At 50.3% G+C, this 57,671-nt stretch carries 43 protein-coding genes and 1 pseudogene (1 of these 44 only partly in view); 32 read left to right on the top strand and 12 right to left on the bottom strand.

What is annotated here, in order from left to right; genetic code table 11:
• Positions 1 to 145 precede the first annotated feature (145 nt).
• On the top strand, positions 146 to 505 hold the full coding sequence (locus tag YWK_RS0106190; RefSeq protein ID WP_026964114.1) for a cupredoxin domain-containing protein: 360 nt from the start codon (positions 146 to 148) through the stop codon (positions 503 to 505).
• A gap of 672 nt (positions 506 to 1,177) precedes the next feature.
• Here YWK_RS0106190 and YWK_RS0106185 read toward each other — a convergent pair.
• Positions 1,178 to 1,945 carry a DeoR/GlpR family DNA-binding transcription regulator gene (locus YWK_RS0106185; protein ID WP_026964113.1) on the bottom strand — a complete coding sequence of 256 codons (768 nt, stop codon included), beginning with the start codon at positions 1,943 to 1,945 and terminating at the stop codon, positions 1,178 to 1,180.
• A 453-nt stretch (positions 1,946 to 2,398) separates the two neighbouring features.
• Here YWK_RS0106185 and pdxA point away from each other — a divergent pair, with 453 nt between their 5' ends.
• The 13 genes from pdxA to YWK_RS0106115 all read left to right on the top strand — a co-directional run bounded on the left by pdxA (position 2,399) and on the right by YWK_RS0106115 (position 20,922).
• On the top strand, positions 2,399 to 3,403 hold the full coding sequence (pdxA, locus tag YWK_RS0106180) for a 4-hydroxythreonine-4-phosphate dehydrogenase PdxA (protein ID WP_026964112.1): 1,005 nt from the start codon (positions 2,399 to 2,401) through the stop codon (positions 3,401 to 3,403).
• A 90-nt stretch (positions 3,404 to 3,493) separates the two neighbouring features.
• Positions 3,494 to 4,774, top strand: a complete 1,281-nt coding sequence (locus tag YWK_RS0106175; protein WP_051375228.1) for an MFS transporter — start codon at positions 3,494 to 3,496, stop codon at positions 4,772 to 4,774.
• 82 nt (positions 4,775 to 4,856) lie between these two features.
• Positions 4,857 to 6,119 carry a four-carbon acid sugar kinase family protein gene (locus tag YWK_RS0106170; protein ID WP_026964110.1) on the top strand — a complete coding sequence of 421 codons (1,263 nt, stop codon included), beginning with the start codon at positions 4,857 to 4,859 and terminating at the stop codon, positions 6,117 to 6,119.
• A 156-nt stretch (positions 6,120 to 6,275) separates the two neighbouring features.
• Complete coding sequence (locus YWK_RS0106160) at positions 6,276 to 7,421, top strand: glycerate kinase (RefSeq protein ID WP_026964109.1); 1,146 nt, start codon at positions 6,276 to 6,278, stop codon at positions 7,419 to 7,421.
• 509 nt (positions 7,422 to 7,930) lie between these two features.
• Entirely contained in the window at positions 7,931 to 8,929 is a 999-nt protein-coding gene (locus YWK_RS0106155; protein WP_245578523.1) for a LacI family DNA-binding transcriptional regulator, read from the top strand.
• A 191-nt stretch (positions 8,930 to 9,120) separates the two neighbouring features.
• A complete protein-coding gene (locus tag YWK_RS0106150; protein ID WP_051375226.1) occupies positions 9,121 to 10,809 on the top strand; it encodes an ABC transporter substrate-binding protein in 1,689 nt (562 codons plus the stop codon).
• A gap of 61 nt (positions 10,810 to 10,870) precedes the next feature.
• Entirely contained in the window at positions 10,871 to 11,863 is a 993-nt protein-coding gene (locus YWK_RS0106145) for an ABC transporter permease (RefSeq protein ID WP_026964106.1), read from the top strand.
• On the top strand, positions 11,860 to 12,816 hold the full coding sequence (locus YWK_RS18580; RefSeq protein WP_051375224.1) for an ABC transporter permease: 957 nt from the start codon (positions 11,860 to 11,862) through the stop codon (positions 12,814 to 12,816). Before YWK_RS0106145 ends, YWK_RS18580 begins: the two co-directional genes overlap by 4 nt.
• 4 nt (positions 12,817 to 12,820) lie before the next feature.
• Entirely contained in the window at positions 12,821 to 13,789 is a 969-nt protein-coding gene (locus YWK_RS21805; protein WP_035466177.1) for an ABC transporter ATP-binding protein, read from the top strand.
• Positions 13,786 to 14,802 carry an ABC transporter ATP-binding protein gene (locus YWK_RS21800; protein WP_169727145.1) on the top strand — a complete coding sequence of 339 codons (1,017 nt, stop codon included), beginning with the start codon at positions 13,786 to 13,788 and terminating at the stop codon, positions 14,800 to 14,802. Before YWK_RS21805 ends, YWK_RS21800 begins: the two co-directional genes overlap by 4 nt.
• Positions 14,803 to 14,853: 51 nt before the next feature.
• Complete coding sequence (locus YWK_RS18570; protein WP_051375222.1) at positions 14,854 to 17,196, top strand: beta-galactosidase; 2,343 nt, start codon at positions 14,854 to 14,856, stop codon at positions 17,194 to 17,196.
• Positions 17,196 to 19,277 (top strand): glycoside hydrolase family 2 protein, encoded by a 2,082-nt coding sequence (locus YWK_RS18565; protein WP_051375219.1) that lies wholly within the window; start codon positions 17,196 to 17,198, stop codon positions 19,275 to 19,277. Before YWK_RS18570 ends, YWK_RS18565 begins: the two co-directional genes overlap by 1 nt.
• Before the next feature lie 271 nt (positions 19,278 to 19,548).
• On the top strand, positions 19,549 to 20,922 hold the full coding sequence (locus tag YWK_RS0106115) for a glucoamylase family protein (RefSeq protein ID WP_051375217.1): 1,374 nt from the start codon (positions 19,549 to 19,551) through the stop codon (positions 20,920 to 20,922).
• 569 nt (positions 20,923 to 21,491) lie between these two features.
• Here YWK_RS0106115 and YWK_RS0106110 read toward each other — a convergent pair.
• The 3 genes from YWK_RS0106110 to YWK_RS0106100 all read right to left on the bottom strand — a co-directional run bounded on the left by YWK_RS0106110 (position 21,492) and on the right by YWK_RS0106100 (position 25,189).
• A complete protein-coding gene (locus tag YWK_RS0106110; protein WP_026964103.1) occupies positions 21,492 to 22,565 on the bottom strand; it encodes a tartrate dehydrogenase in 1,074 nt (357 codons plus the stop codon).
• A 136-nt stretch (positions 22,566 to 22,701) separates the two neighbouring features.
• Positions 22,702 to 24,093: a purine-cytosine permease family protein gene (locus YWK_RS0106105; protein WP_026964102.1), complete on the bottom strand. Its 1,392-nt coding sequence runs from the start codon at positions 24,091 to 24,093 to the stop codon at positions 22,702 to 22,704.
• Between the two features lie 31 nt (positions 24,094 to 24,124).
• The gene (locus YWK_RS0106100; protein ID WP_026964101.1) at positions 24,125 to 25,189 is read right to left on the bottom strand and encodes an aromatic ring-hydroxylating oxygenase subunit alpha; all 1,065 of its coding nucleotides are present in this window, start codon (positions 25,187 to 25,189) and stop codon (positions 24,125 to 24,127) included.
• A 343-nt stretch (positions 25,190 to 25,532) separates the two neighbouring features.
• Between YWK_RS0106100 and YWK_RS0106095 the strand changes: the two genes are divergently transcribed.
• Entirely contained in the window at positions 25,533 to 27,203 is a 1,671-nt protein-coding gene (locus YWK_RS0106095; protein ID WP_051375214.1) for a sigma-54 interaction domain-containing protein, read from the top strand.
• A gap of 243 nt (positions 27,204 to 27,446) precedes the next feature.
• Here the strand turns inward: YWK_RS0106095 and YWK_RS22355 are convergent.
• Together YWK_RS22355 and YWK_RS0106085 are read right to left on the bottom strand one after the other, a co-directional pair.
• Positions 27,447 to 27,642: pseudogene (locus YWK_RS22355) on the bottom strand (transposase); the annotation flags it as partial.
• Between the two features lie 101 nt (positions 27,643 to 27,743).
• Positions 27,744 to 29,006 carry an MFS transporter gene (locus YWK_RS0106085; protein WP_026964098.1) on the bottom strand — a complete coding sequence of 421 codons (1,263 nt, stop codon included), beginning with the start codon at positions 29,004 to 29,006 and terminating at the stop codon, positions 27,744 to 27,746.
• Between the two features lie 901 nt (positions 29,007 to 29,907).
• On the opposite strand from YWK_RS0106085, the gene YWK_RS0106080 reads away from it, so the two are divergent.
• Positions 29,908 to 31,092, top strand: a complete 1,185-nt coding sequence (locus tag YWK_RS0106080) for an acetyl-CoA C-acetyltransferase (protein WP_026964097.1) — start codon at positions 29,908 to 29,910, stop codon at positions 31,090 to 31,092.
• 83 nt (positions 31,093 to 31,175) lie between these two features.
• Here the strand turns inward: YWK_RS0106080 and YWK_RS22350 are convergent, their stop codons facing one another.
• Positions 31,176 to 31,484: a cyclic-phosphate processing receiver domain-containing protein gene (locus YWK_RS22350; RefSeq protein WP_035466174.1), complete on the bottom strand. Its 309-nt coding sequence runs from the start codon at positions 31,482 to 31,484 to the stop codon at positions 31,176 to 31,178.
• Positions 31,485 to 31,787: 303 nt separating this feature from the next.
• A complete protein-coding gene (locus YWK_RS0106070) occupies positions 31,788 to 32,564 on the bottom strand; it encodes an arginase family protein (protein WP_026964095.1) in 777 nt (258 codons plus the stop codon).
• Between the two features lie 585 nt (positions 32,565 to 33,149).
• On the opposite strand from YWK_RS0106070, the gene YWK_RS0106065 reads away from it, so the two are divergent.
• A complete protein-coding gene (locus tag YWK_RS0106065; RefSeq protein WP_026964094.1) occupies positions 33,150 to 34,598 on the top strand; it encodes an NADP-dependent glyceraldehyde-3-phosphate dehydrogenase in 1,449 nt (482 codons plus the stop codon).
• 385 nt (positions 34,599 to 34,983) lie between these two features.
• On the opposite strand, the gene YWK_RS0106060 is transcribed toward YWK_RS0106065, so the two are convergent.
• A complete protein-coding gene (locus YWK_RS0106060; RefSeq protein ID WP_026964093.1) occupies positions 34,984 to 35,226 on the bottom strand; it encodes a hypothetical protein in 243 nt (80 codons plus the stop codon).
• 107 nt (positions 35,227 to 35,333) lie between these two features.
• On the opposite strand from YWK_RS0106060, the gene YWK_RS20825 reads away from it, so the two are divergent.
• From YWK_RS20825 to YWK_RS0105995, 10 genes are all read left to right on the top strand, one after another.
• Positions 35,334 to 35,750 (top strand): helix-turn-helix domain-containing protein, encoded by a 417-nt coding sequence (locus tag YWK_RS20825; RefSeq protein ID WP_342664233.1) that lies wholly within the window; start codon positions 35,334 to 35,336, stop codon positions 35,748 to 35,750.
• A gap of 481 nt (positions 35,751 to 36,231) precedes the next feature.
• Positions 36,232 to 37,224 (top strand): aldo/keto reductase, encoded by a 993-nt coding sequence (locus tag YWK_RS0106040; RefSeq protein WP_026964092.1) that lies wholly within the window; start codon positions 36,232 to 36,234, stop codon positions 37,222 to 37,224.
• Positions 37,225 to 37,464: 240 nt separating this feature from the next.
• Positions 37,465 to 37,989 carry a hypothetical protein gene (locus YWK_RS0106035; RefSeq protein WP_026964091.1) on the top strand — a complete coding sequence of 175 codons (525 nt, stop codon included), beginning with the start codon at positions 37,465 to 37,467 and terminating at the stop codon, positions 37,987 to 37,989.
• A gap of 395 nt (positions 37,990 to 38,384) precedes the next feature.
• Entirely contained in the window at positions 38,385 to 38,969 is a 585-nt protein-coding gene (locus YWK_RS21795; RefSeq protein ID WP_156909043.1) for a metallophosphoesterase family protein, read from the top strand.
• Positions 38,970 to 39,110: 141 nt separating this feature from the next.
• Positions 39,111 to 39,494: a hypothetical protein gene (locus YWK_RS0106025; protein WP_026964089.1), complete on the top strand. Its 384-nt coding sequence runs from the start codon at positions 39,111 to 39,113 to the stop codon at positions 39,492 to 39,494.
• A 377-nt stretch (positions 39,495 to 39,871) separates the two neighbouring features.
• On the top strand, positions 39,872 to 42,268 hold the full coding sequence (locus YWK_RS0106020; protein ID WP_026964088.1) for a bifunctional YncE family protein/alkaline phosphatase family protein: 2,397 nt from the start codon (positions 39,872 to 39,874) through the stop codon (positions 42,266 to 42,268).
• A gap of 177 nt (positions 42,269 to 42,445) precedes the next feature.
• Complete coding sequence (locus YWK_RS0106010; protein ID WP_035466172.1) at positions 42,446 to 44,122, top strand: S53 family peptidase; 1,677 nt, start codon at positions 42,446 to 42,448, stop codon at positions 44,120 to 44,122.
• A 241-nt stretch (positions 44,123 to 44,363) separates the two neighbouring features.
• On the top strand, positions 44,364 to 45,386 hold the full coding sequence (locus YWK_RS0106005; RefSeq protein ID WP_051375210.1) for an extracellular catalytic domain type 1 short-chain-length polyhydroxyalkanoate depolymerase: 1,023 nt from the start codon (positions 44,364 to 44,366) through the stop codon (positions 45,384 to 45,386).
• A 190-nt stretch (positions 45,387 to 45,576) separates the two neighbouring features.
• Positions 45,577 to 45,708 (top strand): hypothetical protein, encoded by a 132-nt coding sequence (locus tag YWK_RS22630; protein WP_281172232.1) that lies wholly within the window; start codon positions 45,577 to 45,579, stop codon positions 45,706 to 45,708.
• A 562-nt stretch (positions 45,709 to 46,270) separates the two neighbouring features.
• Positions 46,271 to 47,272: an FUSC family protein gene (locus YWK_RS0105995; protein ID WP_051375208.1), complete on the top strand. Its 1,002-nt coding sequence runs from the start codon at positions 46,271 to 46,273 to the stop codon at positions 47,270 to 47,272.
• Between the two features lie 29 nt (positions 47,273 to 47,301).
• Here the strand turns inward: YWK_RS0105995 and YWK_RS0105990 are convergent, their stop codons facing one another.
• Genes YWK_RS0105990 through YWK_RS0105980 form a run of 3 tightly spaced genes read right to left on the bottom strand, consistent with a single transcriptional unit; the run spans position 47,302 to position 50,961 of the window.
• Positions 47,302 to 47,796 carry a (2Fe-2S)-binding protein gene (locus YWK_RS0105990; RefSeq protein WP_211231379.1) on the bottom strand — a complete coding sequence of 165 codons (495 nt, stop codon included), beginning with the start codon at positions 47,794 to 47,796 and terminating at the stop codon, positions 47,302 to 47,304.
• 2 nt (positions 47,797 to 47,798) lie between these two features.
• Positions 47,799 to 48,632 (bottom strand): FAD binding domain-containing protein, encoded by an 834-nt coding sequence (locus YWK_RS0105985; RefSeq protein ID WP_026964083.1) that lies wholly within the window; start codon positions 48,630 to 48,632, stop codon positions 47,799 to 47,801.
• Entirely contained in the window at positions 48,613 to 50,961 is a 2,349-nt protein-coding gene (locus YWK_RS0105980; RefSeq protein WP_026964082.1) for a xanthine dehydrogenase family protein molybdopterin-binding subunit, read from the bottom strand. Before YWK_RS0105980 ends, YWK_RS0105985 begins: the two co-directional genes overlap by 20 nt.
• A gap of 214 nt (positions 50,962 to 51,175) precedes the next feature.
• Between YWK_RS0105980 and YWK_RS0105970 the strand changes: the two genes are divergently transcribed.
• From YWK_RS0105970 to YWK_RS0105950, 5 genes are all read left to right on the top strand, one after another.
• On the top strand, positions 51,176 to 52,387 hold the full coding sequence (locus YWK_RS0105970) for a helix-turn-helix domain-containing protein (protein ID WP_245578521.1): 1,212 nt from the start codon (positions 51,176 to 51,178) through the stop codon (positions 52,385 to 52,387).
• 140 nt (positions 52,388 to 52,527) lie between these two features.
• Positions 52,528 to 54,195, top strand: a complete 1,668-nt coding sequence (gene hutU, locus YWK_RS0105965; RefSeq protein WP_026964080.1) for a urocanate hydratase — start codon at positions 52,528 to 52,530, stop codon at positions 54,193 to 54,195.
• A 72-nt stretch (positions 54,196 to 54,267) separates the two neighbouring features.
• Complete coding sequence (gene hutI, locus YWK_RS0105960) at positions 54,268 to 55,560, top strand: imidazolonepropionase (RefSeq protein ID WP_026964079.1); 1,293 nt, start codon at positions 54,268 to 54,270, stop codon at positions 55,558 to 55,560.
• Positions 55,557 to 56,510, top strand: coding sequence for a formimidoylglutamase (gene hutG / locus YWK_RS0105955; protein ID WP_026964078.1), 954 nt, complete (start codon positions 55,557 to 55,559; stop codon positions 56,508 to 56,510). Before hutI ends, hutG begins: the two co-directional genes overlap by 4 nt.
• Positions 56,511 to 57,121: 611 nt before the next feature.
• A protein-coding gene (locus YWK_RS0105950) for a phosphotriesterase family protein (RefSeq protein WP_026964077.1) crosses the window boundary here: on the top strand, positions 57,122 to 57,671 show its 5' portion. 449 nt of this gene lie beyond the right edge of the window; only the first 550 of its 999 coding nucleotides appear in the window; it begins with the start codon at positions 57,122 to 57,124; its stop codon lies off the right edge, out of view.

Raw genomic sequence — 57,671 nt, 5'->3', positions numbered from 1 at the left:
CAGAGATATGCGGAGCAACTTTTAACCGGGAAGTACTCTTACAGGGCAAGCCGCTTCACTCCTCCGGAAGTGAGGTTTCTTGCTGCATAGGAATCACAACGAAGGATACGCTATCCGTGATCAACTCGTGGAGGAGACCTCACATATGAAGCAGATGATCAAGATGGCTGTGTCCGGAGCGATCACCCTGATGGTAAGTATGGCTCCCGCTCAAGCGGCGTCAAGGACGATTTCGGTTTCAATTACGGATCACGGGTTTGTTCCAAACCAAATCATTGCTTTGGTGAACCAGCCAGTGCAGGTTAAAGTCACCAACCAAGGGCATAAGGTTCATCAGTTTTCCATTCCGAACTTTCGAATCTACACAGAAAGATTAAGCCCGGGTCAGTCATCAACGGCCGGGTTTTCTCCGTGGACGACTGGCCGATTTCAAATGATGTCCGACCCCTCTGGGCAAGGAAAGGCAGAGTTTTCAGGGACGTTCATTGTAACGGATCAGAAGTAGTTAAGAACGGGAAGGGACGACCACTAAGGTCGTCAACCCTCAACATGACCAGGCTTTCAAGGGCATACGGAGTCGCCCGAAAGGTCATTCGCAACAAGATGCAACGAAAGTCATAGAGACACGTCAGCTAGGCGTTCCGTTTCGATGGAACGTCCTTTTTTGTTCTGATGTAGCACTGTTTATCGGACCGACTATTAGTGTAACAGAACAAAGCATTGAGAGGGGACATCCGCATTACGGGAGGTGAGCCGGCATTAGGACCTATACGCCATCATCCAGTGGTGTACTGATGCTGGCGTCTGGTAATGATGAATTACCCAGAGCCATGTATCGTGTGCAAACCGCGAATATTTTGTGTTTGACCTCGGGATGAAACAGGTGTTGTGATTGTGAGGTCGCCAACCCCTCCTACGTCGACGACCGTGACGGCCACGCACGCCGCCCTACCTAGGAGGCAGTATACGTCATCATTTGTGACGGTATGTGTCGAATAATGGTGTTAGAAAAGTGGGGTTTTTTAGCTGTGGGTGAGACGGCGTAATCAGGCGCTGCGCTGTCGGACGCCTAATTGGTTATGCGATGTGTAAGCTCAGGTTCGTGCCGCGTGGACCAGCACCTAGGTTTCCAGCGAATTACATTTAACCAAAAGGCCTGTTGATACATGGCCTCATACTAGTTCGTGATAACTTTGGTACCTGATTTTGTAACAAGGTGTTGCATGTCCTCACTCAAATTGCTGTCAGAAACCACGTAGTCGAAAGCAGTCAACGGGGCTATCGTGACGAATGATACACGACCAAATTTTGTGGAATCTGCAACAAGCGCTGATTGCAAACTATGTTCGATCATCGCCTGTTTAACTCCGACTTGCTCCATCCTTGTGCCCATCGCGCCATCTTTTATGGTAAGTCCATCACACCCAATAATGGCCAAGTCTGCATGTAGGGAACGTATCATCTGAACAGCAAATTGCCCTCCAACACTCGATGTTGAACCATCAACTTTACCGCCGCAAAAGTAGACATGAAATCGTTCTTGCTTGCACAACAAATCGGCAATATGTAAATCAGTAGTACAGATGGTGAGTTCTTTATGAAGTTCGGTACACATCAGTTTTGCAATTTCCAAAGTGGTGCTTCCTGCATCTAAGAATATTGAACTGCAAGGATGTAGAAGTCGCATACTGCTATTTGCAATGGACTGTTTTTTATCGACATTTGTCACAGACTTCATTTCAATCGTATCTGTATTCCACTTTTGTTCGGCCAAGATGGCCCCCCCGTGAACTCTTCGAGCCTTACCTTCCTGCTCTAACCACTCTAAATCACGTCGAATGGTCATGATGGACACGTTGAATCTCGAAGCGAGTTCACTCAAATGAACCTGGCCTTCGGAGTTAAGTATGCGGAAAATTTCTTTTCGGCGCTGGGCGGATAACATCTGAGTTACATCCTTTCACAAAATTACGGATCGTTACAGTTATATCATTGTACATAAGATGTGATTGAAAAACATCATAACATCATTTTTCAGCTGTGATTGGTTGAATTACGTGACGTGGCTATTCTGTTAGCTCAGCTTAATTGATATCAGAACGTATGTTTTGTGTTTGTGTCATATATTCGGATAACGACCATGAAACACCGGTTTGTGCCGCTCGAGAGGTTAAAGCAAAAGATTTGGACAGATGATGCCTACCGTCAGCATCTAGTTGCTATACGTTTTCTAGGGTCGGAGTCTTGACATAAATCAGAATATAACTAAAATAAACACAAACGAATAAAAGGTTACATATCATAACGCATGCCAGCACTGTTGCGCTTAATGTAGTGGAGTGGCTTGTTACACCATCACACGTGTAATTTTTAAATGATTTTATAGGAGTGGTTATGAATGGAACGTCCAGTTTTAGCACTGACCATGGGGGATCCAGCAGGTATCGGTCCGGAAATCGTCGTAAAGGCGATGCTTGACCAAGAAGTACACAATATGTCGCAATCATTCGTCATCGGGGATGTCAGTGTAGTCGAAGACGCACTTCAGTTCTCAGGACTGACAGCGAATATCCGTAAAATTACGGCCCCGTGGGAAGCACAGTATGAGTATGGAACCATCGATGTACTCGATCTCGGCTTAATGAATGTCGATGAATTACAGTACGGAAAAGTGCAGGCATCCTGCGGAGTGGCGGCATTCGGGTATATCAAAAAAGCCATTGAACTTGCGATGGACGGATCGGTGGATGCAGTTGTGACTGCACCCATCAATAAGGAATCCTTGAAGGCAGCACAGGTACCTTACATCGGCCACACCGAGATGTTTGCAGATTTAACGGGTGCTGCAGAGGAGATGACCATGTTCTCCATTCTGAACTTGAAAATCTTCTTCTTAACGCGCCATGTCTCCCTTGCTGAAGCATGCCGTCTAATCACCAAGGACAGAGTTTTGTCCGGTATTGAAAAGAGTATCAATGCATTAAAACAATTGGGTTTCGAAAATCCTCGATTGGCCGTTGCTGGACTTAATCCGCATGCAGGAGAAAACGGTTTGTTTGGTCGGGAAGAGATGGATGAGATTGTACCAGCAGTAATGGAAGCTACCTCACGAGGTCTAAACGTGGTTGGGCCAGTACCTGCGGATTCGGTATTTCACATGGCTCGCATTGGGCGTTTTGACGCAGTTCTTTCTCTTTATCATGATCAAGGGCATATCGCTGCCAAAATGATGGACTTTGAACGAACGGTCAGTGTAACACTCGGTTTACCCATTTTACGGACGAGTGTCGATCACGGCACGGCGTTTGACATCGCTGGTAAGGGAATTGCTAGCGCCGTGAGCATGATTGAGGCAGTTCGGGTAGGGGCAGAGTACGCTCGAAACGGCTTAAAACTCGGCTGATGTCCAATCCAGCTAGGGATTCAATCCCTTTACCTTATGTAGCATATGAAAGCGCTATCGCAATCAATGTGATGGGGGGATATGAGCGTCATGACTGGGGTTCCGGCCAAACGTTGGGTTTACATTATACCAGTTGCAGCCATTATGTACATGTTGGCGTACATGGATCGGATCAATACAGCAATGATCCTTCCCTATATGGGGAAGAGCTTCAATTTGACCAGTTCTGCAAGCGGCCTCGCATCCGGAATTTTCTTCGTCGGGTATATGATTCTGCAAATTCCTGGCGGTCATCTTGCAAGCAAATGGAGTGCTAAGAAAGTTGTATTTATTCTCATGATGCTCTGGGGACTATCTGCCATGGCAACCGGTCTTGTGCAGACATCATGGGAATTGTATGTGGCGCGCTTTGTACTCGGCATATTCGAAGGCGGCGTATGGCCAGCCGTCTTGGTACTCCTCGCTTTGTGGTTTCCACAGCGAGAACGAGCACGGGCAAACGCGTTATGGATGGCATGTCTACCCCTCTCTGCAATCATTATGACGCCCCTAACGGGTTGGCTGCTCACGATGATGAGCTGGCGTGGCGTCTTTGTTATCGAAGGACTACCTCCAATTATTTGGGGACTTATCTGGTGGTTTACGATTTCAGATAAGCCAAGTGAAGCAAAATGGATTTCTCCTGAGGAACGCGCTTTTATTGAAAAGACAATGGCTCAAGAAGATGCCAGTAAAGTGGCAAGTGCCGGATTTCGTTCAGCCTTCGCGAACAAAACAGTCTTATGGTTAATTGTTGCCTACTTCTTCTGGATGAGCGGTTTTTACGGATACACGATGTGGGTACCAACGGTTGTGAAATCTTTCAGCGGTATAGCGAGCTCGGAGACAGTAGGATGGTTGTCGGCGATTCCGTTCTTGTTTGCACTTGCGTCGATGGTCGTCAATTCAATACTCTCTGATAGGACTGGCAGGCGGCGGTTGCACGTCTCAGTTCCTCTCGCGATTGGTGCAATTGGCCTTGTCGGCGGACAGCTATTCGCTCACACGCCCACGATGAAGATGGTGTTCCTCGTGATTACAGCAATTGGCGTCTATGCACCATATGGTCCATTCTGGGCCATTCCAAGCGGCATTTTACGGCTTGAAGTCGTGGGCGCAGCGATGGGGTTGATTAATGCCCTTGGGAACCTAGGTGGATTTCTCGGTCCGTACATCGTTGGCTATGTGAAAGGAGTTACGCATAATAGTTTTACTGGATTCCTTGTACTTGCCGCTTTTCTGATTATTAGTATGCTTGTGTGTGCATTCCTACGAGGCGAGAAAACGGAGTCTACTTTAGAAGTGCATTCGTCAATTGGTTTTTCAAAATAATTGAATGATGTCCTGGTTAATCATATTCTGATTGTTTTGGACATGGCTTAAGAATTAGCTTTCAAGGGAGGCGTTGAGACGCGTGCGGCACGTCCTTTGTATTGCGGACGATTTGACAGGTAGTAATGCCACCGCCATTCTGTTTCGAAATCTGGGGTGGAAAGCGAGCACCGTTGTCGAGTGGTTTACACCCATCTCACAACGGTTAGGAAATCCGGGTGTAACTGTCTGGAACGCGGGGACTCGACGGCTCCCCCGTCAGGAAGCTGTAGAGCGGATCAAAACCATGGTAGGCCAGTCTGGGGTGATAACGAATCCAGATGTACAACTGTGTAAGCGAATTGACAGTACCTTTCGAGGCAATGTCGGTGCCGAAACGCAAGCTCTGCTTGAAGTTCTCACGGGTCCCCGACTTGCTGTGGTGGTAGGTGCCTATCCTGCATCCGGAAGGACTGTCGTCGGAGGCAACTTATTTTTGCATGGCGTGCCGATTGATGAAACGGAGATTGGAAAGGATCCACAAGGGGGGCTTGTATCGTCATCCCTGAAACAACTCTTGGCCTTGCAAACCAGCCTTCCCGTTTACGAAATGACGAAGGGGTGGTTGGACGACTTCGTCCGCGCTGAACGACAGGTACAACGATATCTCAACCAACGGTGTTTCCTGGTCTGTGATGCGCAAAGTGACGAAGACATCCAGCGCACGGCTCAGTTCTTTGCCTCCCTGGCGGAACCTATTCTTCCGGTCGATCCCGGCCCGTTTTCCGCAGCCTATGTGGCTGCTCGACAGCGCCGATCAGGACGAGTGCTTGTGGTGTCTGGAAGTCGTTCGAAATTGACTACCGACCAGTTGGACCACGCAGAACAGGAGCTAGGTGTCAAATGGACAGATGTTCATCCGATGCAATTGAACGATCCTCTCTATGCCCAAGAAGTGTCGTACCAGCTCGCAGAGTCGATTACGTCTCGGGGTGTGGCTGGCATGCGCACGGATCGAGTCCGTCTGTCCTCGGACGAGCAGCAGCAGACACCGTCTATGCTAGCCAACTACACAAAACAATTAGTAGATAATCTCGAGATCACGGGCCTATATCTGACGGGTGGTGAAGTTGCCCGTGCGGTACTCACGGCATTGTCTGTTACTGAATTGGAACCGCTTTCTGAGACCTGTCCACTTGGTGTTCTTTGCCATGCTATATCAGGTCCATATGAAGGTTTACCAGTAGTCACCAAGGGGGGATCAGTGGGCCAGGTTTCCTCTATTTATGACAGTGTCTGTGCACTTCAGATGCAGGCCGCATTTAATCTCCGGGAAGGCACTAAGAAATGCACAAACCACTGCTAGGCATCACGATGGGAGATCCCGTGGGCATCGGTCCGGAAATCATTGTGGTGAAGTACTCGCGCTGATGAAGGAATGGTTTGAACGCCTTGTTTATCTGGACACACAAAGCTGTGTTGTCTTGAAAAGGCAAGAGCTGATCGGAGGTGACCGTTACTGGTGAAAGTCGTAATATCGCCCGACTCCTATAAAGGGTCTTTAAGCGCACAAGATGCGGCAGCGTCCATCGCGAAAGGGGTCAAGCGGGCATGTCCGGATGCGGAGTTGGATTTGTTGCCCATCGCGGACGGCGGCGAAGGAACGGTGGATTGTTTGCTAGCGGCCGTCGGTGGGCAGAAAGTGTGGGTCAAAGTACCGGATCCGCTCGGACGAACCATTGACGGATTTTACGGCTTGCTCCCGGACGGCACGGCCGTGATTGAGGTTGCCGCTGCCGCCGGGCTTGGCCTCATCGCAGAAAACGAGCGAGAAGTAATGCGAGAGAACACCGCCGGTGTTGGCGAGTTGATTCGGCACGCCTTGGACCACGGAAGAACATCATTTGTCATTGGGTTGGGCGGCAGTGCGACCAACGATGCAGGAATTGGAATGTTATATAGCCTCGGAGCTCGGTTCTATGACGCGTCTGGACATGAACTTACCCCGACACCGGCTGGCTGTCGGAATTTGGCTCATGTCGATGTGACGAACCTTCACCCGGCTTTGGCCAACGCACGGATTCGGGTGGCTTGCGATGTATCCAATCCGCTGTGCGGGCCCACAGGGGCAACCGCTGTCTACGGTCCACAAAAGGGTGTCACTACCGAGATGATTCCTGTCCTGGATGGAATCCTGGCGCAATTCGCCAGGGTTGTGGAACACGATGTGGGTATTTCCATCAAGGATACGCCTGGGGCCGGTGCTGCGGGAGGACTCGGCGCAGCCTCGGTAGGTGTCCTCCAAGCCGAACTCGTTCGAGGCATTGACCTCGTATTGGACATCACTTCGTTTGACCAACGAGTATCGGATGCTGACTTTGTCATGACGGGTGAGGGCAGAACCGATGTGCAGACTTTTCACGGAAAGGTGGTTTTCGGCGTGGCAGTCCGCGCAAAAGCACATGGCGTTCCAGTCTTCTGTCTGTCCGGATGCGTTACAGAGGATGCCGCTTCACTGTATCAACATGGCATTACCGTATTGTTGTCCATCGCTCCGGGGCCTATTTCCTTAGCGGAATCCATGCAGTCAACCAAAGCATATCTCACCAGAGTTGCTGAAGCAGCCACACGGGCATTCTTGGCTGGACGGTTGAGTCAACGGGCCTGAAGACGGATTCGATGTTTTGGGTTAAAGAGAAGGAAAAAGGAGAAGGTAGAGAACGGTATCGCTGATGTACGGAAGAACTTTTGGCGGCTGGCCCAGGCGACGCCAGTCGTCCACATTTTCAACAATGATGGATAGAAAAGATGGATCTCGCTTTGTAAACCCCCAAAGCCCTCCCGTCGCATAACCTCGTGGGAACAGTTAACTTACCCGTTGCCTTCCCTGCAATCGTTATTGACAACGCTTTCATTTGGAGGTACCTTGTTTTTGTAGTAATAATATTTTTCGTTCAAAATCGAAACGTTTTTATTTTTCGAGTGGATAGGGCACACAGTACCACAGTCTCATGAGCTCGTAAGGGAAGGCGATTACCAGTAATAAGAGGCGACCACCTAGACATCGCTAACTGGTGCTAGCACTTAGTGGATTGTTTATCGCCCGGTGTTCTTTATGAAACAATTAAAGTTTTAGGGATTTTTACTTTACATAAGGGAGGGAACCACGTGGCGACGATGAAGGATGTTGCGAAGGCAGCCAATGTGGCGCTGTCTACAGTGTCTCTCGCCTTACGGAACAATCCGCGAGTCAAGGAGTCCACGCGTAGGCGTGTTCTTGAAGTAGCGCGCCAGTTGCAGTATCGCCCTAATGGTATTGCTCGTGACTTGAAGACGCGTCGTACGGAGACAATTTGTATTTTGCTTCATGATTTGGGTGGTCCGTTCTACTCCGAAATCATCCGTGGTGTCCAAGACATTGCAACGAGTAAGGGATACAACACCATCGCGAGCGGATCGCTTGGCGGCCGCAACGGTTCCGCTGTCCGCCTACTGTCGGAACGCCGCGTAGATGGTGTGATTGTTCTCGCTCCTGACGTGGATGACGAGACAATTGTAACGGCGGCCGGCCCTGATTTACCTGTCATTGTTTTAGACAGGGAATTGACTGCGGATTACGTGTATAGCGTTCGAGTGGACAACGAGCAGGGCGGGTACCAAGTTACGAAACATCTACTCGAGTTGGGGCATCGCCGCATTGTCTTTATTAGTGGTCCAGCTGATACGTTGGACTCAGAGCTTCGGTACCGAGGATATGTTAAAGCGATGAAAGAATTCTCGGCCCCTGAATCGAAACGATTCGACTACATGGGGGGGTTTACCGAGGAAGGTGGGTATGTTGTCGGAAAGGTGATGAGTGCGCAACCGATTCTCCCGGATGCGGTGTTTGCGTCTAACGATGAAATGGCTATCGGGCTTTTGAAAGCCTTTTCAGAGAAGGGGATTCGTGTTCCGGACGACGTCGCGATTGTTGGTTTTGACAATATCAGAATTGCGGAATACGTCCAACCGCCGCTTACAACAGTACGACAACCAATGTACGAAATGGGTTCCGTTGCCGCGCAACTCTTGTTTCAAGCGCTTGCTGGGAATTTTGAGTTGCAACCGGTGCGTTTGGCAACAGAGCTGGTAGTCAGACAATCCTCGCAACGACGAGACACAAGTGTCACGGCCTGATGAGGACGACAGGTTCGAACGTTAGAAACATGTCGGCATTGCAGAAGAGGTACATNATTTCTGAGTGTATAGGGGTTCATCCCTTGCTATACACTGCGTGGCTCTGTGTCGTCTCGGATTGTATCGTTTCGATGGCACACGAGTAACGTGAAATGCTGAATCTGTTGAAATTAGAGGGGGCTGTATCTAAGATGCCAAGCTGGAAATCAATCGTCGCGGTGGTTGGGGTTTTAGGTGTCACGGGAGCTACGTTAGCCGGTTGTGGGAACACGACGACAACGAACGCTCAGAATTCAAATGCGCCGGGAAGTACACCTGCTTCGTCTACAAATTCGAGCTTGACGATAGGTGTTGACAACGGATCACCGACCTTCCAAGACAACTTCAACCCATTTGCTCCGTCGAACCGTACGGGTACTAACTACATTTATGAACCCTTGTTCTTTGTAAATAACATGGATGGAACGGTTACCCCCTGGTTGGGTACGAGTTATCAGTGGCAAGGTAACACGAAATTGATTGTTACGGTCCGTAATGGTGTGAAGTGGAATGACGGGAAGTCATTCAGTGCGCAGGACGTAGCTTTTACCTTCAATTATCTAAAGAAGTATCCTTCCTTGGATTCACAGGGGGTGTGGCAGGTGTTGAGCAGTGTCACGGCGAACGGCGACCAGGTCGTGTTCACGTTCAAGCGTCCGAACGTGCCTACTTTCTACCAGATTGCAAGTACGTTGATTGTTCCTGAGCACGTGTGGTCGACCATCACTGAACCGGCGAAAGAAATGGTAACGAATCCGGTTGGCACGGGACCGTACGTTGTGGGCACTTTTACTCCATACCAGTACACCCTGCGAAAGAACACAAGCTATTGGCAGGCTGACAAGGTCAAGGTTGACACACTCATCTTCCCGGTGCTTGGCAACAACCAGACGGCTGCACTGAAGTTGTCCTCAGGCCAGTGGGATTGGGCAACACTGTTCCTGCCTAATGTGAAACAGACCTACGTAGACAAAGATCCGAACTATAACACCTACTGGTTCCCGGCAGGCGGAATCATCTCACTGGCATTGAATTTGAAGAAGGCGCCGTTTGACGACGTGCAGTTCCGCAAAGCACTAGCCTACGCCGTCGACAAGAACCAGATTGCACAGCAAGCAGAAGATGGCTATGTCTCCGTAGCGAGCCAGACGGGCCTCATTCTGCCGGGACAAAAGCAATGGCTGGATTCGTCGCTCCCGAATCAAGGCACGTATCCATACGACCTGCAGAAAGCAAAACAGATTCTTCAACAAGCAGGTTACAAAACAAACAGCCAGGGCAAGTTGCTCGATAAGTCAGGGAAGCCGATTTCGTTCAGCATCGAAGTTCCAAATGGCTGGTCGGACTGGATTCAAACCGTCCAGGTTATCCAATCAAACCTAGCACAACTAGGGATTGATGTCACCGTTTCCACACCGCAATACGCCGCTTATAGCCAAAGCATGTCAACGGGTCAGTTTGACGGTGCCCTGTTAGCGTATGGGGGAACCGCAAGTCCATTTACGTCATATAACACGTTGCTAAACAGTCAATTTGCAGTACCGATAGGACAGAGTGCCACAGCGAACCAGGAACGTTGGTCCAATCCACAGGTTGACTCGTTGCTGAGCAACTGGCAGCAAGCGACCGATCAGGCGACTCAGAAGAAGGACGCCAGTCAGATTGAACAGGTGATGTACAACCAATTGCCGGTCATCAACTTGTTCTACGGTGCAACGTGGAGCGAGTTTAGCACCAAGAAATTCACGGGTTGGCCGAGCGCAAGTAATCCGTATGCGTTGCCAGCTCCGTATGGACAACCGCCGCTTATGATTTTGACCCACTTGCAACCACGTTCGTAAGACTCATCGAACCATCCTGGGCAAATGCCCAGGATGGCATCCTATAAAAGGAGCATTGAATATGAGGTATTTTGTTCGAAAGACAGGATTTCTCATATTGACCGTCTGGGTTGCCGTTACATTGAACTTTGTTATTCCTCGTCTCATGCCGGGAAATCCAGCGCAAGCGATGATGGCGAAGTTTGCTCAGCAAGGGCCGATCAGTCCGGCCCAAGAAAAGGCTTTGGCGCTCATGCTTGGACTGCCCACCGGATCGCTCTGGAGTCAGTATTGGAACTACCTATGGGACTTAGTGCACGGAAACTTTGGTATCTCCTACTCGTACTTCCCTCAGTCGGTGTCTTCCGTCATCTTGAACGCTTTGCCTTGGACGTTGATTCTGGTAGGTCTGATAACAATTCTGCAGTTTGTTGTAGGTACATTGCTCGGTGTGTATGCTGCTTGGAATCGAGGAAAGAAATTTGATTCCACGGCCACCGTTCTGCTCTCTTTTACTTCGGCATTCCCATATTTTTGGCTCGCCTTGGCTTTGATTTATGTTTTCGGATTCATTCTCAAATGGTTCCCGATTTCCGGTGGTTACAATGGAGCACTTGCTCCCGCGTTCAACGGTCAGTTTATCGGAAGCGCTCTTTACCATAGTGTGTTACCAGCCATCACGATTTTTATTACAGGTGTGGGTGGCTCATTACTCGGCATGCGCAACAATATGATTAACACACTCGGCGAAGACTACATTTTGTTGGCTAGAGCAGAAGGGCTGAAAAATCGTACCATTGCCATCCGGTATGCAGCCCGCAATGCCTTGCTGCCGATTGTCGCTAACTTTGCAATGTCGCTAGGATTGGTCGTCGGCGGCTCTCTGTTGATGGAGACCGTGTTCGCTTATCCAGGTATGGGTTATCTATTGGAGACCGCTGTCTCGAACCAGGACTATCCGTTGTTACAAGCTTTGTTCTTGTGTATCACCATATCTGTTCTGTTGGCGAACTTCGCCGCTGATATCGTGTCAGGCATACTCGATCCCCGATTGCGTAAGGGGGCCGTGAGATGACAGTCGAAAGAACTCAGGATCCCTCATCCTACGTTGAACAACAGCAAGCTGCTACCGTCCTTGCGCCGGTTTACGGACAATCTGATGCACCGATAGATCCCTTTCCTACCAAGGAACCGAACGCGTTTCAAGTCGTATGGTCAAATAAGAAGGCTCGGATTGGCATTATCATCCTTGCAGTATTTGTTCTCATGGCCATTGTTGGCCCGTGGATTGCACCGTATTCTCTCACGGATACACATTTTCCGCCGGGAAAAGGACCATCTTTGGCGCACTGGCTCGGAACGACACAGAGTGGCCAGGACGTATTAACACAACTGCTGAACGGGGCTCGAGTTTCCATTTTTGTGGGTTTTGTGTCTGGAGCCATCGTCATTTGCGTGGCTTTGGTCGTAGGTTTTGTGGCTGGCTACTTCGGAGGATGGGTGGACGACGTTTTGTCGCTCTTGATGAATGTGATGCTTGTTCTCCCGGGTCTGCCTCTAATGATTTTGATTGCTGCATATATTCCACATCATGGAATCGGTGAAATCATTTTGGTCATGTCCATCACCGGTTGGGCTTTTGGCGGCAGAACCTTGCGCGCACAGATGTTAACGCTAAGCCGACAAGACTACGTTGTCTCCGCAAAATTTGCTGGTGAATCTTCTTTGTGGATTATCTTTCGAGAAATACTTCCGAACATGTTGTCTTACATCATTGCGAACTTCTTTGGGGCTGTTACTGGAGCAATTCTCGCCGAAGCCGGTCTCGAGTTTCTTGGCCTGGGAAATCCCAGCATCACCAGTTGGGGCACGATGATTTACTGGGCCCAAAACGGAGATGCATTACTCGATGGGCAGTGGGCATGGATTATTGCACCAGGCCTTTGTATCGCACTACTTGCTGCGTCGCTTACGTTGATTAATTTCGGAATTGACGCGGTGGCCAACCCACGTTTGCAGGAGGATTGATGACATGCTGCAGGTCAAGGACCTATGGGTTACCTATAAGTCGCGCCGTAGTGCAGGCGTGGCAGCAGTTCGAGGTGTGCAGTTCGACATCCCTGACAACACATTCGTGGGTTTGGTCGGAGAGTCGGGGTGTGGTAAATCCACACTTGGCTTTGCCATCGCCGGGTTGCTCGATCCGAAGCGAAATAACGTGCAGGGCGAAGTCATGCTTGATGGGCAAGACCTTCGGAAACTCCCTAGCGAACAAATGCGCGCTTTGCGGTGGTCGAAATTGTCGGTGGTCCTTCAGGGGGGGATGAACGCCTTTAATCCTGTGTTGAAGATCAAGCATCAATTTATGGACGTCATGCGCGAGCATTCGAACATGAGTAAGGCCGAGATGACGGAGCGGATTGCTGAACTTCTCTCAGCTGTAGATTTGGATCCAAGTGTCATGGAGTCATATCCACATGAACTTTCCGGAGGAATGAAACAACGTGCGGCCATTGCGTTGTCTTTGGTGTTAAAGCCGCGCCTGGTCATTCTCGATGAACCGACGACTGCGCTTGACGCCGTTGTTCAGCGTTCGATTGTGACGATGCTTAGTGACCTTCAGAGGGAATTAGGCTTTTCAGTCCTGTTTGTCAGCCACGACTTGGGGCTGGTACTCGAAGTGGCACAGCGGGTCATGGTCATGTACGCAGGGCAGATTGTGGAGGACAAACCCGCATCCATGCTCATGGAACAAGCTGAGCATCCTTACACCCAAGCACTGCTTGGTTGCTACGCAAATCCACGGGCAGAGCATGTGTCGCTGTCGGGTATTCCCGGTTCGCCGCCTGACTTGCGGGCAGTTTTACGCGGATGTCCGTTTGCGCCGCGCTGTGCCAAGAAGATGGATATATGCGCTGTTGAGACACCGAGATTGGTAAAACGTGAAGAAGGATCTGTGTTATGTCATTTGTACGCGCCAAAGGAGGTGACCGTGCGATGAGTTTGAGGGAACAAGGGCTCCAAAACAAGCAGACAGCACCAGGTCGATACGTTCTTGAACTTAAAGATGTCAGCAAAGTCTATGAAGGTCGCGGTCACTCTACGGTAGCAGCTTATAAGGTGAACTTTACGGTGGAACCCGGGAAAATTGTTGCTCTTGTCGGAGAGAGTGGAAGCGGGAAAAGTACGTTGGCGCGGCTGATCACCGGAATCGAGAAACCGACGGAAGGTCGCATCACGTTTGGAGAATGGCACGTTGAATCTCTCAAGTCGAGGCAACTGCGGAATTACAGAAAGCACGTTCAGATGGTTTTCCAAGATCCGTTTTCCGCATTAAACCCACAAAACACCGTACTACACAGCATTATGCGGCCTTTGCGCAGACACCTTCGGCTCAGCGAAGCTGAAGCCCGGGAACGCGCGTTCAGTATCATGTCCACCGTCAGACTGACACCTGTAGAACAGTTTATGAACAAGAAACCACACCAGTTGTCTGGCGGCCAGCGGCAACGATTGGTCATTGCCCGTGCTATTGCGCCGGAACCGGAGCTGATTGTCGCTGACGAACCTGTATCCATGCTGGACGTCTCGATTCGAGCGGATGTTCTTAATCTGATAGATGAAATTCGCCGCACACGCAACATGTCTGTGATTTACATTACACATGACATGTTGAGTGCTCGCGTGTTGGCTGATGAAGTCATCGTCTTGTACCGTGGGCACATTGTCGAGCGGGGAACTTCCGATGAAGTTCTCCGGAACCCAAGCCATCCGTATACCGAATTGTTGCTCGAATCGGTCCCAAATCCCTTCGAACCTAAAGTGAGGACCGCGTCCAGGGCACCCGAGGTGTCCATAACCAGGAAACAGGCATTGGTTGCACCTGTGAAAGGGGCTGCAGGACAAGGATGTCCATTCGCGCCGCGTTGTCCGCATGTCATGGACCGGTGTAGAACATCCATTCCTTCATTGACCGGAGATAGTCGACATCAAACGGCGTGCTTCAAGAACTGACCAGTTCGGCTGCTGGATTCGAATACAGTACATCAAGATGGAGGCACCACAGTGATACGCTATCAAAACAAACATTTTCTCATTGATGACAAGAAGACGTTTCTGTATGGAGCCGAGTGTCACTATTTTCGGATCGACCCGTCACAGTGGGCCGACCGTTTGCAGAAAATCAAAGATGCTGGCTTCAATTTGGTGAGCACGTACGTGCCCTGGATTTGGCATGAACCGAAAGAAGGTCAATTTGATTTTGAAGGAACGACACATCCCCGTCGAAATCTCGTTGCATTCCTTGACCTGTGTGCCTCGTTTGGTCTGTATTGCATCGTACGACCAGGCCCATACGTGATGTCGGAGCTGAAAAACGAAGGGATACCTCAATGGTTGCTCGATGCCTATCCTGAGGTGATTGCACGGACGAAATCTGGTGAAGTCCATCCGACACGTGTCGTGTCTTATCTCCATCCCACCTACTTACAAATTGTTGAGAAATGGTACAAGGAAGTGTGTTCCCGCGTTGCACCACGGTTGATTACCAATGGCGGACCGATTATCATGTTTCAACTCGACAATGAAATAGGGATGTTGCACTGGGTTACAAATACCGCGGACCACAATCCACATGCACTCCAACGTTTCGAAGTATATCAAAGTAGTGTCAAAGCTCAGCCTCAAACCGAGCTCGCATCGCATTGGATGTGGGCAGAATTCGCTCGTCACGACTATGCCGAATACGTCAAAGCCTTGAAGAAAATGGCAGAAGAGAACGGCATCAATGTACCTTTTATCGTTAACGTGCACGGATTTAAGGATTTTTCCGTATACAGTCGCGGTGTGGATTACCCGATTGGATTGTCCCAACTACGCGATGCCGCAACTGTGGATGACGTCGTCCTTGCAGGGGACTTCTATCCCGGCAAGATTGGCTATGACAATTTTCATGACCTTCTGCTGAGCTCAGCACTCACAGAGGCCGTCGGAAATCCCGAACAACCCCTGTTTTCTGCAGAGTTTCAATCAGGGCGGTTAGCAGACCGGCCCCGTGTGTATCCGAGTGACGTCGATTTGATTACTCGTCTTTGCGTGGCAAGTGGCATGAACGCACTCAATTACTACATGTACTGCGGCGGTGACAACGTTGAGGGCATTGGCCTGTTTGGTCGTCGTCATGAATGGCAAGCGCCAATTGCGTCAAATGGTGACCTGCGTCCATCGTACGGGGTCACAAGACACCTAGGTGAGTTGTTCAACACTTTTGGAGAAATGCTCTGTGAATCTCCAAAAGTAGCTGATACGTACATTGGGTTCTACCCCCCGTACTACGCCACCGAGGTGGTCAATTGCCAAGACCCGACTGTGCAACGTGTGATTCAGGAAATCGCGTCGCAACGCGAACATTTCCACTTCGACGGAATGTGGCGATTGCTATCCGCAGGCAATATCTCTTATGGGGCTGTTGATGTCTTGAAGACCGACCTGGATGTCACACAATATCCGACGCTTTGGATGTGTACGACAAAGTACATGGATAGGGCCACCCAAGAAAAGCTTGTTGGCTATGTGAAGAATGGCGGCAACCTGATTCTTGGACCGCAGGTGCCCATGTATGATCTCAACGGCGAAATGTGTGAGATTCTCGCCCAAAACTGTGGTGTCTCCATCGTTTCGGAACATCACGGATACCACCGGGTTACTGTTTGTGATATCGACTCTGTCTTTTGTCGGCAATACACGGTGTTCGCAAAGCCTGACGACGCGACACTGGTTGCGCATGGCGAACAGGGTGAAGAAGAAGTCACTGCTTATGTCCGCGGGCTGGGTCAAGGGCGTGTTCTGGTTCTCGGAGTTGGATTGACGCATGAATACCAGTATCAGTTGGAAGTTATTCACCGGTTAGCGCATCTGATGGGCATTCAGCCACATCTCCAAGTGACGGATGAGAACGTCGTGGTCACCGCTCGCACTGGTTCCGATGGCTCTCTGATTTCTATCATCAACGTTGACGATATAGCGCGTGAGACTCGGGTTATCCGCGGACGCGAGGATGTATTTGGAGGAAACACTGTACATCTTGAACCAAGATCCGGGAAGCTGCTCCCTGTCCAGTTCCAGTTGGCAGATGGCGTGATCATCAACTACAGCACCGTGGAGGTCGTTCGTGTTGATACAACCGAAGCAGGTATCGATGTTGAGGTATATGTGCCAGCAGGACAATCCGGAATCGTGTCGTGGGCGCTCGCCGAGGATATGCAACTGGAAGCAGGGGGCTCCACTCAACTGGAGTTTGAGCCCGCACATGGAAACAAGATTGTTCGGATTCCACCGAGTTCCAAGCCGCAGCGCGTGAGCTTTCGCGTTGTGTCCAACCATTCCTTTCCTAAAGTGGGTGCACATTGATGAAGCTGAGCCTCAATGGATTGTGGAGGTATGAACCGGTAGAGAGGGTGACAATCACGGAGAACGGGGTCGTTACTTCGCGCGACGACATCCCCCCAGCGGGACAAATGGAGATTCCACAAAACTGGGAGCTGGGGGGGCTCCATGACTTCAACGGACGCGTTCGCTTTACGAGGAAGTTTCAGCTGTCTTCGCTGCCGAACGAACGAATGTTCCTCACGTTCCGTGGTGTTGATTATCAAGCCACCGTCTTCTTGAACGGTATAGAACTTGGAACTCATGTCGGGTATTTTCAATCGTTCGAGTATGAAGTCACCGATGTTCTCCGCTTGGAAAATGAACTCGTTGTGATGGTGGAATCACCACGTGAAGACGAAAAGACCCTGTGGCCGGACAGAAAGGTACTGATTAAGGGCGTCTTCAACCATCACGACGCTCGACCGGGTGGATGGAACCCGCAGTTAGGGCAGAGTAAGGGTACAGGTGGCATCTGGGGTGACGTGGCACTGGAGTCACGCCCCAATGCGTATGTCCAATCGGTGAAGTTGCAAACGGTTCGTCTTGAGGGAGATTGCGCGTTTGTCCACGCCAATGTAACGGTCAATGCGTCACGGCGGTGTTATGGGACGCTCACGCTGGACATTGCAGGGCAAACGTACACTCAACGTGTTTCGTTGCCAAATGGATTGTCGCACCATAGCCTAGTTGTGAAGGTTTCGAATCCAAAACTTTGGTGGACGTGGGATTTGGGTGAACCACATCTGTATGATGTGAAAATCCGTCTCGAGGCGGAACAGCCACACGAGGTGGTCGTAAAAACAGGGCTTCGTACTATCCAATACGACAAGTCTTCAGGCATCTGGTATTTAAATGGAAAGAGACTTTTTCTGCGCGGGACGAATGTCATTCCGACGCAGTGGCTGTCGAACTACACGCATGAAGTCATCTCGACGGATATACAGCTGTTACGTGAAGGTAACGTAAATGCAGTGCGCGTGCATGCACATATCAACCGTCGGGAGTTCTACGAAGCATGCGATGCCGCTGGCATTTTGGTATGGCAGGACTTCCCGCTTCAGTGGAGTTATCTCGAAGAGAGTGATGTTTTAAGCTCAGCAAGCGCCCAAATCCAGGATATGGTCAACCAGTTCTACAACCATCCGTGTATCTGCGCTTGGTGTTGCCATAACGAGCCCAGTACGAATGCGAATTCACTGGATTTATTGTTGTACCAAATCGTTCGTGGGATGGACGGCACGCGATATGTCCATCAGCAATCGGATTTCAAGGAGCATCCGTACTGGGGTTGGTACTTGGATGACTACACCGCGTTTCGTGAAGCACCGATGGGGCCCTTGGTTACGGAGTTTGGAGCGCAAGCATTTCCAAGTAAAGAAGTGATGGACGTAATTACCGGGGACGAAATGAATTGGGAGAAACTTGCCTACCATAACTTTCAGTGGGACGAGACCGTCAATATCGCAGGATTATCTTTGGAAGGCAGCATGGAACAAGTTATCGAGCGATCCCAGACCTATCAAGCGGAATTACTCAAGTTCATCGTGGAGAGCTATCGGCGTCAGAAGTACAGTAAAGTAGGCGCTGTATTCCAGTTCATGTTCATGGACTGTTGGCCCTCGGTTTCGTGGTCTGTTATTGATGTCAATCGAGTTCCAAAAAAGGGCTATGAAGCGTTGCGGAAAGCGTACCAACCGGTAATTCCCTTGATGGTCCTACCACGCAAACGCTGGCTTCCTGGGCGCGTACTGTCGATTCCAATATGGATTGTGAATGATACGCAAAACGTGGAGGAAAATGCGACTGTTGAAGTCAGGTTGACTCGGGGTGAGAATACATGCGTGATTGCCGAGCAGACTGTTAGGATAACGGCTGACAGCTGCCTTGAGGTGGAATCCGTGAAATATCAAATTCCCGGTGATGCCCACACTGGGGAGTATGAACTGGAGATTCTCATCCGCAGCCCCGAAGGAACAGACATCGCGAGCAACGATTATCGCATTGTCATTTCCGGTCCTGCGCCTAACCAGTATGACGGTCCATCTGAAGCATTAAACGGATGACCCAGTTCGGTCGAAATCTACTAGGTGTATCAATATCATGATAACCGATAAGCCCCGTTGACGAGTACTCTGAAACAACGGGGCTGGTTGTATTCCCCTGTTCACATGGGTTTCAGAGGCACGCAATAGTGTCATGGTTGGATTTCTGTCACTTTGATCTGTGAGGAAAACTTCCGGCTTAAGGCGTTGACATAGATTTGAGTGATGTATAGACTAAAATTTAGGGAATAATCGAAACGTTTCGATTTTAGTGGAGGATGATTACAAGAATATGAACAGACATTTGGCAAAGACTTTCATTGCAACGGGTGTAAGCGCTGTCACGATCGCTGGATTTTCTACCCCTACCTTTGCAGCACCACTATCAGCCGCGACAAGTGTGCATTCGAAGGACTTTCTTATGAAGTCGGCTCAGGAAACATGGGAGTTCTTTGTGAAGGCAACTGACAACCCTACTGGGTTGCCAGCAGATAGAATTGACGTAGCAAACGGCAGCTTTACGCCAGCAACGGACACCTCTCCGACAAATATTGCAATGTATATGATGTCTATTGTGGCGGCCAAAGACCTCAACATTATCAATCAGCACGAAGCGAGTGTGCGAATGAGGAATCTCATTCATGAATTGAACTCACTCGATAAATGGAATGGGTTTCTGTATAACTGGTACAACACTGCCGATGGAACGGTCAATACTCAGAAAAACGGACACTTCGTTTCAACTGTCGACGATGGTTGGTTTGCGGCAGGATTAGTTGTCGCTCGTGAAGCATTCCCACAGTATAAATCTCAATTGTCAGCACTGCTGAACGCGATGGATTTCTCCAGACTATATGATGCGTCGTACAAGCAGCTTTATGGCGGTTATGACGCAGATTCTAATCAGATGCAGACCTGGCACTACGGGAATATCAACACGGAGTCCCGAGTCGCCGATTACATTGCCATCGGGCAAGGCCACGTACCCGAAACCCTATGGTGGGGGGTGTATCGCACACTTCCGTCTGACTGGACCTGGCAGAATCAAATTCCAGCAGGCACAACAGTAATCCACGATGGTGTCCCCGTATTCGAAGGGCACTATAGCTTGAATGGAGTGGAGTATGTGCCAAGCTGGGGCGGAAGTATGTTTGAAGCCTTGATGCCAACACTGGTTCTAGATGAAAAGGACAAAGCACCGAACGGTCTGGGATTAAACGACGAGCGTATGGTCGACCTTCAAATTGAATACGCAAAACAAAAGAATTATCCAGTATGGGGCATTTCACCGTGTGCACTTCCGGACGACGGGTATGGGGTGTATGGGGTCCCGGGGCTTGGCACGGTTAACTACGATGAGGACGGGACCATTACGCCGCATGCGAGTTTCTTAGCGCTCCAATTTGAGCCACAGTTGGCGGTTCAAAACTTGCAAACGATGGCTAGCAAATATCCGGCAATCATCGGGCCGTTTGGCTATTATGATTCGGTGAACGTGCGTACATCGAAGGTGGCAGATTCGTACCTTGCTCTCGATGAAGGTATGATCATGGTTTCCTTGGATAACTCCCTGAAACGCGGTGCGATACAGAAAGATTTCGCGAAGGATCCGATTGGACAAAAGCCGCAACACTTGCTTGCAGAAGAGAATTTCATGATTAACTAACGAGGTCGCAGGTGCATTGCAAACCTCCCGGAGTTTATGTAAGACGTAGTATGGGGCGTCCCGTCAGTTCATCACGATGGCTGATGGGACCGGTCCGTATGAACCGACATGGCTGAAGCATAAGTTTGAAGGGCTGTAACCATGATGCATAGAAAGATGGATCTCGCTTTGTAAACCCTTTACAAAGCTCTTTGTCATACAATCGGGGGATACTTGTTTGAAAATGTGTATGCTGAAGTTAGGGTGGCCGCTGGGTGTCCAGTTGGGTGTCAGACTTCGCATCACGAGGTGAACTCAACAAAATGATCGGAATGACATACACGCTCATATCGCGAGCAGACTGGACGATACGAATGGCGAAACAAGCTGCAGATAGGAGTAAATGACGGGTAGTTATCTTGAAAACCTTTCTAGTCGAAAGGCTACCTTGGGTTCGAATCCCACCCTTTCCGCCAGAGATGCCTGTCAGGGCGCGGGTTATCGGATTTCCGATTCCCGCGCCTTTTGCATATCTTCACTTCGGACTGGATGTCCATTTGGTGTCCAGCGCTTCAGTGAACGGATGACGGTCACGACGGCGAATTCGCCTTCCGTTTCACATGTTCGATGATCTTTGCTGTGACCTCTGGTGTAGTCGCTTCACCACCTAGGTCAGCTGTCTTCACATTATCGCTGAGCGTGTCCTCAATTGCCGATAAAATCAGCGCACCTAAGTCTTCGTATCCGAGGAAGTCGAGCATCAGCTTACCTGTCCAAATTTGACCTATCGGATTCGCGATGCCTTTGCCCGCGATGTCCGGTGCTGATCCATGCACTGGCTCAAACATCGATGGATACTTGCGCTCCACGTTCAGGTTTGCGGCGGGTGCAATGCCGATGCTGCCCATGATGGCACCACCGAGGTCAGTCAAAATGTCCCCAAACAGGTTCGACGCGATGATGACGTCGAGCACGTGTGGCTTCATCACGAAGAACGCCGCCAGAGCGTCGATGTGGGTGCTCGTTGTTCGGATATCCGGATACGATTGACTAACTTCCTTGAACACATCGTCCCAGAACGTCATGCTGTGCGGAATGCCATTTGATTTCGTTGCACTTGTCACGTGACCTCGCCGCTTCGCAGCTTGCGAAAACGCGTAACGCATTGCTCGCTCCGACGCTTTCCGTGTGAACACGGCCGTTTGCATTGCGATTTCATCCTCGCCTCTGTGAATACGTCCTCCAACATCCGAATACTCGCCTTCGGAATTTTCGCGTACGACCAAGATGTCGAAGTCCTGTGGATTGGCGAGTGGTGACTTCATGCCGTGCAGCAGTTTCGCAGGGCGGACGTTAATTGTCTGCTCCATCTCGCGGCGAATCTTAAGCAGTAGACCGCCGAGCGAGATGTGGTCCGGTACGAGGGCTGGCATACCGACCGCGCCAAGGAAGATTTGGTCGAACGATTTCAAGGTTTCGATACCGTCTTCCTGCATCATCACGCCGTGCTTAATGTAATACTCACATCCCCACGGAAAGTACGTCCATTCAAATTTCACACCGCCGTGGATGTCTGCAACAGTGTCTAGCACTTGGATAGCTGCCGGAACAACTTCATTTCCTACGCCGTCCCCAGGGATGACAGCAATGTGGTATTTGTTCAACTTCATGTACCTACCTTTCACATGTGTGCGTGAGTCCGGGTGACCTTTGGGGTGGATCGCGATTCATCAAGAAGGGTGAGGAGACTCGTTCGCTACCATCACCCATCGGATGCAATCGGTGGCTCAATCGGTTTGTTTATTGTACAACTGCTTGTGTTTGGATTTCTTGCAGTTCGCCTGTCGTATTGAGTTTGGCTTTCATTGCGAAGTAGTAGATCACAGCCGGCAAGATCAAGGCCACCATCCATGCGATGTCTACGTGACCTAAAGCTTTGGCGATGGGTCCTTCGTACACTCCGTCCACGTTCATGAACGGAATCTGTGCCACGATTGTGACGAGGTATGCGCCGATACAGATCCAATTGAACCTTCCATACTTGCCGTTCACATCGAAAATGTCCTTGACACTGTAGTTTCCGTGGCGGAGTAGGTAGTAGTCGACCAAGTTAATCGCGCTCCACGGCACCATGATGTACTGGAGCAACAACATGAAGTCGTTCATGATGGAAATCAGACTGCCTTGTCCTACGATGCCAATCCATGTTCCAATGGCGTCGACGATGGCTAAGATGACAAACCGCATCGTCGGCGTGACCTTGATCTTTGTGAACGGTTCGATGGTCGTGACTGTCGCCATGAACGCGCAGTACAGGTTCAGCACATTGACGCCGAGGATGCCCAGGACGATGACTATGTAAACCACGGGCGCCAAACTGTGACCAACCATCTGTGCAAGGAATCCCGTCGGATTGTCACCGAATTTAGATGAAGCCGCGGCCAAGAGCACGCCTAACCCCATCGTCCATCCAGTGCCGAGAACGCCACCGGCGTACGTCCATCCAAACGTCGCCCACGGCGACGTGTTCCGAGGCAAGTAACGAGAGTAGTCTGCGACGTACGGTGCGTACGTGAGCAACCACGTCGCACAAATACTCAGAGCCATCAAGAACGGTCCGAACTTAAACCCGGACACAGCCCAGCTATTTGCCGACAATGGCAGGCGAAATGCTTCGACAGTGATGACAACGAACACGATTCCGAACAGGATGGCGAAGTACTTTTCGACGGCGTGAATGAGGTCGTAACCGTATGTTGTGACAATGAGAGTAACGCCGTTGAGAACAATCATCGCCAACCATACGGGAATGCCATGAATGGCGCTATGAATCGCTTGAGCGCCAAGTAGGCCACTGTAGTAGACGGATCCAATATACATGACCATGACGAGAATCAGTGGCAAGATGGCCCCGATGACACCGAATTGCGCGCGACTTTGAATCATCTGAGGAATGCCGAGCTTCGGCCCTTGGGCGGAGTGTGTTGCCATGAACAACCCACCAATCAAGTTGCCGAGTACGACGGCGACGAGTGCCCAGAATACGTTGAGGCCGAGTGAGATGGCCACCGCGCCTGTCATGACCGGCGTGAGTTGCATGTTGCCGCTGAACCAGATGTTAAACAGGTCGCGTGCTTTACCGTGACGCTCTGAATCCGGAATGTAGTCGATACTACGCTGTTCAACCTTCATGTACAGTCCCCCCTTTTTTGCGCGAGATCTATTACTTCAGTGCTGCACGTACAAGGTTGTGGAAGAGGCGAAGGCCATGTTCAGTCGGGGAGTACACGCCTTGTTTGAAAGCGCTCGAACCCAGCCCGATTTGTTGCAGTTCGACGATTTCCACGTCCTCTTGCGCGACTTGTCGCGTGAATGCCATGAGCTGTTTTTGTTCCTCCGTTGGCTCGTCGCCTTTCAGGTAGACCGTGTAGATCCCGAGTGTTGTTTCGTGGTCTATGGGGACCATTTGAATCGACCGCAAATTACCAGGACCCGGATAAATCGTGAACATGACGTTCGGCCATAGCCAGTAAAAGCGACCCTCTTGTACTTCGGCGTTGTCGAGGTCGCGGCGGGTTTCCTTTACTTCTGACCCTTGGATGTTACACTTGTCCCCGTTGATAATTTGGTATTTATTCATGTCGAGCGTCGCGACGAAGCTTGGATGCGCGATGGGGCAGTGATCGCACTCGAGGTAGTTGTCGATGAACGTCTTCCAATTACACCTGATGATGCGTTGTTCGGAGCTGTACAGTTTTAGGTCATCTAGAAACTTGAATTGGCCCAAGTCTGTAAAAAAGTCTGCAAAATCAGACGATAGTTGAGCTGGGTTAGCGCTCAAGTTGACAAACACCAGCGACTTTTCAACCGCGACGTGCAAAGGTTTCAAGCAGTAGTCGTCGCCGCAAAACCCTTCGACGTTTTTGAAATTCGGTGCCTGGTGGAGTTTTCCGTCCAGTTTGAACGTCCAGCCGTGGTAGCAGCATTGGAGAATTTTCTTGGATCCCGCACCGTCCTGAACCAACTTCGTCCCGCGGTGAGGACACACGTTGTAAAACGCGCGCACTTGGCCGTCGTTGCCTCGCACGATGAGAATAGGCTCGTTTGCGATGGTGCAAGCAATGTAGTCTCCTGGATTATTAAGTTGTCCTATGTGTCCTACGTACTGCCAGGACTTCTTGAAGATACGCTCGTACTCTAGGCGCAGCACCAACGGGTCAACGTACAGTTCATAGGGTAACGTCATGTTAGCGTTTTCATTCAGCAATTCACTGAGCTCAGGAGTCATTCGTACATATCTCCTCTCTCTATTTTCATCGCGAACTCGGAAAACCGTTCTTCCAACGCCCGCATGAATACATGAACGCAAATTTCGTGCCATGCTGCATATAACAGCGTGTCTGTTTCGACATTTTATCGGAATTTACTGAAATTAATGGGTGTTTTCCCGGAGTTGAACGTGAACGCGGAAGTTGAAAAGTGTCTTTGGTACTTCCACAGAAACAGCAGAAATCGCAATTTTGAGTCATATGTGAATCAATTCGTTTCAAATATGGTTCACTTGTACTACGATGTGGGTATCCATTTGGGGAGTTCAAATGACTTCGTTGTAAAGGTGCGAGGTGCGCAGTGTGGAAACGACCAAGATATTAGAAGTGCTCAATGCACTTGATACGCCATTGCTTTTGGTCGAGCAGGGAGGGCGGATTGAGTGGGCCAACCAAGCTGCGAAAGTAACGGTGTGTACTCACTTTGAATTCGATTCGTGGACTGGGGAGCACGCACTTCCTGAGGGTTACTCGTACATCCTGCACAAAGACGTCCTCGGTCCAAACTTGATTTTGATTGAGTGTTTGCCGCTCCCGGAGGGTCCGGATGTAAACAACATGTGGACCCTCCAACAAGAAAACAACGAGCTTGAGGAACTGATCAATTCGTCCCTCGACGAGTGGTACATAACCGATGGCGAGGGCGTGACCCTCCGGGTGAACGAAAAGGTCGAACAACTATACGGCCCGCTCGTTGGAGGTTTGGTTGGTAAGTCGGTGTTTGACCTCGAAAGGCAAGGCATCTTTTACCCTTCCGTCACTGCCATGGTGTTGCGCCACCACAAACAGCAGACGGTGTTGCAGAATACCATTGACGGCCGACGACTGATCTCGACCGGGAACCCGATCTTTCATGCGGACGGTTCCATTAAACGCGTCATTTCTTACGCGAAGGACGTTTCGGAATTAGAACTTCTCACATTGAATGTACGTTCGCATTCAGCACAAGCAGGGACCTCTTTGGTGCGCCCAGTGCCATTTGTGTCTAATAGCCCTGCGATGCGTCGGTGTATGGACGTGGCGCTGCGCGTCGCGCGTACGGACGCGTGTGTGCTGCTGCTCGGAGAAACCGGGGTTGGCAAGAACCGCGTGGCAAGGTATATCCACGAGATGAGCCGACGCGCAAATGGTCCGTGGGTGGAGATCAACTGCGCGTCCATTCCAGAGACTTTGCTCGAGAGTGAGTTGTTCGGATATGAGCGCGGATCGTTCACCGGCGCACGGCGTGAAGGTAAGCCCGGGAAAGTGGAGCTCGCGCACGGCGGAACATTGTTTTTGAACGAAATTGGCGACTTGCCGCTGCATTTGCAGGGGAAGATGCTTGACTTGTTGCAGGAGCACCGGGTCGAGCGTATCGGATCGACCAAATCCATTCACGTTGACATTCGCATCATCGCCGCTACGAACCGCAACTTACGAGAGATGGTCGAGCAAGGTCGCTTTCGCGCAGACCTGTTCTACCGACTGAATGTGGTCCCTATTGAAATCCCTCCACTGCGTGATAGACTCGAGGACATCCGTCCGCTCAGTGACGTTTACTTGGAGCAATTTGCGGTCAAGCATCACCTCGTTCGGCCGGAGTTCGATGAAGAGTGCATCCGTCTGTTTCTTGAATACTCATGGCCAGGTAACATTCGTGAATTTGAAAACATGGTAGAACGCTTGGTCATCACGGTGGATGAACGCGTCATCCAGCCGCATCATCTGCCGCCAGAAGTTCTTGCATGCGGTCAAAAAAGAAGGGGGTATCCGTCGGAAGCGGTGCTTGACGATGGTACCGAATGTAAAACGGATAGCGCGGGCGCGCAAGTCCCTATGCAATCCGAGAGTTGGAGAGATTACAAGCTTAATTTGGAGCGCGAGATCTACAAAGCCGTCTTGGAGAAGTGTTCGAGCACACGCGAGATAGCAAAAATACTTGGCGTCAGCCAGTCGACCGTCGTGCGCAAGCTGAAACAGTACGGATTGAGGTGACTTCGGTGGGCTGTGTGTATCGTCTGAAGTTGATAAATTTGTAAAATTCTAACTTATGGTTGTCTTTTGCAACGCGTATGCGTTGCGAGTTTTCGGTTCGATTTTTCCGGCATCGGTGAGAGCGATGGTGGCTTTGAAGATGTGACGCTCAGTGGCGTGGTGTTGGAAGCGCATGCTATTTTTGACCTAGTCGGATCCGCGTCACCGAGCTCCTTGCAAATTCGAGACACTTCACTCTTGCTGCTTGGGAGTTTGCAATTGAATGGTTCCGACTCTCGTATCCCACTCTCTGCGGCGGTATCCGTACGGTAATTCTTGCGCTCCGTGCTTCGTTCGAAGCGCTCAGCACCACGAGTTGACTGACCTCGGCATCCATCTCGGCTTGGGCAAGGACCTTCAAAACTTCCCGCAGAAAATCGACATCTCCAGGCCCGGACAGATTCTGTTCCCGTTCGGTTTTGGAATTTACTACCCTTGACGGTGCGACACGTGCACCTATGGCAACCGTCCGTTCCGACGAATCGAAGAACGTTCACCCAGTTATCGATAACTGTGCAAGTGGGGGAGATTGGCCTGCTGCGTGCGCTTACGCGTTGCCACCGTGATCATGATTCCGAACATGAACAGTACGGCCGCCCCTAGGAACGGACCGAACAGGCCAATCCGTGTGAGCCCAGAGGCCATGGCAGGGCCAATGATGCCTCCCAGATAAAGCGGAAGATAGACCAGGTTCAATGCAGTGCTGCGATGCGTTTCTGGAATCCGTGTGGAGAATAGTGCAAACACCATAGCTCCACCGATGCTGTATCCTGCGCTGAACACCGTAAGGGCCAGGATGAACCATGGTACATCTCGTGACAGCCCAAGCAGCAGAACTGCCGGAAGTGAGCATGCAAACGCCAAAATGAGGATGCGGACAAACCCTACCTTGTCGCCGAGTCGTCCAGCAACGACTGTGATCAGCGCGCCGACCACTGCAGACAACCCCATCAGACCGCCGATGGACACCGTGGTGGAGACCGAGTGGAGCGGCAGGCGCTCAATGGCGATAGGAAGGTACGGCGTGATCATCTGGCGCGCCATCATCAGAACGGTATAGATTGCAAACAGCGTCCATGTCACCGGTAAGCTAAAGGTAAAACGAACCGATTTCCACGCAGCTGTCCAGGCCGACTCACGCCGGGTTTCCATATTTGCCCCGTGATGGTCTGACGGCAGTGCGGGCTGTCGATAGAGGACCAGCAGCATGGAGCCGGTGAGGCAGGACAATATTCCATCGAGCACGTACAATCCGTGCAAGTTGAGCAGGTGCAGGCCAGTGATCACACCGCCCACCAGTGGGCCACCCGCCATCCCAACCGACGAGGATACGCTGAACACGGAGACGGCGAACCCCACACGCTCATCTGGCGCTGCCTGACGAATCGCATCCAACATGATGCCAGTGTTTCCGAGCTGAAAGCCAACCAGCATCATCGCAACAAAAACGCCAAACAGTGAGTGACTTAGTCCAAGAATCAGTAAGACAGCCATCTCCACATAGGCGCTTCGTATGACCACCAGTTTTCCGCCGTACCGTTGGGCCCAAATCCCCCACAATGGAACCAGCGGCAGTCCCACCACGAATGTCACAGCCGACAGGATGCCTACCCATGTTTCCACGTGTGGAACCTGCATGGACTGTAGATAGACCGGCATAAATGCGAACACATGGCTCATGGACATAGATTCCACGGCCGAGGTGATAAAGAACAAGATGAGTACAGTTTGCCAGCCTGTACGATGCCGAGCTTGGTGCGTCATTGGAACCTCCTGGGTAGTAAGGTCTACATCGGTGATGTTAACAGATTCAGCGGTGTTCGGATATGTTTAATAGATACCACGTTGTACAGACATATTAAGGAACGCAGAAATGTCGAATAACCAACACAATTCGACACACTTCGCGCTTCAGCCGTGCTATACTCCAACCGAATCTTATCGAAGGCACACCTTCATAAGTCATCGTACTGTTGCGGTGGTTCCTTGGCGTGCGGATGGTTCTGCCTATGGAGCTTGCGTTTAACCGCACGTGCCTCCAAATGGGTTGGACCCGCATGAATTTGCGTCTCTAAACTCTTTGAGGTACGTGACTCATATAAATGGGAGGAAATGTATGGGTGAAGTAATGAAAGCAGTCTGCGTATCTTGCCATGAAGAACTAGATAAAAACAACGTTGAATTACGGATAGCAGGGATTGGACCACTTTGTTCATTGTGCGCTCATGATTATGAAACAGTACTCTCTGAGACTGAATGAACGAGGCCAATCCCATCATGACGGCAGCGTTTTCGGCTGAAGGAAGTCGAGGACGTTGCTCAAAATGAACCGTCGCCGTTTAAGTCAACTTCGCGTTCTGTATCACCACAGAACGGAGGTCTTTTTATGCTGTCAGGCAGACGTTTAGGTCGGCGTGCGGTTGATGAACCACTTGGAACTGCCTCTCATCGGTTTGATCCGTGATCGGACCGATGTTCGTACAATTTTGACCATGGTCCGCGGCCTGAACCGCTCACGTACTGTGTCGGCCTGGGAAGGACGTACAACGATAGTGGCGGTTTCGTTAGGAACTCAGGCGTGATGGCCATGGACTACGAGTTTCACCCTGGCGCCTGCTGCGAGGGCGCTGGAGATACTATACATATTTGTCGGGGAGGAATTTCGATGAGCAAGGAAGTTGTTATTGTCAGCGCGGTTCGCACCGCGATTGGAAGTTTTATGGGGACGTTGTCTTCACTTTCAGCCACAGAGCTCGGGAGCGTTGTGATTGAAGCGGCCCTGAACCGCGCTGGCGTGGACAAAGCGCAAGTCGAGGAAGTATACATGGGCAACGTTTTGCAAGCAGGGCTGGGTCAGAATCCAGCGCGGCAGGCGTCCATCAAGGCTGGGCTTCCAGAGACTGTGCCTGCCACCACCATTAACAAGGTGTGCGGATCCGGCTTGAAAGCCGTGATGTTGGCTGCGCAAGCCATTCGAGCTGGAGATACAGACATTCTGGTCGCCGGTGGCATGGAGAGCATGTCCAATGCGCCCTATTTGTTATCTGGTGTCCGCAACGGTTTCCGGATGGGCGACCAAAAAGTCGTTGACAGCATGATCCGCGATGGCCTCTGGTGCGCGTTCTGCGACATTCACATGGGCATCACCGCCGAAAACATCGCTGAACGCTACGGTTTGACGCGGGAAGAGCAGGATGAATTCGCTGCGCGCAGTCAACAGAGAGCGGAAGTGGCACTGAAGGAAGGCAAGTTTAAGGATGAAATCGTCCCTGTCAAAGTTCCCCAACGCAAGGGAGATCCTCTTGTGTTTGATACCGACGAGTTCCCGCGCGCAGGAACCACGAAAGAAACCCTCGCCAAACTGCGCCCTGCATTTAAGAAAGACGGTACTGTGACCGCCGGCAACGCCTCTGGCATCAACGATGGTGCGGCTGCCCTCGTCGTGATGAGTGCAGAGAAAGCCAACGAGCTCGGCCTCAATCCGATTGCCCGCGTGGTCAGCTATGGCAGCGCAGGTGTGGATCCGTCCGTCATGGGTCTCGGTCCGATTGACGCGACAAAAAAGGCCTTGGCGAAAGCTGGCCTTGGAGTAAAAGACCTGGACCTCGTGGAAGCGAACGAGGCGTTTGCTGCGCAGGCACTGGCTGTCGGACGCGACCTCGAGTTTGATCCCGAGAAGCTCAACGTCAACGGTGGCGCCATTGCGCTTGGTCACCCGATTGGCGCAAGCGGTGCCCGCGTGTTGGTCACGCTGTTGCACGAGTTGCAAAAGCGTCAGGGACGTTATGGACTCGCCACACTTTGCATCGGTGGTGGCCAAGGCGTCGCTATGGTGGTCGAGCGCCTGTAACGCGAAGTGGTTCGTTTCATCCTTCCCATCAAGAATGAGTTCAGCGAGAGAAGGCGGCTGTCCCTATCCAGGGAGGCCGCTTTTTAACGACGCCTCATCGGTCCGTTATGGATATGTACGTTTTCTGGTGCATGACTCTGTAGAAGGTGATACATTTGTTCTCGTGCAACGGGGTCAGATGTATGAAGGAATATTTCCTTTGGCCATTTTTTATTGTCGACTATCCACATGGCAACGTCAAAGCCAGTTTCCTTCCCTCCAAGATGATAGTCCAGTGACAACACCTCAACTTCGCACTCTTGCAATAAGAGAACACATTCATCCACATTTCTCGCCAACACAAACCCATCCGGGCACTTTCGCAGATCATCAAGAAATACGTTGATTACCATTCCAAATCTCCCCTATTTGAGGCGAATCCACGTCTTGGTTCAAACCATAGACCCAAACACGAAATCGAATCAGGCTAATGCCTAACGGAGTATCGTTCTTGTTGCTGTAAGACATCATTCTAGCACCTGTTAAGCGCTTTCGCATCCGCGATGAACCAAAAAAGGAAAGCCCGCAGTTTTGCTGCCGCGGACTTTTCATGCTTATTCTCTGCATGAAGAGTTTTGTGAAGGCCTGACGAATCTGTGGATATCTCGACGGTTCAGGAAGTCATGATGTCACTCATCCGGGGCTATACTCAACCTTCATCCGGTTTTGGCGTAGCGATTCATGATGCTATCCAAAATTATGCGGTTGGCCTGTTCATTTTTCCGAATGACCCGCCCGCTTTCTGTGCTAAAAATCCCCAATGGAGACAGCGGATATTCTCCGCAAATGTCGACGCCAGAAACTTTGTAATGCGTCAATATGGAGCTCACCAAACCGACAAGGTGGCGAACTGTCATGTTCCCTTGATCCCAGTTGGTTACAACTTCAGTCCGGTCCAACACATCTTTGTCGATACTAATATAAACAGTGCTCGTAGGAATGCTGGCAACAATTTGATGGCTGAGCGACTCCAGGGATCCGGCATATGGGTAGAAAAACAACGTAACTTTTTCGCGTAAATGAGGAGGAATCTGGTCCTCGAATTCTTTACTGGCACCTACGACAATAACTTTTTGAAGCATCGGGAGTCTGTCGATTGCATGAAAGACCCATGAACCGCAAGAGAGCACGGTGGGGGACGGGTCTTCCATCATGTCTGTATGATGGTCAAACAAGGTCAGCGTAAAGGGCTCTTGAATTTCCGATAGCAACAAGAAGGACACATAATGATAGTTTCCACTTCCCAAGAAGGTAATACCTCTGTTTTTGCGTTTTTGTACTCTCTGATTGATTTGGGAAAGTGAATCCATCTCACAATATCGATTGGCACTTTGGATATCCGAAAGATCTATCCATTCAAAGCTTGGTCGCTGAAGATGTGTTTGGAATACGTACGTCTGGTCAAAATTCAAGACTGTAACTCGAAGAGACATGCGTTCACCTTCCCTTCACGACGCGAGTTGTATTCCCGGGCAACTGCACCCTACATCCTGACATTTGGCCAAGTGCAAGTTCCTTATGTTATTCACAATCGCGCATGCTACCATCTCTTCGCATCCACGAAAAAGGCACATACTCTACACTGTGTAGAACACATGCCTGATGGTAGTCATTCAAATAAAGGGACGACGCTTTTGTTAGGGTCTCAAGTGGGGTACAAATTCTGGGGGCTTGGTATTTACGAAAGCCATCCAGTGCCATCTGCTAACTGGCGCCAATCTTCAATAGAAAGAGGCAAACTCGATGGCTTCTATGGATAAGATCGCATTTTTGCAGCGAATTTGCAAGATCAGCTTGAAGGATGGAGACACGTCCACATTTGAAAGTAGGACAGCAAGTCATTGCCTTCCCTGCAAGGGGCTCATAGGCTAGTGGGGAAGTAGAGCATAGTATTGAAATTATTCAAAAAAAGCGCTATGTTTATTACATACATTACTTATCGATTGTTGGGACAATTTTTGTCCCGTTGGACGTAATTAGTCCCTAAGGATGTTCACAAATGAAAGGCGGGGGATAGCATGCAACAAGTTTTAGATGGTGTGATTGACTATCATTTTTTACTGAATGGCAACTGGGGTCAGAGTGCCTCAAATCGATTCATCGATGTTGTCTCTCCGAATGACGGATGTGTTGCCGGTAGAATCCCAGCCATGACCAAAGAGGAAGTTGATCTTGCCGTCCAAGGAGCCGTTCAGGCGCAAAAACAATGGGGACTTTTGCCAGTACATGAACGAGGACAACTCCTACTGAACTGGGCGGATGAATTGGCAATGATGTCTGACGAAATCGCTGAAATGATTATGAAAGAAGTAGGAAAGACGTATTCAGCTGCAAAAAATGAGGTTCTGCGAACATCGGATCTCATTCGGTATACCGTTGAAGAGGGAAAGAGAATTCACGGAGAGGTCATGACCGGGGACTCTTTCCAAGGGAGCAATGCGAATAAAGTGGCAATTGTTAGAAAGGAACCACTGGGTGTCATTTTGGCGATTTCTCCGTTTAATTATCCTGTGAATCTGTCAGCCGCAAAAATTGCTCCAGCACTCATTTCGGGAAATACTGTCATCTTAAAGCCGGCGACTCAAGGATCCATCAGCGCTCTTCTGATGGCCAAGGCGCTTGATAAAGTTGGACTACCCAAGGGAGTTTTGAATGTTGTAACAGGAAAAGGGTCGGAAATCGGAGACTATTTAGTGACCCATCCATCCATTCGAATGATTTCTTTCACGGGAGGCACTAAAACAGGAAGAGACATTGCAAAAAAGGCAACGATGATTCCTCTTGTCCTGGAGTTAGGAGGAAAGGACCCGGCCATTGTACTGGAAGACGCGAACCTTGACAAAGCAGCGCGCCATATTGTCAGTGGTGCTTTTTCGTATTCCGGACAACGGTGCACAGCAATAAAAAGGGTATTAGTCATGGATTCAGTAGCAGATTCGTTGATTGAGAAGGTGAAACAACAAGTTGAAAAATTGACTGTCGGGATGCCTGAACAAGATGCAGCAATCACGCCTTTAATTGATGCTAGTTCTGCTGATTTTGTAAATGACTTAATCCTTGATGCCCTTAACAAGGGGGCTATCCCTATTACTGAATATAGGAGAGTAGGGAATTTGATTTATCCACTTGTCCTTGACCATGTAACACAAGACATGAAAGTTGCTTGGGAAGAACCCTTTGGTCCTGTACTTCCGATTATCCGTGTGAAAAATGAACAAGAAGCGGTTGAAATTGCCAATGCATCTGAATATGGACTGCAAGCAAGTATTTTCACACAAGACATAGATAAGGCCTTTCACCTTGCTTCAAAGTTGGAAGTAGGCAGCGTACAGATCAACGGAAGAACAGAGCGCGGCCCCGACCATTTTCCGTTTCTTGGAGTTAAGAATTCCGGGATGGGTGTACAGGGAGTGCGCAAGAGTATTGAATCAATGACAAGAGATAAAGTTCTTGTCTTAAATCTATAGAACGACAAGGAGTCGACAGATCCCGTATCCATATCACTTCATTACCCGGCCGCCTCACAGGGGTGGCCTTCTTCATTGGCTCATCGATGAAGGAAAAGAAGTGATCGAGGTCGACATTCCAGAGATAATGATTTAGAAGATCCCGCTAACACAACGCAGAGAAGCCAATGACCGCCTAGAATAGTAAGCTACCAACTAACCTGTCAACTTGCCCCGATACAAGTTTTATTTTTCGTAATGTATTTGATATCATGGCGGTTAAGTACTGATCGTGGAGATGAGCTTAGAATGGTGAACAAAATAAGCTCGGCAATCTGATCTGTATGTGAATTCAATTGGGGCTTGAGACAAATGCAGCTGGCGGTAACAATGGGATTATACTAAGTTAGGGGGACATCCCCCAGTACTGAGGAAAACCATCTGCCCCTTTATTGAGATATGGTCCATGATGTTTCGTTAAACCACTTGAAAAACGCATCTCGCGGAATGATGATGCGTCTACCATCTCGTATATATCAGGAAAATCTTTGCGCCTCGTCAGGTCGTATGCTTTCTCAAGGCAAACACTCATGATCTCTGCCACGTCTTTCACCTGTAGCTCAAGTGGATAATCCATGGAGTGTTTCATCGTGAGACTCCCTTTCGTATCGTTATCAGAGTGCATTCAATAGACGTTCGGAAACATCCTGTACGAGGTTTCGGAATGTAAATGGTTGATAATATTTGTCAAGAGGGGTGAGAAACGTGTCTACTCTAGGAGATAGATTGAGACATGCGAGAGAAGCGAAAGGATGGTCACAATTATATGTGGCTAAACGTACGGGGAACTTCAACATCTCCAAATACGAACGAGGGAGTAGACAGCCGGACGCAGATACGCTTGGAATGCTAGCCAAGTTGTATGAAGTTTCCTTGGATTACTTGCTTGACGATGAAAAAACTACCATTGACACTGAAGGAGCGCCACTAGAAGGACATCCGGAAAGCCTTGAAACAAGAATAGCCCGACTTGTGCAGAAGTTGGACCCAGACTCTCANCGGATTGTATTGGAGCTTATCATGAAGCTCGCCGCATCCACGCCAAACAACATGGATGGCGCGGTTTCGATGAGTGAACAAGATTCAGAGACACGTAAGAGATCGGATAGGTGACCAGTCGCGTAGGCATGAATAAGTCCATTGTCTCCCATGACGAAGCAGATTCGCGTACTCCGGATTTTAGCGGCGGTTCAACTGTTGGCCGATGTGTCTGATGCATCGGTTGACTACTTACTGGGGAGAACGGAAAACCGCATGTATTTACGGAAGATGGAAAGCGTTTTCTTGATGATATAGATTGTCAAACTCCTGAAGGCTGCATGGAAAAGGATCCGCTTATGATTGGTGACCGTAAGGCAACAAAAGAGGAAGTCGAGGAAGCTGTAAAGTATGTCCATTGGGAGGAGGCAGTTTGATACGGATCGACACAATCGTTGACTTGATCCTGTCGCGGACATAGGGTCTACAATAGTAACATCCGGATCTTTCGGAAATAAGTATGGACGTTTGACCTCACGGTACACCGGTATCCTATTACTACCTTGGAACGAGGGACTTACGCGAACATCAAAGTTGGCGAGGGAGGCGCTACACGATGGAACACATCACTCTAGGAACTTCCGACATACAAGCCAGCCGAGTTGGACTCGGAACCTGGGCTATCGGTGGCTGGATGTGGGGCGGAACAGATGAAAAAGAATCCATTCGTACGATTTTGCGTGCACTGGATGAGGGCATCACACTCATCGATACCGCGCCGGCGTACGGAGCAGGTCGCTCGGAGGAAATCGTCGGGAAGGCGCTGCAAGAGTACGGACGTCGCCACGAAGTCATCATCGCGACGAAGGCCGGCTTGGAGCTTCTTCCCGGCGGACGCGTTCGGCGCAACGCGACGAAAGCTGCCATCATGAAGGAAATCGAGGACTCGCTCCGCCGCCTGCAAACCGACTACATCGACGTTTACCAGGTTCACTGGCCCGATCCCCTCGTACCCATCACAGAGACCGCCGAAGCGTTCCACGACCTGTTCAAGCAGGGTAAGATACGCGCGATAGGCGTCAGCAACTTTTCGCCGGCACAGATGCAAGAGTGGATGTCGGTTGCTCCACTACATACGAATCAACCGCCGTATAATCTGTTCGAGCGGGAGATTGAGAAGGATGTATTGCCCTTCTGCCGGGATTACAATATCTCCACCTTGCTCTACGGAAGCCTCTGCCGCGGCTTGCTGACAGGGAAGATGAGAAAGGACACCGTTTTTGATGGCGACGATTTGCGGAAGGTGGACCCGAAGTTTCAATCTCCGCGGTACGACCAGTATCTAGCCGCCGTCGATAAGCTGACGAATCTCGCTCGCGAATACGGTAAGACCATCACGGAGTTCGCGGTCCGCTGGGTCCTGGATCAACCCGGCGCTTCGGTGGCGCTTTGGGGCGCTCGACGTCCGAGCCAGTTGGACCCTGTGAAAGGAATTGATGGTTGGCACATTCGCGAGTCGGACATGAAACGGATTGACGAAATCCTCGCGGAAACCATCCGCGACCCGGTCGGACCGGAGTTCATGGCCCCACCCATCCGCGAGGCTTGATGGCCGTTGTGCTTTAACCCAGGAGTCCAAATGCAGATTGAAACAGATAGAGAGACAGGGAGGCCGGATGGGCGGCCTCCCTGTTTATCTGTAGCCTCGTTGAGAAGGGGTTACTTCGAGGCCGTTCCAAGTGCAGAAGTCAGTTGCGATGTCACGCTGCTCAGAGGGTTTGACCCAGAATTCAATTGCGAGGGTAAATGATTCAACGGATTCGAACCGGAAGAAAGAGCCGACAATGGGGTGCTGCTACCCAAATTGCCTAAACTGCTCAGTGGATTGGAAGACGGCGCAGGCGCTGGTAATAATCCGGAAGACTGCAAACTGCTTTGTGTAGAACCGCTCGTCGTGTGCAAACTCGATGCAAGCGATCCGCCCGATGGGCTTGCCTGGCCCGAGAAACTGCCGCCTCCGCCAAGCCCCGACGCGCCAGAGGTTGCCGAACTAGATCCGGATACACGAAGCCCACCGTTCTGGGTGCCAAGCATCCCCGAAAAGTTGGACTGTGCCCCGTTCGGCCCGCTCAATGTCGACGAGAACGATCCTTTCGATGGAGACACATTAGACCCTGACTTGAGAGCAATTGGGCCAAGTTGTCCGGAAGAGGAGAAGGACCCGCCGGATGGACTGAATGATGACGAAAAAGATCCTCCGGAGCTAGAAGTTGGAGCCAAGACAGGCAATGTTGGTAGCGTCGGTAAAGAAGGTACGGAACCTAGCATGGTTGGTCCACTGCTCGAGCTTGCGGCACTTGCGACGCTCTCGTGATGGAGGGAGGGGATCATCTCCGCTGTGAATCCACCGAATGCAACCAAGGAAGCGGCAGTTGCAATCTTCATTGTCACCTTTCCTACCACAGTCGACTCTCTCCTTTACTAATTGTTTTCTCACTCACTTTATAGTCATCTGACACTCTGTCGTTTTATAAGTTCGAATAGTATGTCTATTTTCTGGCGGTTTGTCATTTTTTATTCTGGTGATTCTTGCAGTTGAATACTCGTGTGATGCGATGTGCTGACGAACAAGGACCCAGGGAAAACCCTTGTCCGTCAGACATGAATCGGCACCTCAATGAGGTGCCGATTTCGCGTTTCATTTCCGGTTTTTCTCATCACGCTGTTCTTTATCGGGATTACTCCATTGATATGACATGTTGTGGAAGTTTGCGTAATTACACCGAGTCCCCAATGCTAGCAGACACAGCGTGTGCGCTAGAAGCACGCGACTCCATGTGCTCGTTCAGTTCTTCTAGGGATTGGCGGGAAACGTCTCCTGATGACTGGGGTGGTGTAGTCGATGAAGCCCAACTTGAATGGCTGTCCGGTCTGGCTCATCTGCCGTACAAAACTACACTGGTTTTCGGGCATCATCCATTCCCAAAGACGACGTGGGCTTCGGATGAACCGATGATGTCCATCTCGAATGCCGAAGAGGTCATTGCCGTACTATCCGCTGCCGCGCCGGCCGCGGTCTACTTTAACGGACACAACCACGTCCATAGCATTGCGCGTGGATGGACTTACGCACCGAAATGGACATTCGTACAGTGTGCTGCGGCTCTGTCCGCTAGCGTGTGCCGTACCGTGGTCGTGAGTGAACGAGACGTGGTTGTAGAGACAGTTCATTGCCAGCCGGCGTTGACTCAATTGGCTCAAAGCTACCAATCGGCACTAGATGGGTATATGAACGTTTCCGCTGCAGTCGGCACGAAGTCAGATCAAAACGTCCGCGTTGTACTGACTATCTGAACCATTTTTTTCACGGCACCCTCATACAACAATTCCACTGAAGGCACATGGAAGTCTATTTTTAAACATCGATAGCAATTCTTGGTATCTGCTTATTCGCAGGTACTTAGATATAAAAAGGAACAACTGGAGGGAATTTCAATGGAAAAAGTGACCGAGTACTTCATGGAGCAGTCGAAAAAGAACACCGCGCAACTCTTTGAGCTGATGGCAAACGCTGTGACTTCCTCAGTGGAGATGCTGAACCAGGCGCAAAATGAGGCGCAGCAGATTGCTAGCCGTCTTACCGAGAAAGGGAAGGAGCAGTTTGTGGCGCAACTAGCAAAGCTTCAAGAGCGTCAGATTGAAGCCCAAACAGAGTTCCAGGAGCAGTTCCGTACTTTGATGAACCTGTTCCAGCAAGTAGGGAATTCCGCATCGGTCAATTCCACTGAAAATTCCACTGAAAATGAAGCGGAAAATGGCATCACGAATGCCACTGCAAATAAAAACGGAACGACACGGAAAACTCCGACGGAAAAATAATGTTGTCGTCCATACATACATCATCGGTCATACTCTTGTCCGGTTGCGGTATAAGCTCAGATGATATTTTGGACGAAGACTTCCCTTGAAGCTGAGCGTTTGCATGTGAAAGCTCCTTTGTTATCACTGCGATATGTACAATTTGACACCAGAGATTCCGGATCCAAACGGTTCGAAATCTCTGGTGTCATGTGATCCGCACATGTTGCACATGCGGGGGGCTATGTGTATGGTCAATGTCGTCATCACGGGCGTCTCAACGGTTGGTCTTTTGGCTGACTGGGTAAGTTAAACATTAACATACATAAAATATTTTCTTAAAATAAGCATTTTATTATATTTCTCGTAGCAAGAAAACTGTCGGGGAGTTGAAGTAGATGCATTCTAAGAAGAAAGTAGCTACGACTCTATTCGCGATGATGGTTTTGGGTACAGGAACGGCATTTGCTGTAGAATGGACGCATCGCACCGCAGGACCTCAAGCAGATGGCACTGCGGTCACTCCGTACGACTGGACGTTAACTCCCGCTGGAAAACAAATTCAATTGGGAGATTTTCCGATGGGCTCGGTTCTCAGTGCTGACCACAGATACATCATTGTATCAAATGACGGGCAGGGTACTCAGTCTTTACAGGTTGTTGACACAAAAACTCAAAAGGTCGTGCAGACCGTCTCCTACGAGGCACCAGAAGCACTGTATTTCGGTCTTGCATTGAGCCCGGATGGAAAAACGCTGTATGCTTCTGCGGGAGGAAATAATAAAATCCGTGTTTATCGCTTCAACGATGGGCAGTTAACTGAACAGTCGCCCATTCAGATGTCTGATGCCAATAAAACCAATTTTTATCCAGCTGGCCTAACGGTTTCTCCTGATGGTAAATATCTATATGTGGCTGACAATATGTCTGGTCAAGTCTCGAAAATTGATTTGTCGACGAAGCAAATCGTGTCTTCCGTTTCTGTCGGCAAGTTTCCATATACCGTAGCTCTCAGTAAAGACGGAACCAAGTTGTACGTAAGCAATTGGGGAGAGAGTACCGTCAGCGTAATTGATATTGCGACTTTCGCAAAGAAATTGGATATCTCCGTAGGCCTCCATCCAAATGCAATTGCAATCAACCCGAAGAATGGTAACATCTACGTTTCGGATTCCGACAGTGACCAAATTTCCGTGATTGATTCGAACTCGGACAAAGTGAAAAATACCATTTCCCTCGCTCCATACAAACACGCCAAGACCGGTAGCCAGCCAGATGCGTTGGCTGTAAGTCCGGACGGCCAAACATTGTATGTTGCAAACGCAGGGAACAATGATGTGGCTGTCATCAGTCTCGGAGAAAAGCCCCATGTCAAGGGCTTAATTCCAACAGCGTGGTATCCAACCAGCATTCAATTGGGTGCGGATGGAAAACAAATCATGGTATTGAACGCCAAAGGTATGGGAGCGGGTCCAAACGAAGGGTATCAACAAGGCACTTACGGTCCATCTTCGCAGTACATTGGCAGCATGATGAAAGGGACCTTATCTTTCATCGACACGCCCAATGACGCGAAATTGAAGCTTTATACACAACAAGTGATGCGTGACGATAAGTTCTTTGATGGACAAGGTAACGGCCAAGGTGCTTCCGTTATTCCACGTCTTGCCGGTGAGCAATCGCCAATCAAGCATGTCATTTACGTCATTAAAGAAAACCGCACATATGATCAAGTTTTCGGCGATATGAAAAAAGGCAATGGCGATCCGAATTTAACTGAATTCGGGGAGAACATCACGCCAAACCTGCATAAGCTAGCCAACCAATTTGTGTTGTTGGACAACTTCTATGCGGATGCAGAAATCAGTGCTCAAGGCCATAACTGGGCGACAGGCGCTAAGGCGAACGACTATGTTGAAAAGAACTGGTTGGCGAACTACTCGAATCGAAATCGCCCATATGACTTTGAAGGCGACAATTCTGCGGCATATCCACAGGCTGGGTTCTTGTGGGATGAGGCAAAACGAGATGGCGTTTCATTCCGCGACTACGGTGAGTTCTATCGATTTGGGGCGTCTGTACCTGCGGATCCAAGCATCGGAAACAACTATGACCCGAATTTTACAGGCTGGGATTTGAATACTTCAGATTTAGCGAGATTTGATGAGTGGAACAAGGAATTCCAGCAATTCGTCAAAAACGGAAACCTACCTCAGCTGGAAATCTTACGTTTGCCGAACGATCACACCAAAGGTACGACACCTGGCTCCTTGTCACCGCAATCCTATGTCGCACAAAATGACTTGGCCGTCGGAAAACTCGTCGATGCTGTCAGTCACTCACCATACTGGAAGGATACCGCCATCTTTATTACCGAAGATGACGCGCAAGACGGACCGGACCATGTTGACGCGCACCGCACAGAGTCCCTCGTCATCAGTCCTTACACACAGAAGGGCACTGTCGATAGCACGTTCTACGATACCGCATCGATGCTCAAGACGATAGAACTGATTCTCGGTATGAAGCCACTCACACAGTATGATGCGGCAGCGACACCGATGCTTAATACGTTTACAACACATCCGAATTTTAAACCGTATGTTGTAGTGGGACCGACCTATCCACTAGACCGTTTCAATAGTCAGAATGCGCCGTTGGCTAAGGAGTCGAGCAAGATGGACTTTTCTCGCGAAGACGCAGCACCAGATGATTTGCTGAACCTCGCGATTTGGAAAGCTACAAAAGGGAATGTACCTTATCCAAAGGATCTGAAGAAGCAAGACAATAACTGATGTACGGCATAAAACTGTATTACGAAGGGGCGGCTGATGCCGTCCTTTTTTCGTTTTCGGTGGATGGAATGATGGAGGAGACCTTTTTCGGAGGAAGGATTTTCTATCACAATCGCTAATAAGTAGTATTAAGCTGCACCGTCGCAGTTCCTCTTGACCCAAGACGAAAGGAGATGGATGGAATTGAAGAGTCATGAACGTTCATCACATGGGGGACATTCTCATCACGTTCGACTTCCCGGAAGTGAGCGAACTGCTCTCCCCAGCGCTCAAAAGATTGGCCCAGCGGATCCGAATGAGCGGATGTCGGTCACTTTGCTCCTCCGTCGTTCCTCACCTGACACCGAACTAACGAGAGTGATTGAGGAAATGGGCTCTCGTCCTCTTCATCAACGTCGCCACCTTAGCCATGAGGAGTTCGCCGCTACGTACAATGTCAATCCCGATGACCTAAAAAAGGTCGAGGAATTCGCCCACGACTACGGCCTCGACGTGAATCAGGTGAATAGCGCCGCAGGAACAGTGACGCTATCAGGACTGGCAGCCTCTTTTAGCAAGGCTTTTGGAGTTGATCTTGCCAACTATGAGCACCCGGAATTCACCTACCGCGGACGCACAGGGCACGTACACATACCCGAAAACCTAGCCGATATCGTTCAAGCGGTTCTAGGTCTTGACAACCGGCCCCAAAGCGGTGCGAAATTCAGAATTTTCGATAAAAAAGAAGGTTTTGTACGTGCCATGGAAACGGGGGTCTCCTATACACCCCCTGAAGTTGCACAGCTATATAATTTCCCATCAAACGTAAATTGTAGCGACCAGTGTATCGGTATTATTGAGCTAGGTGGTGGTTACCGTCCCGATGACCTCAAGGAATACTTTACTCGCATCGGAATTCCACAGCCCAACATTTCAGACGTATCGGTTGATGGAGCCAACAACGCACCAACAGGTGATTCAGGTGGACCGGACGGCGAAGTAGCCCTTGACATTGAGGTGGCTGCTGCTGTCGCCCAAGGGGCACGAATCGCGGTATATTTTGCTCCCAATACAGATGCTGGCTTTCTCAACGCCATCACAACAGCAATCCACGACACAAGAAACAAACCCTCCGTGATTTCAATTAGTTGGGGTGGGCCCGAGAATGCTTGGACACCCCAGGCTATACAGGCCATGAATCGTGCTTTTCAGGATGCTGCAGCACTGGGGATAACCGTTTGCTGCGCGTCAGGCGATAATGGCTCGTCTGATGGTGTGAATGACGGCCGTGTTCACGTAGATTTTCCGGCTTCTAGCCCTTACGTTCTTGCGTGCGGTGGTACTCGATTAGAAGGATCAGGTCGCACAATTGAGCGTGAGTTTGCGTGGAATGAAGGGATGAACGGGGGCGCGACAGGTGGTGGAGTGAGTGATGTATTTAATCTGCCCAGTTGGCAAGAAAATGCCCACGTCCCACCTTCAGCGAACCCAGGAGGGCGCATAGGGCGTGGAATTCCCGATGTTGCTGGCAACGCCGACCCTGCCACTGGTTACCAAGTTTTAGTTGATGGTCAACAATTGTCCATTGGTGGAACGAGCGCGGTAGCACCTCTATGGGCCGGGTTAATCGCAATCATCAACCAAAAACTCGGTCACTCAGTGGGTTTTGTTAACCCTGTCCTGTACAGCTTACCTACTCAAGTATTCCACGACATCACGAGTGGAAACAACGACATGAACGGTGACAATGGACCATATGAGACTCAATCAGGGTGGGACGCCTGCACCGGCCTAGGGAGCCCCGATGGGACCAAACTGATGGATGCCATCACCCAAGTTGGCATCGTGAAAACAGTCCAAGATACTCAGGAGTGACGGCAAGGGCTGTCATTGGCATGAAAAGCGGACGCGGATCACCGCGTCCGCTTCCTTGAACCCGCTGTCCATATCGCTTCTGAATAAGAACAGAATACGAATAGACTTCGTAAAATTATAGTACGGCGATTGTAAAGTCCCATCCCAAGATCACTTCACTGGGGTGAAATTGGACGCTGTCAGCCTATGGAACTATATAACTGAATATTGTGAATTAAAACCTTTGAGAAGGAGACCAAAAATGTGGACTCTGTCGAACGTGAAATGGCCGCGCATCTCGTTATTGACAATGGCGATGGTCGCAGCGGTTGTGCTTTTCACCCCGCAGGACGTCACATACGCAGACAGTGGTACATGGCAGCAGTTTACCTACAGCGGGCCTACTGGCAGCAGAAACTATTACGTCTACACGCCAGTCCATTACCATGTGGGAACGTCTGTACCGATGATCATGATGTTGCACGGATGCATGCAGACGCCTGCAGACTTCGCCGCGGGAACCGGCATGAACGACTTGGCCGATGAGCACAACTTCATCGTGGTGTATCCGGACCAGACCAGCCAGTATAACGGCAGCGGATGTTGGAACTGGTTTGATCCGATCAGTCAGGTCCGCGGCGGCGGAGAAGCTGCCATCATCGCCGGCATTGCAGCACAGGTAGAAAACAACACCTCCCGATGGACTGTTGACAAGAACCGGGTGTATGTGGCTGGCATGTCGGCGGGCGCAGCCATGTCGGTGATCATGGGCGCGACGTATCCGGACATTTTCGCCGCCATCGGTGTACATTCAGGCTTGGAGTACCAGGCGGGAACGTCCCTGTTCTCGGGTGCTACGGCGATGGCATTTGGCGGACCGGCTCCGACACAGCAAGGACAGGCGGCCTACAACGCCATGGGCAAGTACGCCCGTGCGGTGCCCATCATCGTGTTCCATGGCAGCGCCGATACGACGGTCAACCCTGTCAACGGTCAGCAGGTGGTTGAGCAGTGGATGGAGACCGATCACCTTGCTTCCAAGGCATTCAACGCTCAGTTCCCATCTCCGGATAACACGATAAGCGGCCTATCTCCAGGCGGTCAATCGTACACAGTGGAGAAGTGGAACGACGAACGCGGACATGAAGTGGAAGAATATTGGGTGGTGAATGGCATGGGACACGCTTGGTCGGGTGGGAACCTGAGCGGATCGTTCACGGATCCTCTCGGCCCGAGTGCAAGTCAGGCTATGTACGAGTTCTTCATGAATCATCCGAGGGATTGACAAAGGTGGGGGAGTGCAGTGATTACCAAGAACCCTTAGGTCACAAAATCAGGGGTTTGGGTCTACCAAGTTGAAAACGGGGGAAGCCGCATGGAACACGTCTCGCTGAATCAAGCGAATAGGCCGGGGCAACCAGCTCACGGCCTAAATCCCTTGTATGACTAGCTAAACTATATGTGTCACAGTATGGATGGCTCAACGTTCAATCATTCCCATTGTCCCCGCTATCACCGCCGTCGTCATGGTGGTCGCCATGTTTTATTTTATCGCCTTCACCTCCGTGACCATGATGATGGCCATGGTGGGGACGGGGTTTTACTGAACTGGACGCTAGATTCATCGTATCAGTGCCTGTAAGTTGTGACGGTTGGGGTTGCGTAACAGTGGAAGCACCACTAACCAATGCTTGTTGCTCTGACGACTGATGAACCGTGTTACCGGCAACGCTGGTTTGGGTTTGTGAAGAACCATTATCATATACGTACTCTGTGGGACCTGCAGTAATGGAGACGTTTCCATCCGTAGCTGACGTGTTTGATGTTGCATTGGCTGACTTGGGCGCAAAAGCCGATGAATGAGACGTTATCGAAGCGAAGGCAGATATAGAACTTGCTACGATAACTGGCACGCCAATAATTGCTATTTTAATCCACTTAAACATACATTCATTCCCCTTATGATTGATGTCATATAGTATTCGTCTGTGTGAATGTCATATATGGGGTACGATCGAGGTTGAAAAGCCCGCAGGCGCCGAACGAATTTTCGATGATCGATGTATGGACGAACATCAAACGCGTGCGAATGAAATGGTCCTCAAAGGACACGCTACAAAGCGTGCAAAGGGAAGGCCTGGATATAACTTACTCTTACGGAGAAACAACGTGGATAATGTAAATACGTTCTTGAATAAAACGGTAGTCGTTTGGAAAACGGCCATTGCATCAACCTTGTCATGGGAAGTTGCTACGTGGACAGGCTCTAAACATCCGTATTTAGCGCCGCTTACGGTGATTCTTTGTCTTCAGGTGACCGTTGATCAGTCCATTCGGTTTGCAGTTCAGCGAGTCATTGGTACAAGTCTCGGTGTACTTTTGACAGCGTTTATCGCTGATTATATCGGTGTAGGTGGTTGGAGGCTCGGTCTTTTCCTGCTTGTCGGAACCGCAATCGCGAAGTGGTTAAAGCTAAGTGATAAAGTAATCCATCAAGTGGCTCTCAGTGTTTTGTTTGTCTTATATTTTGAAAGTCAATCACGCGGCTACGCACTGGATCGATTGAAAGACACAGTCATCGGTGCAGTGGTTGGCATCCTAGCGGTGATGTTGCTGCTGCCTCCAGACTTTACAAAGAAAGCGGTACAATCCTTCGAGATGTTTGCCGAACATGTATCGGTTGGTCTTGAAAACTTGTCAAAATGGCTGGAGAACGGCTGTCCCGCCAGGCAAGGAATTGCCATTCTTAGTCAAACGAAAACATTACTCAACGAATTACATAAATCACTTGCCGAATTTACGCGTGCCTTCGAGAGTGTCAAATTCAATCCGTATGCCAAAAATAAGCATTCTTTATTAGACCAATACCATAAGCAATTCATCCGCCTTCAACAAGTATATGTCCATTTTCTAACGGTATCCGAAACACTCATAGAATGGGCTGAGACGGGGACACTGACATCGGATGATCAGGCGTTATGGGCAAAGAACCTGTTGGTTTTGGCGTCCTATATCAAAGGCTGGAAGGTAGCAATAGCCACTGACACACAGCCGGCACAACCACCGAAACTAACCATTCAGTTTCCAGAACAGATGGGAAAGTACCGTTATCCACTCGCCATCTACACTGAGGTCTTACACTTGCTCCAAGATTTGCGGCCGTTTTCATAACGTCGTTCTCGAAAACAGAAATACCTTGTTCAATGTGAGTAACGTCCATCGGAGCGCTGTTTGGATAGTACTGATTTGACAGCGGCTTCGATTTCTTCGTATCCGGTACATCTGCAGATATTCGATTCTAACCACTCCTGAATCACCTTGTCGTTTGCATCGGGATGAATATTGACCAACGCGTGGCAATTCATGATAAATCCGGGCGTGCAGTAGCCGCACTGAAACGCCCATTGTTCCAAAAATGCGTTTTGTATTGGTGTATCCTTCAATCCTTCGATAGTGGTGATTTGTTGGTTCACGGCTTCGACTGCCAACATGATGCAAGACTTCATCGGCCAACCATCAATGAGTACCGTGCAGCTACCGCAGTCCCCGTTTTCACAACCTGGCTTTGCCCCAGTCAATCCGAGGACTTCTCGAAGAACACGTAACAGCGTGTCGGACGGCCGAACCACCACATTCCTCATTTCGTTGTTTACGAGAAGGTCGATACTTACCTTCGGGATGCGAGGAATTGTCATCATTACACCTCTTCTAGGGCTGTCAACACATCGAGCAAGGTGTTCTTTAATACGAAAGCTCGGTATTCTGCTGAAGCGTCCGTGTTACTGAGCAAAGGCGCTGGAAGATGCCGAACAGCCCGTTCGATTCTGGTCTCCAAGGGTGTTAGCCTGTCGTTCAATATAGTTTCGATTTGATGCGAGCGGAAAGGAAACGCGCACACACCACTAAAGGCTACGCGAACCAACTGCTCCTTTTTCATTGCGGCTATCGTCACCACAGGATATCCAACAGAACCAATTCTTCTCTTCTTTACAGCGATAAAAGGAAGTTTCGTGTAGTCAGTATCGGTATGAACCTGTACCACAAACTCTCCTCTTTGCAAGCGCATTCGTTGTTTAAAGATCTCGTGAATCGGTTTTTTATTGATACCAGACGGACCTGCAATCAAGATGTCGCTATCGGCTAGCAAGAACGATAACACAGCCTCCCTGAAGATAATTCGACCACAGATGTTCCCACCAACGGTAATTTTGTTTCTCGCCGTTTGGTCTGCGGCCTCACTACAAGTTCTGCTCAACAGGGGGAAGAGGCGTTCCTCGGATACTCGAGTCAGTGTTACCGCTGAGCCGACCAAAAGTTTATGGTCGTGATGTGCAAAGACATTGCATTCTGGAATCCCCTTGATGTCAATCACTGCCTCAGTGTATATTCGATTGGTTCTTGCCAAGGTAATGATTTCCGTGCCGCCTCCGTAATACAATGGATTTCTTCCTTGGAGGAACAAATTTTGGAACAGATAAATCGCTTCGGGGATAGAGGTGGCCTTGTAGTATTCAAAATCGAAAGGAATCACCAGTGTTCTCCTTTTTTTCTCTCCATATAGCTTCTGGAGTAAGTGGTAACCGGTTCATCGCGATTCCTGTGGCAAGGGACAAACTATTCGCCAAAGCTGCCGGCATTCCGATGACTCCATGCTCACCAATTCCTCGTAAGCCGTACGGTGCTTCCAAGTGCGGGGTTTCTACGAAATCAACCAAATACTCTGGATGATCTCCATACCGGTGATCTTTATATGTTCTAAATCGTGGATTTTGTATGATCCCGGCTTTGTTGTACAGGAATGCTTCTCTACTAGCAAAACTGAGTCCCATACTCATTCCCCCAGTCATCTGCCCTCGTGCCGCTTTGGGGTTCATCACTTTTCCGGCGTCAATCACTGCCGAAGCCCTGACAACTCGGTAGGTCAAGTCTTTCGTATCAAACTCTACCTCCACGGCTTGAGCACCCACGCCCCACTCGGGACCCGGGTTTCCTTTCCCCGTTTCCGGATCTAGTGATGTTAAATCTCTCATAGTATAACTACCTCGGCCAATCACCTGTGATCCAATCGTATTTCCATTTGGCAACCTGTAACCATGAGCAATTTCTGAGATCTGTACACCAATTTGTGGATTGTCCTTCTGATAGACTCTTCCGAAACCAATCTCGAGATGGTCTGCCGAACACCCTAACACAACGGATGCGATGTGTCGAAGCTGACGAATCGCATCATCCGCTGCCGCCAATGCCGCTCGGCCGACTAAGAGTGTGCTCCGGCTCGCAACCGTTTTCCAGTGCTCGGGGCATGTGTCTGTGTTCACCTCCATTTCTACATAAATTTGATCCACGTTCATTTTCATTCTTTCGGCTACGATTTGACTTAGGACGGTTTTGGTACCTTGGCCAATCTCCACCGCTCCGCACACAAGGCGAGCGCTGCCATCCCGGTTTAAAAGCAGTACCGCACCGGCCCCAGCGTCCGTCGGTGTACTGGAGTTTTTCCAGAAACAAGAAACTCCTTTCGTCCTCACTTTATGGCCTTCCACCACGACCTGAGGTTCGTCATTCCATCTGATGATTTCCTTTAGTTTATCGATACATTGAGCGAGATTCCCCACATTGCTCGTCGTCAGTACCGTCTGAGTTGGTGTTGTATCTCCCGGACCAATCGCAATTTGTCTTCGTAGCGTCAAGGGATCAAGATTCAGGCGCGCAGCAAGGATGTCCATCGCTCGTTCAATGACAAAAGTTAGTTCCGGGTGTCCAAACCCTCGAAAAGAGGTAGCGTAAGGGTGGTTTGTATACATGCAAAACGAATCACAATGCACGTTGTCAATTCGGTACGGACCTGTGCAGTCTTGAGCGGCCGCCCGAGTAATAATTGCCGCCCGATCCGAGTAAGCGCCGCCGTCAAACAAATACGTGATTTCCGCAGCCACTATCTTTCCCTGTTTCGTGGCACCAAGTTTCACTTTTGCGTCTAGTCCGATATGCACAGGTGAGGTGATGAAATCCTCTTCACGGCTGTTGACCAATTTCACTTTTCTTCCCCCAACAGCTTTGGAGGCTAAATATGCAATGAATTCAAGCTGAACGGGCGCTTTACCACCAAAAGCGCCACCCACGAGGGGGGTGTGCACCACGATTTGACTGGGATCAATAGAAAAAAACAGACTCAGCATATCCCGAATGACGTAAGGGGACTGGGATGCGGAGTAAATCTCAACCCGTCCATTCGGCTTTATTTCTGCCGTCGCGCATCGGGTTTCCATGGCAGCATGATCGGATTGCGGAATTGAAAACGAAGCTTCGATGGCTACGTCGCTCTCAGCCCAACCCTTTTGCATATCTCCTTTCCGTATCTTCACATGGTTGGCGATATTGGTCCCCGGCACGGGATATACTGCTTCAAACCTTTTGTACGACGCTAGGTTTTCGTGGACAAGTGGAGCCTGGCTCCGGATGGCTTCAGTGGGGGAGTTCACCACGGGGAGGGGATGGTACGCCACATCGACCAGTTTCGCTGCATTCATTGCCTGATATTCCTGGTCAGCCACCACCACCGCGACTGGCTCACCATGGTATCTCACTTTATCAATCGCGATGGGCGGCCTGTCTGCTAAAGGACTACCCGTAAGAATCGGGAAGTCTCGCCCGGTGAGGACTGCTCGTACGCCAGGTGCCTTCCTTGCTTTGGACGTATCGATTGATACGATGGTTCCGTGGGCACAGGAGCTAGTAACCATTTTTACATGCAGCAGTCCCGTTGTATTGATGTCGTTTGTGTATTTAGCGATACCAGTCACTTTCTCCGATGCCTCCTGCCTTGGGACACTCGTTCCAATGGCCAGGAATTGTCGCATGGGTAGCGCCTCCTACACGATGTGTTCTATGGAAGTGTTATATGTGCAACTTCTTTTGTCCTATTCGGTGGGTTGCGCAAGAGCCACTTTCTCTACCCAGACATCATGGCCATCCAGCACCAAATTCATGAAGGTGAAATTATCGAAATTGTGGAAGAGTTGATAGGAACAATGGACGTGTAGGATGGAAGACAACAAAGGGAGGCTGCTCAAAGTGAACCCCATATTGGCCGCTTTTTCTCACTTGCTCATCACGGGGACTCTAGTTCATGAGGCGAGCTTTTCTGAGTTGCAAGAGAGGTACAATGTACGCATACACCCTCATCTCGTGATGGTGGTATCTGTGGATCGGTATCCGGATTTGATAGTTGGAAAATCCCTGGAGTGGCGCATCACCGTCGGAAAACATTTGGTGAGTGCCATTCGTAAAAAGGTCCCACTGCCATATACATGGATTTGGATTGAGGAAGGAGTTCTGGCGTTGCTCGTCGAGGTCGACGGGCAACAGGTGGTGTCGTCTCAAAATGTGAGCTCTCGAATGGTACAAATGGCGAGAGAGATTCAACAGGCACTACAGTCGGAACACATCTCGGTCTCCATCGGCATCGGCACGTACTACGACAGTCCTTACCAATTGCACCTGTCGTTCAAGGAAGCTATCCGCTCTATGAGCGGCAGATTTTTTCAAGGGAACGGCTTGATCTTTCAATACGGTGAAGAATCAAGAGATGGGGAGCATTTTGGCGATGTTCTGATGACGGAAAAGACAGAGCTTTTGGCCCTTGTTCGGATGGGGGACGAACAAGGCATCGGCTTTCACTTGCCTGTGCTCTTAGAACGAATGGCGGAGGTCTGTCAGCACAAGGAGGATGTCTTTAAATCGGACGTCGTTGACCTTCTCATGATGATATCGAGAACGGTCGTAGAATCTGGGGTCAGCGCTGGTCCGGTTTTGTCAAAAAATACACGCGTCATACAAGAACTGTACGATACGATTCGATATGACAAGTTTGTCAAAAGAGTCATTGATTACGTGGGTTGGTTGACGTCGCAAATGGAGCAAACCCAGACGGGCAGAGTCTCGCCAGTCGTCCGGCAGGCGATTCGCTACATCAAGTGCAACCACAGAAACGCAGTGTCACTTGACGATGTCGCACGATTTTGTTGTGTCAGCAAGTACCATCTCAGTCACTTGTTTAAGAAAGAAGTCGGTGTCAGTGTCATCGAATACCTCAATCACATCCGGGTTGAAAAGGCCGTATTTTACGTAAAGACCACTGATTTATCGATTCAGCAGATAGCGAGTCAAGTTGGGTTCCAGGACGCCAATTATTTCAGCAGAATATTCAAAAAGTATATGAAATATAGCCCCAGGGAGTACCGAACAGCAATATTGTGCGAATACGAGACAACGAACGCTAGATGATTTGAAACCGTTTTCTAGTAGGCTGAGAGATGTAAAGACACAGATAGTTGCGAAATTTACAATGCATTTTGATTCATTCACCGTTTCCTTTGCCTAAAACTCATGACGGAACAATACCGATTGTACAGGGGGATGACGGCGTGACTGCACAGACAACCAAGCGCATTATCAGAGCACCTCGGGGTGCACAGTTGAATACGAAGGGATGGCAACAAGAGGCCGTCTTGCGCATGCTGATGAACAACTTAGATCCGGAAGTCGCAGAACGACCAGAGGATCTTGTTGTCTACGGTGGCATTGGCAGAGCGGCGCGCAACTGGGCGTGTTTTGACAAAATCGTGGAATGCTTAAAGGATTTAGAGGATGACGAAACACTACTGGTCCAATCTGGGAAACCGGTAGGAATCTTTAGAACACACAAGCTTGCCCCGCGAGTCCTCATTTCCAACTCTGTCTTGGTTCCAGCGTTTGCAAACTGGGACACGTTCCACGAGTTAGATAAGAAAGGGCTCATCATGTACGGCCAGATGACGGCCGGCAGCTGGATTTACATTGGTAGCCAAGGCATTCTTCAGGGGACGTACGAAACGTTCGCGGAAGCTGCGCGCCAGCACAGAGGAGGCACCCTCAAAGGCACACTCACCCTGACGGCTGGACTCGGCGGCATGGGTGGAGCCCAACCGCTCGCCGTGACCATGAACGAGGGTGTTGTCATTGGAGTCGATGTGGATCCCACTCGGATTCAGCGCCGGATTGACACACGCTACTGTGACATCATGGTGCACCATTTGGACGAAGCGTTAAAACTCGCGCGTGAGGCACAAGAGAAGGGCGCGCCGCTCTCCATCGGGCTCGTGGGCAACGCAGCAGAAATTTATCCGGAGTTTGTCAAGCGCGGGATTGTGCCGGACTTTGTGACAGACCAAACCTCAGCGCACGATCCCCTGAATGGCTACATTCCAGCGGGCTATACGCTGGAGGCAGCGGCTGAACTTCGTACGCGCGTTCCCAAAGAATACGTCAGACTGTCCAAACAGTCGATGGCGACGCATGTACAGGCGATGCTTGATTTGCAAAAGATGGGGTCGATCGTATTCGATTACGGAAACAACATTCGCCAAGTCGCGTTTGACGAGGGTGTGAAAGACGCGTTCAACTTCCCAGGATTTGTTCCCGCGTACATCCGCCCACTGTTCTGCGAGGGGAAGGGACCCTTCCGCTGGGCGGCACTGTCTGGTGATCCCGAAGACATTTACAAGACTGATGAGCTTGTGCTGAAGCTGTTCCCAGAGAACAAAGCCCTTCATCGCTGGATCACGCTGGCTCGGGCCAAGGTCGCATTCCAAGGGCTACCCGCCCGTATTTGTTGGCTCGGTTACGGCGAACGCGTGAAATTTGGCCTTGCCTTAAATGAAATGGTGCGCAAGGGTGAGATTTCTGCTCCGATTGTGATTGGGCGGGACCACCTTGACTGTGGCTCTGTCGCCTCACCGAACCGCGAAACGGAAGCGATGAAAGACGGCAGCGATGCGGTGGCTGATTGGGCGATTCTGAATGCGCTCGTCAACACGGCGGCAGGCGCTAGCTGGGTATCCTTCCACCACGGCGGCGGAGTCGGCATGGGTTACTCGCTGCACGCGGGTATGGTCGTGGTTGCGGACGGATCGAAAGAAGCCGACGAGAGATTGTCGCGAGTGCTCAACACCGACCCAGGCATGGGTATCATTCGACACGCGGATGCCGGCTATGAGCGCGCGATTGAGACGGCAAAGGAACGAGGCGTTCGCGTTCCGATGTTGGGAATCTAAGTCACGTATATCAGCGATTTGCCGGATTGTCCGAGGTGCGCTTCGGGCAATCCGGCGTTTGGGGGAGTTCAGATGGAAGGGAAAACAATTCAACTGTTGGTTCACAACATCGGTACGCTCGTTACGCTGCAGGGAACAGCAGGGCCTCGCACAGGATTGGATATGTCGGAAGTCGGGATTGTTGAACATGGTGCAGTCGCTATTTCGGATGGGGAAATCGTTGCGGTCGGTCGCGAGGAAGAGGTTCGAGATCAAGTCAAAGGCCTCGAAATTGAAACGGAACTCGACGCAGGGGGACGCTTGGTCACACCCGGACTCGTCGATCCGCACACGCACCTGGTTCACGGCGGATCACGTGAGCATGAACTGGCGTTGAAGAGCAAGGGCGTCTCCTATTTAGAGATACTGGCTGCTGGCGGGGGCATTTTGAGCACCGTGCGCGCCACTCGTCAAGCGACGGAAGACGAACTGTACCGAAAGGCGAAGGATAGTCTCGACAAAATGCTGCTGTTTGGCGCCACAACGGTAGAAGCCAAGAGTGGCTACGGTCTCACGGTGGAGGATGAGCTCAAACAACTTCGCGTCACCAAGCGGCTCAATGAAACACATCCCGTCGACTTAGTGTCCACGTTCATGGGCGCCCATGCGGTGCCGGTGGAATACCGGGATAGACCCGATGATTACGTCGACTTGGTGATAGAAGAAATGCTCCCGGCGGTGAGGGCGCAAGGGCTGGCTGAATTCTGTGATGTGTTCTGCGAGCATGGGGTGTTCACCATTGCACAGTCCCGCCGAATCTTGCAGGTTGCAAAAGCCATGGGGTTTGGCATCAAGATTCACGCGGACGAAATCGAACCGATGGGTGGGGCCGAACTCGCGGGGGAACTGGGCTGCATTTCCGCCGAGCATTTGCTCGCCGCGTCTGATGAAGGGTTACGGGCCATGCAGCGCGCGGGGACAGTGGCCGTGTGCTTACCCGCCACTTCGTTCAATTTGCGTGCTTCGCATGCTCGAGCTCGGAGGATGATTGAGCTTGGCGTTCCAGTGGCATTGTCGACCGACTACAACCCAGGCAGTTCACCGACCGAATCGCTTCAACTCGTCATGACGCTCGCATGCTTGAATTTACACATGACGCCGGAGGAAGTCATCACAGCGATGACCATCAACGCCGCTTGTGCCATTGGCAGGGCAGACAGGATTGGAAGCCTCGAAGTTGGCAAGCAAGCGGACTTGGTGATATTCAATGCCACGAACCTTGCTTACCTCCCATATCACTTTGGCATCAATCACGTGGATGCGGTCGTGAAGTCAGGCAAGATTGTGGTGCACGAAGGACAGCTTGTGAAGGAGCGGTTTTCGTGATTCGGCATGTGGAAAGACCGGGGACGAGGTTTAAGGACCGTCTCGATCCGAAAGTATCAGACTGGATTCAACCGTACGGATTGGTCGAAACATTCGATGCGGCGATTCTCGGCGCACCGCTCAGCAAGACGTCGATTAGCCACTCCGCCGCGTCTCGTCTGCCGGATGCGATTCGGACGACGTTCCATACATACAGTCCATACAATATCAATCACCAGCTGGATTTGAGCCGCGATATTCAGGTGGTGGACATCGGAAACGTGAAGATGCACATGACTGATCTTCCACGTTGCCAGCAGTTGATTGAAGACGCCGTTGGTTCATATTGGGAACATCACTCGGCTCCTCTGGTTGTGTTAGGCGGAGACCACTCTGTCACAGGCGCATCTGTGTTAGGTCTGACACGTGCGACAAAGAACAAGTTCGGCATCATCCATTTTGATGCACATCACGATGTACGCAACTTCGAGGACGGGGGACGGACGAACGGAACTCCATTTCGAACCATCTTGGAATCTGGTGCCGTGTCCGGAAAGCACGTTGTGCAGATTGGACTTCGCGATTTTGTGAATGCGAAAGCGTACCATGAGTATGTTTTGGGACACGGTGTGACCGTATTCACCGCTCGGCAAGTGTTCAAGCTGGGCTTGTCCGCTATCCTCCACGAGGCCATGAAGATAGCGGGAACTGACACGGATGCAATCTACGTGAGTTTCGATATGGATGTCTTGGACCAGAGTTTTGTCCCCGGTGTGCCAGCACCCAGTCCCGGTGGGCTCACGACGTGGGACGCGATGGAGGCGCTCGAGTGGCTGGGGATGCAAAAGCACGTGCAGGTACTAGACATTGTGTGTGCTGACCCAACGCAAGACGTCCGCGATTTGACGACTCGTGTGGCATCGAATCTGATGCTGTCATTCTTGACAGGACTCGCTCTGCGAAAAAGGTGAGGCGAACACTTGACTCTGAAGTGTAGGACACTACAGATGTTCCCACCCGTGCTAGGAAGGTGGCACTCGTAACCATTGAATCTGTCTACAAAATAGGCGTTCTCAGTTCGAGGACGCTTTTTTGCTTGTTACCTCGGATGCGGTACGCCGGTGTGGGACGTGTTTCTCATCCATAACTGTTTCCAAAAGAAACATGTGAAAGAAACACACACTGTCTGTTTGCGACCTATCCAGCCCTGGCGAAGATGGTTGTTTTTTTGTGTACATATAACACAATATTCAGTCAAATATCCCCCGTGGAACGCTGTATATCGGCTGGCATACATCTTGCTTGTATCTTTGGTGAACGACCATTCTACGTCCTCGAGCGAAGGGGAGGTGGTTTTTGCTCGGGCCGCAGGTGTTCAAAAAGTACCGGAAGCGGCCCGAGGCGCAACGCCCATGCGCCGAAGCACCCACAGCATTCTATGATCAACGTTCCTGTGGACACCCCGGAAGTGCGCATCGAGATTGGACAAGCTCGCCTGTTGACGTGAACAGCGGCGCCCATGAAAAGGACACATTCCTGAAAGACCTACCCAATTCAAAAGCATACGAGGAGAGAGATGAGCATGGCACATGTGGTGAACACCGTTTGCGGTCCGGTTGCTGGAGAAGAATTAGGAAAAACCTTGTTCCATGAGCATATCATCTTTGGATACCCCGGTTTTGATGGCGATGTGACCTTGGGAGGTTTTGACCGGAAGGCGGCTCTGCAGAAGGGGATTGAGGTCGTTGAAAAGGCGAAAGCCAACGGCGTGAAAACCATTGTTGATGCGACGCCCAACGACTGCGGGCGGAACCCTGAATTTTTAAAGGAGATTTCCGAGCAGACGGGGGTCAACATTGTCTGTTCCACCGGATACTACTACGAAGGAGAAGGTGCACCCAACTACTTTAAATTCCGCAATCTGGTGTCGAATGCGGAACAGGAAATCTATGAGATGTTTATCAAGGAAATCACAGAGGGGATTGGCAATACCGGCATTAAGGCCGGCGTGATCAAGCTGGCTTCTAGCAAAAATGAGATTACGGATTACGAGAAGATGTTCTTCCGGGCGGGGGCCAGAGCGCAACGGGAGACAGGGGTCCCCATCATTACCCACACCCAGGAAGGTACGA

This window comes from Alicyclobacillus pomorum DSM 14955, assembly GCF_000472905.1.
GTDB lineage: Bacteria > Bacillota > Bacilli > Alicyclobacillales > Alicyclobacillaceae > Alicyclobacillus_A > Alicyclobacillus_A pomorum.
This window is presented reverse-complemented; position numbering and strand designations above follow the sequence as displayed.

Coding starts and splice junctions, on each gene's coding strand:
- YWK_RS0106190 (WP_026964114.1), top strand. CDS start 146: ATGAAGCAGATGATCAAGATGGCTGTGTCCGGAGCGATCACCCTGATG.
- YWK_RS0106185 (WP_026964113.1), bottom strand. CDS start 1,945: ATGTTATCCGCCCAGCGCCGAAAAGAAATTTTCCGCATACTTAACTCC.
- pdxA (WP_026964112.1), top strand. CDS start 2,399: ATGGAACGTCCAGTTTTAGCACTGACCATGGGGGATCCAGCAGGTATC.
- YWK_RS0106175 (WP_051375228.1), top strand. CDS start 3,494: ATGACTGGGGTTCCGGCCAAACGTTGGGTTTACATTATACCAGTTGCA.
- YWK_RS0106155 (WP_245578523.1), top strand. CDS start 7,931: ATGAAGGATGTTGCGAAGGCAGCCAATGTGGCGCTGTCTACAGTGTCT.
- YWK_RS0106150 (WP_051375226.1), top strand. CDS start 9,121: ATGCCAAGCTGGAAATCAATCGTCGCGGTGGTTGGGGTTTTAGGTGTC.
- YWK_RS0106145 (WP_026964106.1), top strand. CDS start 10,871: ATGAGGTATTTTGTTCGAAAGACAGGATTTCTCATATTGACCGTCTGG.
- YWK_RS18580 (WP_051375224.1), top strand. CDS start 11,860: ATGACAGTCGAAAGAACTCAGGATCCCTCATCCTACGTTGAACAACAG.
- YWK_RS21805 (WP_035466177.1), top strand. CDS start 12,821: ATGCTGCAGGTCAAGGACCTATGGGTTACCTATAAGTCGCGCCGTAGT.
- YWK_RS21800 (WP_169727145.1), top strand. CDS start 13,786: ATGAGTTTGAGGGAACAAGGGCTCCAAAACAAGCAGACAGCACCAGGT.
- YWK_RS18565 (WP_051375219.1), top strand. CDS start 17,196: ATGAAGCTGAGCCTCAATGGATTGTGGAGGTATGAACCGGTAGAGAGG.
- YWK_RS0106115 (WP_051375217.1), top strand. CDS start 19,549: ATGAACAGACATTTGGCAAAGACTTTCATTGCAACGGGTGTAAGCGCT.
- YWK_RS0106105 (WP_026964102.1), bottom strand. CDS start 24,093: ATGAAGGTTGAACAGCGTAGTATCGACTACATTCCGGATTCAGAGCGT.
- YWK_RS0106100 (WP_026964101.1), bottom strand. CDS start 25,189: ATGACTCCTGAGCTCAGTGAATTGCTGAATGAAAACGCTAACATGACG.
- YWK_RS0106085 (WP_026964098.1), bottom strand. CDS start 29,006: ATGACGCACCAAGCTCGGCATCGTACAGGCTGGCAAACTGTACTCATC.
- YWK_RS0106080 (WP_026964097.1), top strand. CDS start 29,908: ATGAGCAAGGAAGTTGTTATTGTCAGCGCGGTTCGCACCGCGATTGGA.
- YWK_RS22350 (WP_035466174.1), bottom strand. CDS start 31,484: ATGGTAATCAACGTATTTCTTGATGATCTGCGAAAGTGCCCGGATGGG.
- YWK_RS0106070 (WP_026964095.1), bottom strand. CDS start 32,564: ATGTCTCTTCGAGTTACAGTCTTGAATTTTGACCAGACGTACGTATTC.
- YWK_RS0106065 (WP_026964094.1), top strand. CDS start 33,150: ATGCAACAAGTTTTAGATGGTGTGATTGACTATCATTTTTTACTGAAT.
- YWK_RS0106060 (WP_026964093.1), bottom strand. CDS start 35,226: ATGAAACACTCCATGGATTATCCACTTGAGCTACAGGTGAAAGACGTG.
- YWK_RS0106040 (WP_026964092.1), top strand. CDS start 36,232: ATGGAACACATCACTCTAGGAACTTCCGACATACAAGCCAGCCGAGTT.
- YWK_RS0106025 (WP_026964089.1), top strand. CDS start 39,111: ATGGAAAAAGTGACCGAGTACTTCATGGAGCAGTCGAAAAAGAACACC.
- YWK_RS0106020 (WP_026964088.1), top strand. CDS start 39,872: ATGCATTCTAAGAAGAAAGTAGCTACGACTCTATTCGCGATGATGGTT.
- YWK_RS0106010 (WP_035466172.1), top strand. CDS start 42,446: ATGGAATTGAAGAGTCATGAACGTTCATCACATGGGGGACATTCTCAT.
- YWK_RS0106005 (WP_051375210.1), top strand. CDS start 44,364: ATGTGGACTCTGTCGAACGTGAAATGGCCGCGCATCTCGTTATTGACA.
- YWK_RS22630 (WP_281172232.1), top strand. CDS start 45,577: ATGGCTCAACGTTCAATCATTCCCATTGTCCCCGCTATCACCGCCGTC.
- YWK_RS0105990 (WP_211231379.1), bottom strand. CDS start 47,796: ATGACAATTCCTCGCATCCCGAAGGTAAGTATCGACCTTCTCGTAAAC.
- YWK_RS0105980 (WP_026964082.1), bottom strand. CDS start 50,961: ATGCGACAATTCCTGGCCATTGGAACGAGTGTCCCAAGGCAGGAGGCA.
- hutI (WP_026964079.1), top strand. CDS start 54,268: ATGGAAGGGAAAACAATTCAACTGTTGGTTCACAACATCGGTACGCTC.